Source organism: Cedecea davisae DSM 4568, from assembly GCF_000412335.2.
GTDB lineage: Bacteria > Pseudomonadota > Gammaproteobacteria > Enterobacterales > Enterobacteriaceae > Cedecea > Cedecea davisae.
Window position 1 is genome coordinate 3,256,001 of record NZ_KE161030.1, and the last position, 48,864, is coordinate 3,304,864.

Annotated in this window: 43 protein-coding genes and 6 tRNA genes (1 of these 49 running past the window's edge); 24 read left to right on the plus strand and 25 right to left on the minus strand. The window is 55.2% G+C overall.

The annotated features are described in order from the left end of the window. The 3 genes from HMPREF0201_RS14755 to HMPREF0201_RS14765 form a co-directional block, all read left to right on the plus strand. Positions 1 to 726 carry the 3' portion of a DUF1479 domain-containing protein gene (locus HMPREF0201_RS14755; protein WP_039898526.1) on the plus strand. 516 nt of this gene lie to the left of the window's left edge, so the window shows 726 of its 1,242 coding nt (coding positions 517–1,242); its start codon lies beyond the left edge, outside the window; it ends in the stop codon at positions 724 to 726. A 581-nt stretch (positions 727 to 1,307) separates the two neighbouring features. Then, complete coding sequence (locus HMPREF0201_RS14760; protein WP_055696370.1) at positions 1,308 to 3,008, plus strand: sensor histidine kinase; 1,701 nt, start codon at positions 1,308 to 1,310, stop codon at positions 3,006 to 3,008. Then, on the plus strand, positions 3,005 to 3,733 hold the full coding sequence (locus HMPREF0201_RS14765; protein WP_016537542.1) for a LytR/AlgR family response regulator transcription factor: 729 nt from the start codon (positions 3,005 to 3,007) through the stop codon (positions 3,731 to 3,733). Before HMPREF0201_RS14760 ends, HMPREF0201_RS14765 begins: the two co-directional genes overlap by 4 nt. 40 nt (positions 3,734 to 3,773) lie before the next feature. Here HMPREF0201_RS14765 and glk read toward each other — a convergent pair whose 3' ends face one another. Next, complete coding sequence (gene glk / locus HMPREF0201_RS14770; protein WP_016537543.1) at positions 3,774 to 4,739, minus strand: glucokinase; 966 nt, start codon at positions 4,737 to 4,739, stop codon at positions 3,774 to 3,776. Positions 4,740 to 4,942: 203 nt separating this feature from the next. On the opposite strand from glk, the gene HMPREF0201_RS14775 reads away from it, so the two are divergent. After that, complete coding sequence (locus HMPREF0201_RS14775) at positions 4,943 to 6,175, plus strand: ion channel protein (protein WP_039898529.1); 1,233 nt, start codon at positions 4,943 to 4,945, stop codon at positions 6,173 to 6,175. Here the strand turns inward: HMPREF0201_RS14775 and HMPREF0201_RS14780 are convergent. Further along, positions 6,172 to 7,833: an alpha-keto acid decarboxylase family protein gene (locus HMPREF0201_RS14780; RefSeq protein ID WP_016537545.1), complete on the minus strand. Its 1,662-nt coding sequence runs from the start codon at positions 7,831 to 7,833 to the stop codon at positions 6,172 to 6,174. The genes HMPREF0201_RS14775 and HMPREF0201_RS14780 overlap by 4 nt on opposite strands. 180 nt (positions 7,834 to 8,013) lie before the next feature. Here HMPREF0201_RS14780 and mgrA point away from each other — a divergent pair, with 180 nt between their 5' ends. Both mgrA and HMPREF0201_RS14790 read left to right on the plus strand, forming a co-directional pair. After that, on the plus strand, positions 8,014 to 9,003 hold the full coding sequence (gene mgrA, locus HMPREF0201_RS14785; RefSeq protein WP_039898531.1) for an L-glyceraldehyde 3-phosphate reductase: 990 nt from the start codon (positions 8,014 to 8,016) through the stop codon (positions 9,001 to 9,003). Between the two features lie 155 nt (positions 9,004 to 9,158). After that, entirely contained in the window at positions 9,159 to 9,485 is a 327-nt protein-coding gene (locus tag HMPREF0201_RS14790) for a DUF2502 domain-containing protein (protein WP_016537547.1), read from the plus strand. Between the two features lie 50 nt (positions 9,486 to 9,535). Here HMPREF0201_RS14790 and HMPREF0201_RS14795 read toward each other — a convergent pair whose 3' ends face one another. Beyond that, entirely contained in the window at positions 9,536 to 10,792 is a 1,257-nt protein-coding gene (locus HMPREF0201_RS14795) for an Nramp family divalent metal transporter (protein ID WP_255315103.1), read from the minus strand. Between the two features lie 345 nt (positions 10,793 to 11,137). Here HMPREF0201_RS14795 and HMPREF0201_RS14800 point away from each other — a divergent pair, with 345 nt between their 5' ends. After that, entirely contained in the window at positions 11,138 to 12,325 is a 1,188-nt protein-coding gene (locus tag HMPREF0201_RS14800; RefSeq protein WP_016537550.1) for a NupC/NupG family nucleoside CNT transporter, read from the plus strand. Between the two features lie 41 nt (positions 12,326 to 12,366). On the opposite strand, the gene HMPREF0201_RS14805 is transcribed toward HMPREF0201_RS14800, so the two are convergent. From HMPREF0201_RS14805 to HMPREF0201_RS14820, 4 genes are all read right to left on the minus strand, one after another. Further along, positions 12,367 to 14,004, minus strand: a complete 1,638-nt coding sequence (locus HMPREF0201_RS14805; protein ID WP_115586342.1) for a diguanylate cyclase — start codon at positions 14,002 to 14,004, stop codon at positions 12,367 to 12,369. Positions 14,005 to 14,016: 12 nt separating this feature from the next. Continuing rightward, on the minus strand, positions 14,017 to 16,221 hold the full coding sequence (locus HMPREF0201_RS14810) for a sensor domain-containing phosphodiesterase (RefSeq protein WP_016537552.1): 2,205 nt from the start codon (positions 16,219 to 16,221) through the stop codon (positions 14,017 to 14,019). Between the two features lie 245 nt (positions 16,222 to 16,466). Continuing rightward, a tRNA-Ala gene (locus HMPREF0201_RS14815) sits at positions 16,467 to 16,542 on the minus strand. 47 nt (positions 16,543 to 16,589) lie between these two features. After that, positions 16,590 to 16,665: transfer RNA gene (locus HMPREF0201_RS14820), tRNA-Ala, on the minus strand. Positions 16,666 to 16,900: 235 nt separating this feature from the next. Between HMPREF0201_RS14820 and HMPREF0201_RS14825 the strand changes: the two genes are divergently transcribed. Together HMPREF0201_RS14825 and HMPREF0201_RS14830 are read left to right on the plus strand one after the other, a co-directional pair. After that, positions 16,901 to 17,257, plus strand: coding sequence for a YfeC-like transcriptional regulator (locus HMPREF0201_RS14825; protein WP_071704105.1), 357 nt, complete (start codon positions 16,901 to 16,903; stop codon positions 17,255 to 17,257). Positions 17,258 to 17,304: 47 nt separating this feature from the next. After that, complete coding sequence (locus HMPREF0201_RS14830) at positions 17,305 to 17,655, plus strand: YfeC-like transcriptional regulator (protein ID WP_016537554.1); 351 nt, start codon at positions 17,305 to 17,307, stop codon at positions 17,653 to 17,655. A 50-nt stretch (positions 17,656 to 17,705) separates the two neighbouring features. Here the strand turns inward: HMPREF0201_RS14830 and gltX are convergent, their stop codons facing one another. Next, positions 17,706 to 19,121 carry a glutamate--tRNA ligase gene (gene gltX / locus HMPREF0201_RS14835; RefSeq protein ID WP_016537555.1) on the minus strand — a complete coding sequence of 472 codons (1,416 nt, stop codon included), beginning with the start codon at positions 19,119 to 19,121 and terminating at the stop codon, positions 17,706 to 17,708. A 260-nt stretch (positions 19,122 to 19,381) separates the two neighbouring features. Here gltX and HMPREF0201_RS14840 point away from each other — a divergent pair. From HMPREF0201_RS14840 to HMPREF0201_RS14860, 5 genes are all read left to right on the plus strand, one after another. Continuing rightward, a tRNA-Val gene (locus HMPREF0201_RS14840) sits at positions 19,382 to 19,457 on the plus strand. A 41-nt stretch (positions 19,458 to 19,498) separates the two neighbouring features. Continuing rightward, positions 19,499 to 19,574: transfer RNA gene (locus HMPREF0201_RS14845), tRNA-Val, on the plus strand. 34 nt (positions 19,575 to 19,608) lie between these two features. Then, positions 19,609 to 19,684 (plus strand) — tRNA-Val (locus HMPREF0201_RS14850). Between the two features lie 3 nt (positions 19,685 to 19,687). Then, a tRNA-Lys gene (locus tag HMPREF0201_RS14855) sits at positions 19,688 to 19,763 on the plus strand. A gap of 300 nt (positions 19,764 to 20,063) precedes the next feature. Continuing rightward, positions 20,064 to 20,429, plus strand: a complete 366-nt coding sequence (locus HMPREF0201_RS14860; protein WP_039898535.1) for a FlxA-like family protein — start codon at positions 20,064 to 20,066, stop codon at positions 20,427 to 20,429. Here HMPREF0201_RS14860 and HMPREF0201_RS14865 read toward each other — a convergent pair. Continuing rightward, positions 20,426 to 21,355 carry a LysR family transcriptional regulator gene (locus HMPREF0201_RS14865; protein ID WP_016537557.1) on the minus strand — a complete coding sequence of 310 codons (930 nt, stop codon included), beginning with the start codon at positions 21,353 to 21,355 and terminating at the stop codon, positions 20,426 to 20,428. The genes HMPREF0201_RS14860 and HMPREF0201_RS14865 overlap by 4 nt on opposite strands. Positions 21,356 to 21,445: 90 nt before the next feature. Between HMPREF0201_RS14865 and HMPREF0201_RS14870 the strand changes: the two genes are divergently transcribed. Then, positions 21,446 to 22,441, plus strand: coding sequence for a bile acid:sodium symporter family protein (locus HMPREF0201_RS14870; protein WP_039898537.1), 996 nt, complete (start codon positions 21,446 to 21,448; stop codon positions 22,439 to 22,441). Here HMPREF0201_RS14870 and HMPREF0201_RS14875 read toward each other — a convergent pair. The 3 genes from HMPREF0201_RS14875 to zipA all read right to left on the minus strand — a co-directional run bounded on the left by HMPREF0201_RS14875 (position 22,438) and on the right by zipA (position 25,710). Then, positions 22,438 to 22,653, minus strand: a complete 216-nt coding sequence (locus tag HMPREF0201_RS14875) for a DUF3820 family protein (protein WP_016537559.1) — start codon at positions 22,651 to 22,653, stop codon at positions 22,438 to 22,440. The two genes, HMPREF0201_RS14870 and HMPREF0201_RS14875, sit on opposite strands and share 4 nt — an antisense overlap. Beyond that, positions 22,654 to 24,672 carry an NAD-dependent DNA ligase LigA gene (ligA, locus tag HMPREF0201_RS14880; protein WP_016537560.1) on the minus strand — a complete coding sequence of 673 codons (2,019 nt, stop codon included), beginning with the start codon at positions 24,670 to 24,672 and terminating at the stop codon, positions 22,654 to 22,656. Positions 24,673 to 24,738: 66 nt separating this feature from the next. Beyond that, positions 24,739 to 25,710 carry a cell division protein ZipA gene (zipA, locus tag HMPREF0201_RS14885; RefSeq protein WP_016537561.1) on the minus strand — a complete coding sequence of 324 codons (972 nt, stop codon included), beginning with the start codon at positions 25,708 to 25,710 and terminating at the stop codon, positions 24,739 to 24,741. A gap of 230 nt (positions 25,711 to 25,940) precedes the next feature. Between zipA and cysZ the strand changes: the two genes are divergently transcribed. The 5 genes from cysZ to crr all read left to right on the plus strand — a co-directional run bounded on the left by cysZ (position 25,941) and on the right by crr (position 30,779). Then, a complete protein-coding gene (gene cysZ / locus HMPREF0201_RS14890) occupies positions 25,941 to 26,702 on the plus strand; it encodes a sulfate transporter CysZ (protein ID WP_016537562.1) in 762 nt (253 codons plus the stop codon). A 157-nt stretch (positions 26,703 to 26,859) separates the two neighbouring features. Continuing rightward, the gene (gene cysK, locus HMPREF0201_RS14895) at positions 26,860 to 27,831 is read left to right on the plus strand and encodes a cysteine synthase A (protein ID WP_016537563.1); all 972 of its coding nucleotides are present in this window, start codon (positions 26,860 to 26,862) and stop codon (positions 27,829 to 27,831) included. A 371-nt stretch (positions 27,832 to 28,202) separates the two neighbouring features. Beyond that, positions 28,203 to 28,460, plus strand: a complete 258-nt coding sequence (gene ptsH, locus HMPREF0201_RS14900) for a phosphocarrier protein Hpr (protein ID WP_002913505.1) — start codon at positions 28,203 to 28,205, stop codon at positions 28,458 to 28,460. A gap of 44 nt (positions 28,461 to 28,504) precedes the next feature. Then, complete coding sequence (gene ptsI, locus HMPREF0201_RS14905; protein ID WP_016537565.1) at positions 28,505 to 30,232, plus strand: phosphoenolpyruvate-protein phosphotransferase PtsI; 1,728 nt, start codon at positions 28,505 to 28,507, stop codon at positions 30,230 to 30,232. 43 nt (positions 30,233 to 30,275) lie between these two features. Next, a complete protein-coding gene (gene crr, locus HMPREF0201_RS14910) occupies positions 30,276 to 30,779 on the plus strand; it encodes a PTS glucose transporter subunit IIA (protein WP_016537566.1) in 504 nt (167 codons plus the stop codon). A gap of 54 nt (positions 30,780 to 30,833) precedes the next feature. On the opposite strand, the gene pdxK is transcribed toward crr, so the two are convergent. From pdxK to HMPREF0201_RS14960, 10 genes are all read right to left on the minus strand, one after another. Beyond that, positions 30,834 to 31,685 (minus strand): pyridoxine/pyridoxal/pyridoxamine kinase, encoded by an 852-nt coding sequence (pdxK, locus tag HMPREF0201_RS14915; protein WP_016537567.1) that lies wholly within the window; start codon positions 31,683 to 31,685, stop codon positions 30,834 to 30,836. A gap of 19 nt (positions 31,686 to 31,704) precedes the next feature. Then, entirely contained in the window at positions 31,705 to 32,616 is a 912-nt protein-coding gene (cysM, locus tag HMPREF0201_RS14920; protein ID WP_016537568.1) for a cysteine synthase CysM, read from the minus strand. A 72-nt stretch (positions 32,617 to 32,688) separates the two neighbouring features. Beyond that, positions 32,689 to 33,774 (minus strand): sulfate/thiosulfate ABC transporter ATP-binding protein CysA, encoded by a 1,086-nt coding sequence (cysA, locus tag HMPREF0201_RS14925; RefSeq protein WP_016537569.1) that lies wholly within the window; start codon positions 33,772 to 33,774, stop codon positions 32,689 to 32,691. Continuing rightward, positions 33,764 to 34,639, minus strand: coding sequence for a sulfate/thiosulfate ABC transporter permease CysW (gene cysW / locus HMPREF0201_RS14930; RefSeq protein ID WP_016537570.1), 876 nt, complete (start codon positions 34,637 to 34,639; stop codon positions 33,764 to 33,766). The genes cysA and cysW overlap by 11 nt, the downstream gene beginning before the upstream one ends. Next, positions 34,639 to 35,472: a sulfate/thiosulfate ABC transporter permease CysT gene (gene cysT, locus HMPREF0201_RS14935; RefSeq protein WP_016537571.1), complete on the minus strand. Its 834-nt coding sequence runs from the start codon at positions 35,470 to 35,472 to the stop codon at positions 34,639 to 34,641. Before cysT ends, cysW begins: the two co-directional genes overlap by 1 nt. Next, a complete protein-coding gene (locus tag HMPREF0201_RS14940; RefSeq protein WP_016537572.1) occupies positions 35,472 to 36,488 on the minus strand; it encodes a sulfate ABC transporter substrate-binding protein in 1,017 nt (338 codons plus the stop codon). Before HMPREF0201_RS14940 ends, cysT begins: the two co-directional genes overlap by 1 nt. Positions 36,489 to 36,645: 157 nt before the next feature. After that, the gene (locus HMPREF0201_RS14945) at positions 36,646 to 37,545 is read right to left on the minus strand and encodes a Dyp-type peroxidase (protein WP_016537573.1); all 900 of its coding nucleotides are present in this window, start codon (positions 37,543 to 37,545) and stop codon (positions 36,646 to 36,648) included. Positions 37,546 to 37,673: 128 nt separating this feature from the next. Further along, complete coding sequence (locus HMPREF0201_RS14950) at positions 37,674 to 38,249, minus strand: RpoE-regulated lipoprotein (protein ID WP_016537574.1); 576 nt, start codon at positions 38,247 to 38,249, stop codon at positions 37,674 to 37,676. A gap of 64 nt (positions 38,250 to 38,313) precedes the next feature. Further along, positions 38,314 to 38,751 (minus strand): DUF2919 domain-containing protein, encoded by a 438-nt coding sequence (locus tag HMPREF0201_RS14955; RefSeq protein ID WP_016537575.1) that lies wholly within the window; start codon positions 38,749 to 38,751, stop codon positions 38,314 to 38,316. 20 nt (positions 38,752 to 38,771) lie between these two features. Further along, entirely contained in the window at positions 38,772 to 39,197 is a 426-nt protein-coding gene (locus HMPREF0201_RS14960; RefSeq protein WP_016537576.1) for a GNAT family acetyltransferase, read from the minus strand. Between the two features lie 216 nt (positions 39,198 to 39,413). Here HMPREF0201_RS14960 and amiA point away from each other — a divergent pair, with 216 nt between their 5' ends. Both amiA and hemF read left to right on the plus strand, forming a co-directional pair. Beyond that, complete coding sequence (gene amiA / locus HMPREF0201_RS14965) at positions 39,414 to 40,286, plus strand: N-acetylmuramoyl-L-alanine amidase AmiA (protein ID WP_016537577.1); 873 nt, start codon at positions 39,414 to 39,416, stop codon at positions 40,284 to 40,286. Between the two features lie 5 nt (positions 40,287 to 40,291). Beyond that, the gene (gene hemF / locus HMPREF0201_RS14970; RefSeq protein ID WP_016537578.1) at positions 40,292 to 41,197 is read left to right on the plus strand and encodes an oxygen-dependent coproporphyrinogen oxidase; all 906 of its coding nucleotides are present in this window, start codon (positions 40,292 to 40,294) and stop codon (positions 41,195 to 41,197) included. A 118-nt stretch (positions 41,198 to 41,315) separates the two neighbouring features. Here the strand turns inward: hemF and maeB are convergent, their stop codons facing one another. Continuing rightward, entirely contained in the window at positions 41,316 to 43,595 is a 2,280-nt protein-coding gene (gene maeB, locus HMPREF0201_RS14975) for an NADP-dependent oxaloacetate-decarboxylating malate dehydrogenase (protein ID WP_016537579.1), read from the minus strand. Between the two features lie 258 nt (positions 43,596 to 43,853). Here maeB and tal point away from each other — a divergent pair, with 258 nt between their 5' ends. Continuing rightward, positions 43,854 to 44,804, plus strand: coding sequence for a transaldolase (gene tal, locus HMPREF0201_RS14980; RefSeq protein ID WP_016537580.1), 951 nt, complete (start codon positions 43,854 to 43,856; stop codon positions 44,802 to 44,804). A gap of 18 nt (positions 44,805 to 44,822) precedes the next feature. Then, positions 44,823 to 46,823: a transketolase gene (gene tkt, locus HMPREF0201_RS14985; protein WP_016537581.1), complete on the plus strand. Its 2,001-nt coding sequence runs from the start codon at positions 44,823 to 44,825 to the stop codon at positions 46,821 to 46,823. Between the two features lie 40 nt (positions 46,824 to 46,863). On the opposite strand, the gene HMPREF0201_RS14990 is transcribed toward tkt, so the two are convergent. Continuing rightward, positions 46,864 to 47,907 carry a DUF1176 domain-containing protein gene (locus HMPREF0201_RS14990; protein WP_016537582.1) on the minus strand — a complete coding sequence of 348 codons (1,044 nt, stop codon included), beginning with the start codon at positions 47,905 to 47,907 and terminating at the stop codon, positions 46,864 to 46,866. A gap of 144 nt (positions 47,908 to 48,051) precedes the next feature. Beyond that, the gene (gene nudK / locus HMPREF0201_RS14995) at positions 48,052 to 48,627 is read right to left on the minus strand and encodes a GDP-mannose pyrophosphatase NudK (protein ID WP_016537583.1); all 576 of its coding nucleotides are present in this window, start codon (positions 48,625 to 48,627) and stop codon (positions 48,052 to 48,054) included. Positions 48,628 to 48,864 lie beyond the last annotated feature (237 nt).

A 48,864-nucleotide genomic window follows, 5' to 3' on the forward strand; every position in this document is an offset into this window, starting at 1 on the left:
CCCGATCGCGTTGTCTCTTATGCCGACCGCACCCGCCGCCGCCCGCCACGCTCAAGTTCTCTTGGCCTTTCGCCGCATGTGGACGGCGGTTCGGTAGAGCGCTGGCTGGACGAAAACTTCCGTCACGTTTACCGTCACGTCTTCTCCGGCCAGTGGCGGGAGTACAGCCCTTTTGCCGCCGAAGGCAGGACGGAAGTGCGCGAATTCCCATCGCCCGCGGTGTGCTCAATGTTCCGCACCTTCCAGGGCTGGACGGCCCTGACGCCGCAGCGCAAACACGGCGGCACGCTGAATCTGCTGCCGGTGGCCAATGCAATGGCCTATATTTTACTGCGAGCTTTGCAGGATGACGTACCGGAAGACTCTCTGTGCGAGGCGAAGCCTGGCAGAGCGTTATCCATTAACAAAGAGTGGCATCCCCTTTTATTGACTGGGATTTCCTCAATTCCAGATATGGAGCCGGGCGACACCGTATTCTGGCACTGCGACGTTATCCACTCGGTAGAGAACGAGCACCTCGGCGAGTTCGACAGCAACGTGATGTATATTGCCGCCGCGCCGTGGTGCGAGAAGAACGCCGAATACCTGCCGCACCAATGGGCTGCGTTTGTGGAGGGGAAATCTCCCCCTGACTTTGCCGCCGATGATTTCGAAGTTGATTTTGAAGGCCGGGCGACGGAGCAGGATTTAACGGCTGCCGGGCGTGAACAGCTGGGCGGGAAGTAACTGACCCTCACGCTGCCAGAGTTGTCACTTAGTCATAAACATCGACGATTATGCAGGCCTGGCTAAGGTTCCGTTCACTTCCAGTCCTGTTTTATATGCGGCCACCGCACCGGTGAACGTCTCGGGAGAATCACCGTCATTCCCCCGAGTCCCCGGACTCCCGGCCAAATAAATCGACCGCTGAAGCGGCAGACCTCCGTTTTATCGCCCCCGATTATGACCCAACTCAGGCGGGGTTGAGCTGCCGGGAGCAGCGAAAGAGAGCGATCGTCGGGAACGAATCGCGAACGACCCCGAATGTTTGGGTGATAACCGGTGGGTTTACCGCTTTAGCGGCGATGAGCTTGCCGGGCGCCGGGGCGGTCCGGGGGATGGCGTTATCCCCCGGACACGTTCACCGTATCTGAACGTACAGGGAAAATAGATTTACGGGTGAACGGAACCTCAGCCGCCCCTGCATAAGGGTGGATGTTACTGAACGGTATAGGCGACGGCTCAAGCTGAGGGGCAGCCCTTAACTGGAAACCCCCTGCAAATTTCCTTATCATTACCCCTTCCCCTCTGAGCCACGCGAGTATCCCGTGCACGAAATCCTTAATATGCTGCTGGCGGTGTTCGATCGCGCGGCGCTGATGCTTATTTGCCTGTTCTTCCTGATCCGCATCAGGTTGTTCCGCGAGCTGCTGCACAAAAATGCCCACACGCCAAAAGAGCTGCTGGCCGTTACCGCCATATTTTCCATGTTCGCGCTGTTCAGCACCTGGTCCGGCGTGCCTGTAGAAGGCTCGCTGGTGAATGTGCGAATTATTGCCGTGATGTCGGGGGGGATTTTGTTCGGGCCGTGGGTCGGGATCATTACCGGGCTTATCGCCGGAACCCACCGCTACCTGATAGACATCGGCGGTATCACCGCCATTCCCTGTTTTATCACCAGCATTCTGGCCGGTATTATCGCCGGTTGGATCAACCGCAAAGTGCCCAAAGACCGGCACTGGCGCGTGGGGATAATCGGCGGCATGTTATGCGAGACCATGACCATGATTCTGGTCGTGGCCTGGGCACCTTCGACCGCGCTGGGCCTCGATATCGTGTCAAAAATCGGCGTGCCGATGATTCTCGGCTCGGTATCGATAGGTTTTATTATTCTGCTGGTGCGCAGCGTGGAGGGCGAAAAAGAAGCCAGCGCCGCTCGCCAGGCCAAGTTGGCGCTGGATATTGCCAATAAAACGCTGCCGCTGTTCCGCAAGGTCAACAGCGAGTCGCTGCGCCAGGTCTGTAAGATTATCCGCGAAGATATTGATGCTGACGCGGTGGCGATAACCGATACCGAAAAGGTGCTGGCCTACGTCGGGCTGGGGGAAAGTAATTACCATGAGAACGACCAGGCGTTCAGCCCGCGCACCCGTAAAGCGCTGAAAGAAGGCCGTATTATCATCCGCAACGATGACGAAGCCTGGCGCACGCCGGAGATTCACTCGCTGATTATTATTCCGCTGTGGGAAAAGGGCGTCGTAACCGGCACGCTGAAAATTTATTATCGCCATGCCCACCAGATAACCTCGACGCTACAGGAAATGGCCGTTGGCCTGTCGCAGATTATCTCCACTCAGCTGGAGGTTTCGCGGGCAGAGCAATTAAGAGAGATGGCGAACAAAGCCGAACTGCGGGCGCTGCAAAGTAAGATAAACCCGCACTTCCTGTTTAACGCGCTCAATGCTATCTCCTCCTCCATTCGCCTGAATCCGGACACCGCGCGGCAGCTTATCGTCAATCTGTCACGCTATCTGCGCTATAACATCGAGCTGAATGACGACGAGCTTATCGACATCCGCAAAGAGCTTTACCAGATAAAGGATTATATCGCCATTGAGCAGGCGCGCTTCGGCGACAAGCTGACGGTGATTTATAACATCGATGAAGAGGTAAATTGCCGCATTCCGAGCCTGCTTATCCAACCGCTGGTTGAAAACGCCATCGTGCACGGCATTCAGCCCTGCAAAGGTAAAGGCGTGGTGACGATAAGTATTGAAGAGAGCGGCAACCGGGTGCGCATTGCGGTTCGGGATACCGGCAACGGTATCGATCCGAAGGTGATTGAGCGCGTGGAGAATAACGAAATGCCGGGCAATAAAATCGGCCTGCTGAACGTGCATCACCGCGTTCAGCTGCTGTACGGCGAAGGGCTGATCATTCGTCGCCTGGAGCCGGGAACCGAGATTGCGTTTTATGTACCGCGCGCCGTCCCAGCCGCCGTTCGCCCACAGGAAGGGAAAGAAGCATGAAGGTCATCATTGTAGAAGACGAATTCCTCGCCCAGCAGGAGCTTAGCTGGCTGATTAAAAATCACAGCGAGATGGAGATTGTCGCCTCTTTTGACGACGGGATGGACGTGCTCAAATATTTACAGCATCACGAAGTGGACGCCATCTTTCTCGACATCAATATTCCGTCGCTGGACGGCGTGCTGCTGGCTCAGAACATCAGCAAGTTCGCCCATAAGCCGTTTATCGTGTTTATTACCGCCTGGAAAGAGCACGCGGTTGAGGCTTTCGAGCTGGAGGCTTTTGACTACATTCTGAAGCCCTACCAGGAGTCGCGCATCATCGGCATGCTGCAAAAGCTGGAGGCCGCTTATCAGCAGGTGTCCCAGCCAGCGGCCAGCCATGAAAACCGCGAAGCCACCACGATAAATCTGATGAAGGACGAGCGGATTATCGTTACCGACATCAACGATATTTACTACGCCGAAGCCCACGAAAAAATGACCTTCGTGTATACACGCCGCGAGTCTTACGTGATGCCGATGAACATTACTGAATTTTGCAGCCGCCTGCCGGAGAGTCATTTCTTCCGCTGCCACCGTTCTTACGTGGTTAACCTGAGCAAAATTCGCGAGATAGAGCCGTGGTTCAATAACACCTACATATTGCGCCTGCGCGACCTGGATTTTCAGGTGCCGGTGAGCCGCAGCAAGGTGAAAGAGTTCAGGCAGCTGATGCGCCTTTAGAGGGAGAGATGGCGGGCGCAGTAGCTACGCCCGCGCAATATTACAGAACCTGCCCCAGCGTCTGGCGAAGATGCGCCCCGGCGCCCACCAGCCCCGGCTGGTCGTGAACAATCAGGTAAACAGGGATGTCCTTCACGTACTCTTTAAAGCGGCCTTTATCTTCAAACCCGCCGCGGAAGCCGGAAGCTTTAAAGAACTCAAGGAAACGCGGCACAATCCCGCCTGCAATATAAACCCCGCCAAAGGTGCTCATATTCAGCGCCAGGTTACCGCCAAAGCGCCCCAGAATAACGCAGAACAGAGACAATGCCCGGCGGCAGTCGGTGCAGCTGTCATCTACCGCACGTTCGGTAATATCCTTCGGCTGGTAGTTTTCCGGCTCGCGGCCGTCGGCTTTAACGATAGCGCGGTACAAATTCACCAGGCCCGGGCCTGAGAGTATACGCTCGTTAGAGACGTGGCCTATCTCCTGGCGCAGCTGGTGAAGAATAATCCCCTCTTCTTCGCTGTTCGGCGCAAAGTCCGAGTGGCCACCCTCACCCGGCAGGCTTATCCAGCGCTTATCGACATGCACCAGATGCGACACGCCCAGCCCGGTTCCGGCCCCGTAAACCACGACCGGTTTACCCTCGACCGGCTTGTCTCCGCCAAACTGGATCAGGTGTTCCGGTTTCATCATCGGAATGGCCATTGAAACAGCGGTAAAGTCGTTAATAATTTCCAGATGGCTGAAGCCAAGATTTTTCTTCATTTCGGACGTGGAAAACGCCCATGTGTGGTTGGTCATTGCCACCCAGTCACCGGTTACCGGGCAGGCGATAGCCACGCAGCCGGACTGCACGCTGATGTCATGCTCTTTGAGATAATGCTGGATAACTGCTTCGAGGCTCGGAAAGTCCAGCCCGGAGTAAGTCTTCGCTTGTGAAATATCACCATTACTCAAATCGCATAGAGCCAGACGTGCATTGGTGCCGCCGACATCTCCCACCAAAGCATATTTTGTCATTCTCAAACAGCTCCGCTAAAGTCAGAATAAGTTCTGGCAACACTGTAAAAGTAGCCAGCCGAAACAACAACGACCATCATCCTGCTGCGGCTTGATTGTTGAACCAGGTCACATTCTGGCTTTACCGTTTCAGCCCTGTTTGCAATGCGGCTTCTGGCTTTCGGGCGCGGAGCCGTTCGGCCCCCCTATTTTAAGGACTGACTATGCTCCATCCGCGAGCCAGAACCATGCTGGTTCTTTCCATTCCGGCTCTGATTATCGGCGTCTTTTCCAGCCTGGTGTTGATAGTCGTGATGAAGGTTGCCGCTGCGCTCCAGGGCTTTTTGTGGGTCACGCTGCCCGCCGGGCAGGGTTACAGTCCGCATTCGCCGTTCTGGATAATCACGATCCTGACATTAACCGGCATAGCCGTTGGGCTGGTGCTGCGTTTTTTGCCGGGGCACGGCGGCCCCGACCCGGCAACCGAGCCGCTGATTGGGGCTCCGGTTCCGGCGATGGCCGTCCCCGGCCTGATTCTGGCGCTGGTGATTGGGCTGGCCGGGGGCGTTAGCCTTGGCCCGGAGCACCCGATTATGGCGGTGAATATTGCGCTCGCGGTAGCCCTTGGCGCTCGTGTGCTGCCGAAGGTTAGCCCGCTGGACTGGACTATCCTTGCTGCGGCAGGCACCATCGGCGCGCTATTTGGAACCCCGGTTGCCGCCGCGCTTATCTTTTCTCAAACGCTCGGTGGCAATAACGAAGTCCCGCTTTGGGACAGGCTGTTTGCCCCGCTGATGGCCGCCTCCGCCGGGGCGCTAACCACCAGCATCTTTTACCACCCTCACTTCGCGTTGCCGGTTGCCAGCTACCCGGAAATGCATATTGAAGACATCTTTAGCGGCGCGGTGGTCACGGCCATCGCCGTTGCGATGGGCATGGTTGGCGTCTGGTGCCTGCCGCGCCTGCACCGCCTGATGCATCAGCTAAAACACCCGGTGCTTATCCTTGGCGTTGGCGGCTTTATGCTTGGCCTGCTGGGGGTTATCGGCGGGGAGATTACGATGTTTAAAGGGCTGGATGAAATGCGCCAGCTGGCGATTTCTGACTTTTCAGTCTCTTCGCTGCTGCTGTTTGCAGTGGTGAAGCTGGCGGCGCTGGTTATTGCCGCCGCCAGCGGGTTCAGGGGCGGGCGTATTTTCCCGGCGGTGTTTGTCGGCGTGGCGCTGGGCATGATGCTGCATCAGCACGTGGACGCCGTTCCGGCGGCCATTACGCTTTCCTGCGCGGTGCTGGGCCTGGTGCTGGTTGTCACGCGTGACGGCTGGCTCAGCCTGTTTATGGCGATGGCCGTCGTACCCGACGTCAAACTGCTGCCGCTGTTGTGCATCGTGATGTTACCCGCCTGGCTGCTGCTGGCGGGTAAACCCCTGATGATGGCCGGACGACCGAACCGCTAGTGTTCCATTTCCGAGTTGCGCTTGCCGAGCGAGCTGGTTACCGCCCGCAGCAGCTCTGGAATGTCCTGCTTCGGCAGCATAATCTCTATCAGCGCCAGCCTTTCCGGGCTGGCCAGTTTTTCCATCACCGCCGCAAGCTGCGCCGTTTCTGTCACTCGCCAGCACTCCGCCTGCCCGTCCACGCTCAGCGCCTGCGGCAGCCGCGTCCAGTCCCAGGCGGCTATATCGTTGTAGCGCTGTTCAGGGCCGTGAATGGCGCGTTCAACCGTATAACCGTCGTTGTTCAGCAGCAGCACGACAGGTTTCTGCCCGTCCCGCAGCATGCTTCCCAGTTCCTGAATAGTGAGCTGCGCGGAGCCGTCGCCAATTAGCAGCAATACGCGCCTGTTCGGGTGAGCGGTTTGCGCCCCAAATGCGGCGGGCAGCGTATAGCCGATAGATCCCCAAAGCGGCTGAGCAATAAAAGTGACTCCCTCAGGAAGCGTCAGCGCCGCGGCACCGAAAGCAGCCGTCCCCTGGTCAGCCAGCACGATATCTCCAGGCTGAAGCGCATTTTGCAGAGTGTGCCAGAGCGCATGCTGGTCGAGCTTGTCGCCATTGCCGGGCTGTAGCTCCGATGGCCTTTGCGTCGCCGCTGGCCACGCGGAGGCCTGCCGTTTGCAGAGCTGATGCAGAACGTCTACCGCCTGCGCCATAGAGATGCCGCTAAACCAGCGCTCACCCACGCGAACCGCATTGGGCTGAACGTCTATCGTCTGCTGCTGGCTTAGCTTCTGGCTGAAGCCTGCGGTTATGGTGTCGGTAAATCTTACGCCCACGCAAATGACCACCCCGGCGCTTTCAATGCCCTGCCGTACCTGCGGTTCGCTGGCGGCCCCGCTGTAGGTGCCGAGAAAGCCCGGTTTACTCTCATCAAACAGGCCTTTGCCCATCAGCAATGAGGCGTGAGGCATTGGCGTGCCGTCCATCCATTGCTGGAGCGCCTCCTGCAGCCCATAACGCAAGGCAAGGAAATCAGCCAGCAGAGAAGCGCTGCGGCTTTCGGCAATTTTTGCCTGGGCGCAGTGGCGGAACGCTTCCAGCGTGGCGGGCTCAGCAGCGGCGGCGGCAACATCCAGCCGTTTTGTCGGCCTGGTTGCAGGGGCTTCTGCCACGTCGCTCGGCAGCAGCAGGTAGCCGGGGCGCTGCTGTTTTAACGCTTCCAGGATAACGCGGTCTATTTCAGTACAGGCGTTGGCGGGGGTAAGCGTGGCCTGCGCGACAGAAACCTCTTCGGCAATACGCAGAAAATGCCGGAAGTCGCCGTCGCCCAGCGTGTGGTGCAGCAATTCGCCGCGCTGCTGGGCATGGCTATTTGGCGCGCCCACGATGTGAATAACCGGGAGGTGTTCGGCGTAGCTACCGGCCACGCCGTTAAGCGCGCTTAACTCACCCACGCCAAAAGTCGTTAACAACGCCGCCGCACCTTTGCAGCGGGCGTAACCATCGGCGGCGTAGGCCGCATTAAGCTCGTTGGCACAGCCCACCCAGGCGAGTTCAGGGTGGGCAATAACATGGTCGAGAAAAACCAGGTTGTAGTCTCCCGGCACGCCAAAAAGATGGCGGATCCCACATTCATTTAGCCGGTCGACCAGATAGTCTGCCACACAGTAGCGCATAGGGTTTTCCTTCTATGGGTGCTTGCTGTGAGTATTGGAGAATCGGGATCGGTGTCGAGAATATATCCTATTTAGCAGGTGGAAACCGAGGTTTACAGAGGAATGAGCGTGATTCTGATAGCCACCGCCTTTGTGAAAACGTATACACTAAATCCTCTGTTCCCGATAAGGATAACGATAATGACCTGGCAGCCCAATCCCGACCGCTACGCTTCTATGGAGTACCGTCGCTGCGGCCGCAGCGGCCTGAAATTGCCCGCTATCTCACTTGGCCTCTGGCACAATTTTGGCGATGAAACGCTGCTGGAAACCAGCCGCCAGCTGCTGAGAAAGGCTTTTGATTCAGGCATCACCCATTTCGATCTCGCCAATAATTACGGGCCGCCGCCGGGGTCGGCTGAGGCCAATTTTGGCCGCATCCTGCGGGAAGATTTCCCCGCCCTGCGCGACGAGCTGATTATCTCTACCAAAGCGGGCTACACCATGTGGGACGGGCCTTACGGCGACTGGGGTTCGCGTAAATATCTCCTCGCCAGCCTGGACCAAAGCCTGCGCCGGATGGACCTGGAATACGTGGATATATTCTATCACCACCGCCCGGACCCGGAAACGCCGCTCGAGGAGACAATGCGCGCCCTCGACCATGTCGTACGCCAGGGCAAGGCGCTGTACGTCGGGCTCTCGAATTACCCGGCGGAGCTGGCGGAAAAGGCAATTGAGATCCTCAACCAGCTTGGCACACCGTGCCTAATCCATCAGCCGCGCTATTCAATGTTTGAACGCTGGGTTGAAGGCGGGCTGCTGGATCTACTCCAGGCTAAAGGCGTCGGCAGTATTGCGTTTTCACCCCTCGCGGGCGGCCAATTGACCGACCGTTATCTGGCAGGCATTCCGGCGGACTCGCGCGCCGCCAGCGGCAGCCGCTTCCTCAATCCGGAGCAAATCACTCCCGAAAAGCTCGATAAAGTACGCAGGCTTAACGACATTGCGCTCGGGCGCGGGCAGAAGCTTTCCCAGATGGCGCTGGCCTGGGTGCTGCGAGATGATAAAGTCACTTCGGTGTTAATTGGCGCCAGTAAAATCAGCCAGATTGAGGATGCCGTCGGCATGCTCGCCCGACGCCAGTTTAGCCAGCAGGAGCGTGAGGCCATCGAAGCCATTCTGGTGTAACCGCTTACCCTTCTGCCCAGAAAAGACGATTATCTTTAACAAAAAGTGCTGCCGCCGCTGATTTAGGAGTTGTGTAGTTCATCGTCCCGCTAGCCGGTTTGTAATATTGTGTTAACAGGCCGCCGGTGCGGCTACGGGAACCAAGGAGAGAAAGTATGTTCAGGTCACTGATGCTTGCCATTGCCTTACTGGTAGCGGCACCGCTGGTTGCCAATGCGGGGGAAATCACCTTGCTGCCATCGGTAAAATTGCAGATTGGCGATAGGGATTATCGCGGTAATTACTGGGACGGCGGCAAATGGCGCGACAGGGACTACTGGCACCGTAACTATGAATGGCGCGATCGCGGCTGGCACCACCACCGTGGCTGGGATCGCAACTGGAAACGGGGCCCAAGCAGCTACGAGCGCGGCTACCGCGAAGGCTGGAATGACCGCGATGACCATCGTGGGCGTGGCCGGGGTCACGGGCATCATCACTAAGATAGATAAAGGGCCGGTTTAACCGGCCCTTTTTACTTTACCCGGCAAACTTAGTTGCCAAACAGCGTACCGAAAATAAGCCACAGGTTGAGCGTCACCACCAGGGCCACAATCGCCCAGCCCACCAGTTTCACCCAGCGGACGTTAACCAGGTCGCCCATCAGTTTTTTATCGCTGGTAAAGATAAGCAGCGGCACCAGCGCCAGCGCGATACCAAAGCTCAGCAACACCTGGCTCATCACCAGAATTCTGGTGGGATCTAATCCCATCAGAATCACGACAAAAGACGGCGCCATGGTAATAGCCCGGCGCACCCAAAGCGGAATGTAGAAGCGTACGAAGCCCTGCATCACCACCTGCCCGGCCAGCGTGCCGACAACCGTTGAAGAGAGACCGGCCGCCACCAGGCTAAGACCAAAAATGGTCGCCGCGCCGTGGCTCAGCAGCGGTTCCAGCGTTTTGTACGCATCTTCCAGTTCGGCAATGCCGGTATGCCCGGTAAAGTGGAATGCCGCCGCCGCGGTCGCCATCATCGCCAGGTTCACAAAGCCCGCGATAGTCATCGCGATGCCCACGTCCCATTTTGTCGCGGAATAACGCTCTGCACGGTTACCGGCATGCAGATGCTGGGTCAGCGAAGAGTGCAGGTAAATAACGTGCGGCATAATGGTTGCCCCCAGTACGCCAGCGGCAAGGAATACCGCCTCCGAGGTTGGCAGACTCGGGATTAGCATCCCCTTCCCTAACTCGGCAAATTTTGGCTGAGAGAAGATAAGCTCGACAATATATGCCGCCGCAACGAACAGCAGCAGCCCGCCGATGACTTTTTCCAGCGGCTTTTGCCCCCGGCTTTGCAGCATCAGGATCAGGAAAGTAGCAATCCCGGTCAGCACCGCGCCCTGTAACAGCGAGACGCCGAGAATAAGCTTAAAGCCGATGGCCGCGCCGATAAACTCAGCCAGATCCGTCGCCATGGCGATAATCTCTGCCTGCACCCAGTAGATCCAAACCAGCGGGCGCGGGTAATGGTCACGAATTTGCTCGGCAAGGTTTTTGCCGGTGGCTATCCCAAGCTTGGCCGAAAGCACCTGAATCATGGCGGCCATCAAGTTAGCCCAAACCACCACCCACAGCAGCTGGTAGCCGTAGCTGGCCCCGGCCTGAATATTGGTCGCGAAATTACCGGGGTCGATGTAGCCGATAGCGGCGATAAACGCAGGCCCCATTAACGCCAGGCGTAGTTTGCGCGCGGTTCGCCCGGTGCTGCTGTCAATGCGACTGTTTGTCATCTTCTGCCTCTGAGATATAGCCTTTGCTATGTTTTATGCTATCAAAGTGAGAATGATTATCAAGTTCATTTAGTGCCGGGAAATTGATTTCTCTGATAGCTGAAAACGATGAGCAGGAGGCGTGAGATGGCGATTCTGGATGCCGGTTAACGGATTAACATTTGAACAACATGTAAACTGTTTACCGCAAGTCCTAACGTAACTTTTAGCTTCTTTACTTAACATAGCAGAAATGTATGGTGGATCACTATTTTTGCGTTCCGTCACAGCTCATCACTATAGTGTGGAATTGATCTCGTTTTCTTATTGCTTGTTACATAGAATGTGCAACGAAATTAAACCTGCCTCATATTTGGAGCAAATATGTCCCGCGTTTTGCACTTTGTTTTAGCGCTTGCTGTGGTCGCGCTGCTGGCTCTGCTGGTTAGCCCTAACCGCAAGCAAATTCGTATTCGCTTTGTCATTCAACTGTTGGTTATCGAAGTTTTACTGGCCTGGTTCTTCCTGACCTCTGATGTCGGCCTGGGCTTTGTAAGAGGCTTCTCCGAGATGTTCGAGAAGTTGCTTGGCTTCGCCAACGAAGGGACAAACTTTGTGTTCGGCAAAATGAACGACGAAGGTCTGGCATTCTTCTTCCTGAAAGTGCTGTGTCCTATCGTGTTTATTTCTGCGCTGATCGGTATTTTGCAGCACATTCGCATTCTGCCGATTGTTATCCGCGCTATCGGTACCGTGCTTTCTAAAGTCAACGGTATGGGTAAGCTGGAATCCTTTAACGCCGTAAGCTCGCTGATTCTGGGACAGTCAGAAAACTTTATTGCCTATAAGGATATTCTCGGCAAGATGTCACGCAACCGCATGTACACCATGGCGGCAACCGCTATGTCTACCGTGTCGATGTCGATTGTGGGTGCCTACATGACCATGTTGCAGCCAAAATACGTGGTTGCCGCGCTGGTGCTGAACATGTTCAGTACCTTTATCGTGCTGTCGCTTATCAACCCGTACCGCGTGGACGAGAAAGAAGAAGACCTGCAGATGTCTAACCTGCACGAAGGCCAAAGCTTCTTCGAAATGCTCGGCGAGTACATTCTGGCAGGTTTCAAAGTTGCGATTATCGTTGCCGCGATGCTGATTGGCTTCATCGCCCTGATCTCCGGCCTGAACGCGCTGTTCGCCGCCGTGCTGGGTATTTCCTTCCAGGGCATTCTGGGCTACATCTTCTACCCGGTTGCATGGGTGATGGGCGTACCGTCCGGCGAAGCATTACAGGTGGGCAGTATCATGGCGACCAAACTGGTTTCCAACGAATTCGTTGCCATGATGGACCTGCAGAAGATTGCCAGCAGCCTGTCTCCGCGTGCGGAAGGCATCCTGTCCGTGTTCCTGGTCTCCTTCGCTAACTTCTCTTCTATCGGGATTATCGCCGGCGCGATTAAAGGCCTGAACGAAGAACAGGGTAACGTGGTTTCCCGCTTCGGCCTGAAGCTGGTCTACGGCTCCACTCTGGTCAGTATCCTCTCCGCTTCCATCGCGGCGCTGGTTATCTGATTTAGCCTGATGAAGAAGCCGGGGCATCTCCCCGGCTTTTTTTATGCCTGCAATTCGCCTTCTTCACGCCAGCATACCCGGTTTCTCCCCTGCTGCTTGGCGTAATATAGCCGGATGTCCGCCAGGCTCTGTATCTGCTCCAGCGTGCCCTCCGGCTCCTCTTCGTGGGAAGCAACACCCAGCGAAGCGCTCACCAGCAGACTCTCGCCATCGGCAAGCTTCAGCGGCGTATTGACCAGCATTTTGCGTACCCGCTGCGCCACGGCAACCGCCGCGTGCAGGTCGGTATTGGGCAGATAGATACAGAACTCCTCTCCGCCGATGCGCCCAACAATATCCTGGCTGCGGATCGCCTGCTGAATACAGCGCGAGGCGTGGCTTAGCACCTGGTCACCCACCTGATGACCAAAGCGGTCATTAACCCTCTTGAAGTGATCGAGATCCAACTGAATGAGCGAGTAGTCAACGTAGTGCGGGCTAATCCTGGCGGTCGTTTCAAAGAACCCGCGGCGGTTAAGCACCTCGGTTAAATGGTCGTGGAGCGCATGCCGGTGCATCTCTTGTTGCAAAGAGCCCATATTGCGAACCAGGCGGCAAATCATGCGGTGCGACCCCAGCAAGATGAACATGACAATCAGCCACATCACCACCAGCAGCACGCTAAAACGGCCAAAGTCTTCATGCAGACCCTGGCCGATAGTCTGAATGCTGACGAGGATGGCTCCGGTGCCCATCACTTTCCCGAAAGTGACATAGGCGTGGCTAAAGCGCAGGGTTCCCCGCGAAGCATGAGACAAACTTTCGAGAATGGCCTGGCGCTGAGGTTCGCTGAGCCGGTAGCCATTTTGCGAGCCAACCGCCTGGGTCAGCGGGTTGAGCTGCTCGTCAAATAACAGATAGGCGCTTTGCGTGCCTTCCGGCAGCGAGCTGGAGAGAAACATTTGCAGCGTTTCGGCGGTTACCGCGATGCCGAATAACCCGATCCACTGGTTGTCAAAATCCACCGGCAGCGAGCCGTTAATCAGCGTTTGATTGGTGCCGGGGATGTTCTGCCTCGTCCAGAATGAGCCGCGCGAGGGATTTAGCAGCGGCGAACCCAGCACAAAAGATCCCTGCTGGTGCAGAGGGTTAGCGCTCTCGATAAGCAGCTGATTCACCTCCTGCGAGAGCGAAGCGATAAACGCCCCGGAGCGGGACATATAGTAGATATTGGAAGAAAGATGGTTCCCACCGCCCGCCAGGGGGAAGAGATCCTGAATCTCACGCAGCGCCTGGTACTCTCTGCGCGTCAGCAGTTCTTTTTGATCATTTTTTTCCGGCTCAGCGACGCTGTCAGGAATAGGCAGGTTGCGGATCCAAAGATGCGCCATCCCTTTTTTGTCACCAGCCAGCATAGAAAGCCGGGACAGCGGCGTGAACAGAGGCTCGTCCAGGGTCTCAATAAACATGCGCCGCAGGTAGCGCAGGTTGTCGATTTGATACTGAGATTTGGTTTCCAGCCGGGCTATCACGCTTTCAAGGTGGCTAAGCTGGCTGGTGCGATAGCCGTGATTAAACAGCTCGCCCTGCTGCCAGAACAGGAAAGTAATCAGCAAGAAAAGCGACAGAAAGCAGACATGGGTAATGCGCAATGTCTTTTCCATCGGCTGGTGAAAGTGGCTCATCAACGAGGTGCTCACGGTGATTCCTTTTTACGGCGCAAAGGATAGCGATCGACTTTCCAGCAGGTGCAGCGGTTCAGGCCGCCCCACCAGATAACCTTGCAGGAACTGGACACCAAGCTGCAGCAGAATTTCTCGCTGCTCTTCCGTTTCGACATACTCGGCCACCACGGTCAGCGGTTTGGCTGCCGCCAGCTCACAGATGGATTTCACAATCAGCTTATCCATAACGTCGCTGGTGATATCGCGGACAAAGCAACCGTCTATTTTGATGATATCGGCCTGCAGGTTTTTAAGGCGCTCATAGTTAGCGTAGCCTGTTCCGAAATCATCGATAGCAATCCTGAAGCCATTCTCGCGCAGCAGGGCAATATTATGGTTTGATGTTTCAGAGTGGGAAAATGCCTGCTCTTCCGTAACCTCAATCACCACCGCGCTGGTCGGTACTTTGAATGAGCTAAACAGCGCCATAACCTGCCGGGCAATATCCTTCTGCATCAGCGTCAGGGGCATCAGATTGACCGAAAAACGAGGCTGCCGGGCGTCACCGGGATGCTTTGCCAGCCACGCCAGCAGCTTTTTAAGAACCATCAGGTCAAAGCGGGTGCTGAGGTTAAATTCGGCAATAATCGGGATAAACTTATCCGGCCCGATGGTCTGGCCGTCGACTATCAGACGGCTGAGGATTTCGTGATAGCCCTGCCCCTGATGGTTAACAATCGGCTGGGCGTAAAGCTCAAATGCTTCTTCATCCAGCGCGCGTTTTACCTTCTGCAACAGCAGCACGCGCTCGGTGGTCTGCCCCGAAACAGCCGCCTGCCTGGAGTCCAGCCCCAAAACGCGGTGTGCGCCGCTGGCCTTCTCTGCCAGATAACTCAGTTGCCCAAGCGTGCGTTGCAGCTCTGCTGGCGTATCGACAACGCCCCAGGCGGCACCATATTCAATTTCCAGCGCGGCGTTATGCCACTGGATTTTCTTATTATTTAGCTGCTCAACAAAATAGGTTAAACGCGCTTCAGATTCATCGCCTCGCAAAAAAATCAGCAGTTCGCTTCCCGGCAGCTGAAATATTTCCTCACCTTCCAGCAGCCACGGCTGTAATTCTCTGGCGATGGTTTTCTTGCAATATATACGCATCATCATGCCGTAATGGCGGCTGAGAAATTCAAAATTGGCCATTCTCAGGCAGCATAAAGCCCCTAAAGGATAACGCCTGATATGCTGTTCGAGTGCTCGCAGGTTAGGCAATTGTGTTAAAGGGTCAGTCAGCGCCTGCTGGTGATAAATACGCTTCATTAGCTCGTTTTTATGATACGAAATAGCCATATAGAGCAGACAAACGGTAAAGGAGATAAATACCGAAAGGATAAACGACAGAGCATATTGCGTATTTACGCCCTGTAAAAAACTGGTGTTGTAGGTCAGCAACACCCAGGCAGAAATCCCCCACAGCAGGGAAACCAGCCGCGAGCCAAGGCGGCGGATGCCGAGCGTGAATAACACAAAGACCAGCGGCACCAGGTAACCGGAAATCAGTTCGCTGTGCCACGGAGAACACATCATCAGCAGGTAAATCACCCATGCCGCCAGCCAGCATGGCGTAAAGAGGCGGTGCTTATCCTGCCGATAGTGCCGGACGCAGCGCCGCCAGAACCCCACCGCAAAACGCGGGTTAAGCAGCATGCGCAGCGGGAAATAGAACAGCGGAGTGAAGATAAGCGACGCCACCACCAGGTTGAGCACGTCGACAATCATATAGATTGCCGAACCACTACCGAAGAAAGGCGCAAGTTCAGGCGGGTACGCTATCACCCTCCCCATCATGTACATCAGCAGTTTAATGGTAAAAGGTGCGATAAACCCCAGCCAAAAAAAGCGCGCACCGGTGTTCTTATTGGGCAAACCAAAGCGCCAGCGCGAGCCGATATAACGCCAGCTAATCAGGCTGGTTAACAACAGCGGGAATAACAGACAAAAAACAAAGGCGGCCAGCGGGACAAAGGGTAAATCAAGCAGCAATGAATAAATTATCAACGTTCCGACGGCTAAAGGGAAAATCACCGCCCGGCCATAAATAATAATCATTGCGGTGATGAAACTTAACGGGAGATAGGCCAGATAGGTTTTATGTCCGTCCACCAGGGTAGTGGGAGAAATATAGCGCGAGAAAGGAATAAACAGGAAACACAGAGCCAGAGCAATCGCTATTTTTCTTATCATCTTGTGAATAACCATAGGCCGCAGTGTTAAGTTTATGTAATCGCTGAATTATTGATTTTGGGCGGAAAGAATACGTTTATTTATTAAGCGAATCAAGTTCACAAAATGCCATAAGCGAAATCTAATAGTCCCGCATAAATAATAGAACAATCGGGTGTAAAGGGAGGAGTTTTTACCCGGAGCGCGTCTGGCGGGGCGAAAAACAGATTGAGCCGAAGCTTAAATGCAAAAACCCCCGCCGAAGCGAGGGTTTTAAATTTTGGTGGAGCTAAGCGGGATCGAACCGCTGACCTCTTGCATGCCATGCAAGCGCTCTCCCAGCTGAGCTATAGCCCCACGGACAGGCTTTGTTTTTACGGTACAAATCTTGCTGGAGGAAGATTTGGTGGAGCTAAGCGGGATCGAACCGCTGACCTCTTGCATGCCATGCAAGCGCTCTCCCAGCTGAGCTATAGCCCCGAACCGTAAAGACCTTGTCGTGTTGACGGGCGGCATAATATGAAACCCAACATAAGGTGTCAACGCCAAATTGTTCTTCTGCGATCAATCGCCTAAAAAGCCAGCGCCTCAGGCAAATCCCGGTTGCATATCATCCCGTTGTAGTTAATTCTGTCACAGTTTCCGGTAAGTCAGTTCAATAAAATGAACCTCGAATGACTTGCTACCCGCACGGCCACAATGAAAAGGAATCACTGTGCTCAAGGAAAGAATGACACCCGAAGAATTAGCCGATATGACCGGCTACAGCCGCCAGACCATCAATAAATGGGTTCGCAAAGAAAAGTGGACCACCTCGCCAAAACCTGGCGTTCAGGGCGGTAAAGCCCGGCTTATCCACATCAACGAGCAGGTTCGGGAGTTTATCAACAGCGCACGCCGGGTCACGGACACCAATGTTCGCTACAGCGTGAACGATGCCTCTCTGGAAAATCTGCTGCTTAACTCGGTGCAGCAAATGTCGGAAAGCGAGCAGCACAAAATGTCCGCCATGCTGCTGCGCGACGGGATTGCTGGCCTGCTTAAGCGTCTTGGTATCCGGGATAACGAGTAATCTCCCAACCGTTTCCCGCTGGAGTCAGGGAAAATAAAGGATTGCACATGTTTAAGGATAAAATGACCCCCAATGAGCTGGCGGAGATGACGGGCTACAGCCGTCAGACCGTCAACAAATGGGTCAGGGAAAAAAACTGGGAAACCTGCAAAAAAGAGGGCGTCCAGGGCGGCAGGGCACGATTTATTTATATGTCCGAACCGATACTCACGTTTATCTACAACACCCGCCGCATGAACGACAAAGTGGCTCTCTATAAAGCCAACCAGTCTCCGCTGGAACAGCTTATGCTAAATGCCCTGCGCGATTTGTCAGAAACAGAACAGCGACAAATGTCCTCCTTGCTGGAGCGCGAAGGCCTCGACGGCATACTAAGACGCCTCGGTATCCGAAATTAAGCATAAAAAAAGCCGGTGACTCAGCACCGGCTTTTTATATTCTACGAAGCTTATTGCTGCGCTTCGCGCTCGCTGATGAAGTCCAGCGCTTTATTGATGCGCGCAACGGAACGCTGCTTGCCGATAGCGTGTACGGTCACATCCAGGCCAGGGGACTGGCCTGCACCGGTTACCGCAACGCGCAGCGGCATCCCGACTTTACCCATGCCCACTTCCAGCTCATCGGCGGTTGCCTGAATCGCATGATGTACGTTTTCAGCCGTCCAGTCGCTCAGGGCGGCCAGCTTGTCGCGAACCACTTCCAGCGGCTGGCGGGCAACCGGGCGCAGGTGTTTTTTAGCCGCGTCGGCGTCAAACTCGCTGAAGTCTTCATAGAAGTAGCGGCAGGTTTGCGCCATCTCTTTCAGGGTTTTGCAGCGCTCGCCCAGCAGTTTCACCAGCTCGGAGAGCTGCGGGCCGTTGCGGGTATCAATATTTTCCTGCTCGATGTGCCATTGCAGGTGGGTCGCAACGTACTCCGGCTCCAGGGTATTGATGTAGTGATGGTTCAGCCACTGCAATTTCTCGGTGTTGAAGGCGCTGGCCGATTTGCTCACCGCGTTAAGGGTGAACATTTCGATCATTTCGTCACGAGTAAAGATCTCCTGATCGCCGTGGGACCAGCCCAGACGCACCAGATAGTTCAGCAGCGCTTCCGGCAGGTAGCCGTCGTCGCGGTACTGCATCACGCTTACCGCACCGTGGCGTTTGGACAGTTTTTTACCGTCGTCACCGTTGATCATAGAAACGTGAGCATACAGCGGAACCGGAGCATTCAGCGCTTTCAGAATGTTAATCTGGCGCGGAGTGTTGTTGATATGGTCTTCACCGCGGATAACGTGCGTGATTTCCATATCCCAGTCATCTACCACTACGCAGAAGTTGTAGGTCGGTGAACCGTCGGTACGACGGATAATCAAGTCATCCAGTTCCTGGTTGCTGAACTCGATCGGGCCACGGATCTGGTCGTCAAAGATAACAGAACCTTCCTGCGGGTTAGCAAAGCGAACTACGCAAGGTTCGTCATCCGCGTGATGTTCATGCCCATGGCGGCAGCGGCCGTCATAACGAGGTTTCTCATTATTCGCCATCTGCTGTTCGCGCAGTGCTTCAAGGCGCTCTTTAGAGCAGTAGCACTTATAGGCCGTACCCGCAGCCAGCATCTCGTCGATAGCCTGGTTGTAACGATCAAAACGCTTAGTCTGATAGTACGGGCCCTCATCCCACTGCAGGCTCAGCCAGTTCATCCCGTCCATAATCGCTTCGATAGCTTCCGGGGTTGAACGTTCGAGGTCGGTGTCTTCTATACGCAGCACGAACTCGCCCTTGTTATGGTGAGCGAAAAGCCAGGAATAGAGAGCAGTACGAGCACCGCCAACGTGCAGATAGCCTGTTGGGCTTGGCGCAAAGCGAGTTTTGATTTTCATTAAACGGCCTTAATTACGCAGAAATGCCGACATTGCGGCAATTGCCAGGGAAAAATTAACAGGCGTCATTCTATCACTGTGCGCTAATTCCTCAATGATGATGCCTGTAGATAGCAGGAAAGCTGATAATCTGATGATAAATCAAACGCCAATGCACGTTTCTTGATCGCATCGTTTAATTTTAAGACGAACGAATAAAAACTTTAGAAAAGGCGTTGACTCATTTTCAACTGTCCCTATAATGCGACTCCACAAACCGGGGGTGATTAGCTCAGTTGGTAGAGCATCTCCTTTACACGGAGGGGGTCGGCGGTTCGAGCCCGTCATCACCCACCATCCTTCAGGATGACCCGGAATGTAGTAAGAGATTTAGAGATGGGTGATTAGCTCAGTTGGTAGAGCATCTCCTTTACACGGAGGGGGTCGGCGGTTCGAGCCCGTCATCACCCACCATCTCCTCTTACAAGAATTAGCAGTACCGAAGTTTGGGTGATTAGCTCAGTTGGTAGAGCACCTCCTTTACACGGAGGGGGTCGGCGGTTAGAGCCCGTCATCACCCACCATTCGGGTCGTTAGCTCAGTTGGTAGAGCAGTTGACTTTTAATCAATTGGTCGCAGGTTCGAATCCTGCACGACCCACCAATGTAGAAAGGCGCCCTAAAGGCGCCTTTTTGCTATTTGCAATTCGTGTTGGGTTCGAACCTGCCGCAGGTTCGACAAAATTGTCGGGAACAATTTTGCATCACCGCTTGCGGTGACCCGAAGGGCGAGTCTCAGGATGAGACGAGTGCATCCTGCACAATCCTCCCACCAATGTAGAAAGGCGCCCTAAAGGCGCCTTTTTGCTATCTGAGATTCGCCAACCTTCCCCCCAACAAAAAAGCATCAACTTCCCCACCGCCCGGCCGATAACTCTCTTACCATTCCATCAAAGGAGTTATGATGACTACAATATCCAGCAGTGCTTTGCAGGGCGGTCAATTGACGACCAGCACCGCAACCGGATCTTCCTCAGCATCCGGCGGTTCGGATAACAGTACAGCAGCGCAGATTGCCCAGATCACTAAAAAAATTAGTGAGGTAACCCAGAAGCTAAAAGAAGTTTCGAGCACGCCAGACCGCCCTGCCGCAGAGAAGAAAAAACAAGTCGAGATCCTTCAGGCCGAGATCAAAATGCTGCAGGCCCAGCTGGCCCAGCTCCAGCGCAAACAGGCTGAAGAAGCCCAGCAGAAACAAGAACAGCAGCAAATAAAAGCGACCGGAGTGAATAAACCTTCCGACGACCACCAGATTGATATTTATATCTAGTCGTCAATAAATAGAGGATCGCCTTTACGGGCCAGGGTTAACAGCCTGGCCTGCTCGCGTACTACCTGCCAGATTGCCTCTGCCGCCCTGGAAAGCGAACGATTCTTTCGCCTCACCAGCATCAGCTGTCGGTTTACCACCGGCGTTAAGCGCTTCACCACCAGCGGCCTGCCCTGCGGCAGCGGTAAAGCCAGCGCCGGAATAACGCTCAAACCAATTCCCGCTTCAACCATCGGGTAGAGCGTTGTCGGGTGGCCAATTTGCTGCGCGACCTCAACCTCAATTCCCTGCCTATGAAACGCTTCATCAATCAGCGGGCGGCTGCCGGAAGCGTAGTCCTGTAAAACCAGCTTCTGCCCCTGCAAGGACTGCCAGGCAACCTGTTCCTGCCCTGCAAAAAAATGGTCGCTGCGGCACAACAGCAGAAAAGGTTCCGCCAGCACCGTTTCGCACTCCAGGTCACCAGCCTGAACCGGATCGATAACTACGCCGAAATCCACTTCACCCTGGCGAATGCTTTGTAAAACCCACTGCTGCGAGGCGTCATGCAGCACAAAACGAATGTTCGGATAAGCTTGCGTAGCGGCGGCAATCGACTGTGGCATTAAGTGTGCGGAAAGGGTCTGGCTGGCGGCGACGCGCACCGTGCCACTAAGCCGGTCGCCGACAACGCGCGCATCCAGCAGCGTAGTGGTTAGCTCCTCCAGCAGGCGTTCCAGGCGCGGAGCCAGCTGCTCTCCTGCCGGAGTTAACACAACTTCGCGAGTGGTGCGATCGAGTAATTTCACCCCCAGCTCAACCTCAAGCTCCTTCAGACTATGGCTGACGGCCGACTGGCTCAGGCCAATGCTCTCCCCTGCCCGACTGAAGCTCCCGGCATGGGCGACGGCGACAAAAACGCGAAGCTGGCGCAGCGAGTAATTCATCTATTTTCTTCATCAATGCATGTAATAAATCAATTTTATTTCTGAAATCAGCACAAACACAATAGCGCTATTCACCTTTAAGGAATGGCTATGAAATTGCTACGAATTCTCGACCCTTTCACCCTGACGCTGGTTTGCACCGTGCTGCTGGCCTCCTTTTTCCCGGCCGAGGGCAGCTTTGTCGGCTTCTTTGAAGGGCTGACGACCGCCGCCATCGCGCTGCTGTTTTTTATGCACGGGGCAAAACTTTCGCGTGAGGCGGTCATTTCCGGCAGCAGCCACTGGCGGCTGCATTTGTGGGTGATGTGCAGCACTTTCGTGTTATTCCCGGTGCTCGGGGTGCTGTTTAGCTGGTGGAAGCCGGTTGACGTCAGCCCCGAGTTATACAGCGGCTTTCTTTACCTCTGCATTCTTCCGGCTACCGTGCAGTCCGCCATCGCTTTCACGTCTATCGCCGGAGGCAATGTGGCAGCGGCTATTTGCTCGGCCTCTGCTTCCAGCCTGCTGGGGATTTTCCTCTCGCCTCTGTTGGTTGGCCTGGTGATGCACGTCCAGGGCGCAAGCGGCAGCCTGCATCAGGTCGGCAGCATCATGTTGCAGCTGCTGGTACCGTTTGTGGCCGGGCATTTAATGCGGCCGTGGATTGGCGCCTGGGTAGCAAGGAATAAAAAGTGGATAGGAAAAACCGACCAGACCTCAATTTTGCTGGTGGTTTACTCGGCCTTTAGCGAGGCGGTCACGCACGGCATCTGGCACAAAGTTGGCGCGGGTTCGCTGCTGTTTATTGTCGTCTCAAGCATCATACTGCTGGCGATTGTGATAACGGTAAATATCGTGGTCGCCCGGCGCTTTGGCTTCAGCAAAGCCGACGAAATCACGATTGTTTTCTGCGGGTCGAAAAAGAGTCTAGCCAACGGCATTCCGATGGCGAATATTCTGTTCCCGGTGGCGGCTGTAGGTATGATGGTGCTGCCGCTGATGATTTTCCACCAGATCCAGCTAATGGTGTGTGCAGGAATGGCCCGGCGCTACCAGAGAAAAGCCGCAGAGGCCGGTGAAAAACCAGCCGCAGCGGCCAAGGCTTAGTGGCGTTTTAAGGGGCGAACCAGGTTATCCAGCCCCTCAACCTTAATCAGCAGCGTCAGGGCCATCAGCTCGCCGAGATGGCCCTGCGGAAACTCTCCCTTTCTGGAGAACCACAGCAAATACTCTTCCGGTAAATCAATCAGCATCCGGCCTTTGTATTTACCAAACGGCATCGCCGTATTGGCTATCTCGATAAGCTGCTCTTTGTCCATTTAGTTACCCAGCAAGCGGATCATTTCCGCCTCGTCGATAACCTCGATGCCCAGCTCCTGCGCTTTAGCAAGCTTGGAACCGGCGGCCTCACCGGCAATCACCAGGTCAGTTTTCTTCGACACGCTTCCGGCCACTTTTGCCCCCAGCTCCACCAGGCGAGCCTTAGCATCGTCCCGGGACATAATGCTGAGTGAGCCGGTGAGCACCACGGTTTTCCCGGCAAACGGGCTGTCGATTTCTTCAGCCTTGATAACCACCGGAGCCGGCCAGTTAACGCCCGCCTCTTCCGTTAGCTGGCGAATCACTTCCCGGTTGCTCTCTTCGGCAAAGAAGTTGAAGGTATGCGTCGCCACGACGATGCCAACGTCCGGCACTTTTTGCAGATCTTCTATACTGGCCGCAATCAGCGCCTCCAGCGAGCCAAAGTGAGCCGCCAGGCCCGCCGCCGTCGCTTCGCCTACTTCACGAATACCCAGCGCGTACAGGAAGCGTGCAAAGGTAGTTTCTTTCGCTTTTTCCAGAGCATCGACAACGTTCTGCGCCGACTTAGGCCCCATGCGATCCAGCCCGGTGAGCTTACCCGCGGTCAGCTTAAACAAATCTGCCGGGGTGTGGACGTACTCTTTTTCTACCAGTTGATCGATTATCTTGTCGCCCATGCCGTCTACATCCAGCGCGCGGCGGGAAACAAAGTGCTTCAGCGCCTCTTTGCGCTGCGCGCCGCAGATAAGACCGCCTGTACAGCGGGCAACCGCCTCGCCTTCTACTCGCTCAACGTCCGAACCGCACACCGGGCAATGGCTCGGGAAGACAATTTCCTGAGTCACTTCCGGGCGTTCAGATTCAACTACGCCGACAACCTGAGGAATAACGTCCCCTGCACGACGGATCACGACCCGGTCGCCGATGCGCAGGCCAAGACGTTCAATTTCATCGGCATTGTGCAGCGTAGCGTTGCTCACCAGCACTCCGGCGACCTGAACAGGCTCCAGACGAGCAACAGGAGTGATAGCGCCGGTGCGCCCGACCTGGAATTCCACGTCGCGAACGGTGGTCATCTGCTCCTGCGCCGGGAATTTAAAAGCCACGGCCCAGCGCGGCGCACGGGCTACAAAGCCCAGCGTTTCCTGGAGCGCGAGAGAGTCTACCTTGATAACCACGCCGTCTATGTCGAAGCCCAGCGTCGGGCGGTCGGCCTCAACCTGATGATAAAATGCCAGCACTTCCTCAGGCGTATTACACAGGCGGATGCGGTCGCTGACCGGCAGTCCCCAGGCCTTGAACTGCTGGAGGCGTTCCATATGGCTGGCCGGCAATTCACCGCCTTCCAGCAGGCCAACGCCGTAACAGAAGAAGGTCAGCGGGCGCTTAGCGGTAACGCGAGGATCGAGCTGGCGAAGCGAACCTGCCGCCGCATTACGCGGGTTAGCAAAGACTTTCCCACCGGTGCGCCGGGCGTCTTCGTTGATCTTCTCGAAGCCAGCCTGCGGGAGGAAGACTTCCCCGCGAACCTCAACGCGGCGCGGTATATTTTCGCCGGTCAATTTCAGAGGGATCGCACGGATCGTACGCACGTTAGCGGTAATGTTTTCGCCGGTTGTCCCGTCGCCGCGTGTTGCCGCCCGAACCAGAACGCCGTCTTCATAGAGCAGGCTTACGGCCAGGCCATCCAGTTTCAGTTCACAGCAGAAAGTCAGCGCATCGGTACTTTTTAGCCTGTCCTGCACGCGCTTATTAAAAGCCAGGTAGCTCGCCTCATCGAAGACGTTGTCGAGCGACAGCATCGGCACTTCATGGCGCACCTGGGTGAATTCGCTAAGCGGTGCAGCGCCAACGCGCTGGGTCGGCGAATCCTGAGTAATCAGCTCCGGGTGAGCCTCTTCCAGCCCCCGCAGCTCACGCATCAGGCGGTCGTATTCCGCGTCGGGAATTTCCGGGTTGTCGAGCACGTGATAAAGGTGTTCATGATGGCGAAGCGTGGTTCGCAGCTGAGTGAGTTGTTGTTCGATTGAGTCCATATCGCACCATCAATGATAAAAAACCCCCGACAGGCGGGGGTTCAGGGGAAACGTTCAGGCCAGGATTCAGGCGTTAGCTTCAACAACCTCGCGAATTCTGTCCTGGTACTCGCGCAGCTTCTGCGGAGTCATCATGCGACGCTGATCGTCGAGCACCACGCCGCCAACTTCGTCGGCAATGTGCTGGGCAGACTGCAACATCAGCTTAAAGTTTTGTGCCGGATCGCCGTAGGACGGCACCTGCATAAAGATGGTAATGCCAGGGGTAGCAAAATCATCCATGCTTTCCGGGTCAAAGGAGCCTGGCTTCACCATATTAGCGAGGCTGAACAGCACAGGGCCGCTGCCGTCCGGGCTAAGATGGCGATGGAAAATATTCATTTCACCGAATTTGAAACCGGCCTGCTCGATGCTGCTTAACAGCAATTCGCCGTTCAGCATGCTGCCCGCGTGGGCGGCCACGTTCATCACGATAACCGTCTCTTTTCTCTGCGCAACAGGCTGCGGTGCAGGCTCTGCGGCAACAGGTTCTGGTTCAGGCTGCGGAGCAGGCTCTGCGCTGAAGGGCTGAGACACTGGCTGTACCGGCGCGGCTGGCTGAGCCGGAGCGGCATGTACCGGAGGCTGAGGTGCAGCAGGGTGCACGGGTTCAGCGTGCTGCTGAACAGGCTCGGCGTGGCGAGGAGGCTGAGCAACAGGTTCCGGCTGACGAGGCTGCGCGGCAGGGCGAGGCTCTGCGGACGCATACGGCGGCTCGTAGTTGTGCTGAGGTGCCTGCGGCTGACGCGGCGCACCTGTATCGCGGGAGGCTGGCTCCTGCGCAGGAGTCGCCCGACGGACGCGCACTTCACCGACACCTTCCTCTTCTTCCTCGTCCTCTTCTTCGTATTCGTCACGTTTCGACTTCATACGTTTCAGCGGGCGATCGCGGAACACGGAAGAACGTTCCTTACGGCTGGTCCACAGGCCGTGTACCAGTAAGGCTATTATGGCGATCGCGCCAACAATGATTAATATCAGACGCAAATCCTGCATCATTATATTCTCTGTTGTTCTAACACCTTGCCACCGAGGCAAACATTTACTCACTAAGAGTATTTGCCCATCTGCTCAAGTGCAAGTGCGAGCACGGTTTTCTCATCATAAAGATAGCTTAAGGGCACCTTTTCGCTGTTTTTTCGACCAAATCCTGGCGGGTTTTTCTCAATACAGTCGGTTATGATAGCCCCGCAGCTTACAGCATTGACCTAAAAGGAGTCTGTTCAGATATGGTTTCATCTTCCGGAGCCGCGCCTCGTAGTGGCGTTTACTATTTTTCTCAGGGCTGGAAACTGGTACGCGAGCCGGGCATTAAGCGCTTTGTCGTGCTGCCGCTGCTGGTGAATATTTTATTGCTTGGTGGAGCCTTCTGGTGGCTGTTTACCCGCCTTGATATCTGGATACCGGCGATGATGAGCCACGTTCCGGACTGGCTACAGTGGCTTAACTATCTCCTCTGGCCGCTGGTGACCGTTTCCGTGCTGCTGGTGTTCGGCTATTTCTTCTCGACCATAGCCAACCTGATCGCCGCCCCGTTTAGCGGGCTGCTGGCCGAGCAGCTGGAAGCGAGGTTAACCGGCGCTACCCCGCCGGATACCGGCGTTGTCGGTATCATGAAAGACCTGCCGCGCATTATGAAACGTGAATGGCAGAAACTCGCCTGGTATCTGCCGCGCGCCGTGGTTCTGCTGCTGCTGTACTTTATCCCCGGTATCGGCCAGACGGTCGCGCCGGTGCTGTGGTTCCTGTTCAGCGCGTGGATGCTGGCCATCCAGTATTGCGACTACCCGTTCGATAACCACAAAGTGCCGTTTAAGCAAATGCGCGTGGCGCTTCGCGAGAAAAAAGTCGTCAACATGCAGTTTGGCGCGCTGGTGAGCCTGTTTACTCTGATCCCCGTGCTCAATCTTTTCATCCTGCCGGTCGCCGTTTGCGGCGCAACCGCGATGTGGGTGGACTGTTACCGCGGCAAACATGCTCTGTGGAAGTAACGCCCCGGAAGGGAGAAAGCTTATGCCATTGCTTATTCCAGGTTGCATTGGCTTATTTCCCTTCCACATATAGATATGCTATTTCCTTACTTCCGCATATTTCCTGAGCGGGTATGCTGAACCGGTATCCCAAAATTCAGACAGTTAAGGACGAGCCATGAGTAAAATTTATGAAGACAACTCCCTGACAATCGGCCATACGCCGCTGGTTCGCCTGAACCGTATCGGTAATGGACGCATTCTGGCGAAGGTGGAGTCCCGCAACCCAAGCTTTAGCGTCAAATGCCGTATTGGTGCCAACATGATTTGGGATGCCGAAAAACGCGGCGTGCTCAAGCCTGGCGTTGAGCTGGTTGAACCGACCAGCGGTAATACGGGGATTGCTCTGGCTTACGTGGCGGCGGCTCGCGGCTACAAGCTGACGCTGACCATGCCGGAAACCATGAGCATCGAGCGCCGCAAGCTGCTGAAAGCGCTGGGCGCGAACCTGGTGCTGACCGAAGGCGCTAAAGGCATGAAGGGCGCGATTCAGAAGGCAGAAGAAATTGTTGCCAGCGACCCGGCTAAATACCTGCTGTTGCAGCAGTTCAGCAACCCGGCTAACCCGGAAATCCACGAAAAAACCACCGGCCCGGAAATCTGGGAAGATACCGACGGTGAAGTAGACGTCTTTATTGCGGGCGTGGGTACCGGCGGCACGCTGACCGGCGTCAGCCGCTATATCAAGAACACCAAAGGTAAAACCTCGCTGATTAGCGTGGCGGTTGAGCCAACCGACTCTCCGGTTATTCAGCAGGCGCTGGCAGGCGAAGAGCTCAAGCCTGGTCCGCACAAAATTCAGGGCATCGGTGCCGGTTTTATTCCGGGCAACCTGGATCTTAAGCTTATCGATAAAGTGGTGACTATCTCCAACGAAGAAGCGATTTCTACCGCCCGTCGCCTGATGGACGAAGAAGGTATTCTGGCCGGGATCTCCTCTGGCGCGGCCGTTGCGGCTGCGTTGAAGCTTCAGGAAGACGAAGCCTTTACCAACAAGAACATTGTGGTTATCCTTCCGTCCTCCGGGGAGCGCTATTTGAGTACTGCACTGTTTGCCGATCTGTTCACTGAGAAAGAACTGCAACAGTAATGCCAGTATTTGATATATGCTTAAAAAAGCACCCGAGAGGGTGCTTTTTTGTGGCGCACATCAAAGTTTCACCCTCATCGGCATTGCTTTCACCCCCGCAGGTCTGGTATTTAACCAGCAATTATTTTGATGCGCGAAATTAATCAAGCTGTGAGATGGGCCTGCTGAATCGATTTAACGATTTGGTGGATATTCGCTTTTCACGGCATAATGGATACGGATCGGCGAAACGCTTCTGGCGTCTTTTTCGCGGTTCCCAGGCATCCGGTGCCTCGTTCCATCAACGTTGGCGCTAACGATACAGGCTAAAGTTTGGCCGCCAGGCTAGACTTTAGTTCCACAACACTAAACCTATAAGTTGGGGAAATACAATGTTCCAGCAAGAAGTAACTATTACCGCTCCGAACGGTCTGCATACCCGCCCTGCTGCTCAGTTTGTTAAAGAAGCGAAAGGCTTCACTTCAGAAATCACCGTGACGTCTAACGGCAAAAGCGCCAGCGCTAAGAGCCTGTTCAAACTACAAACTCTGGGCCTGACTCAGGGTACCGTAGTGACTCTCTCCGCTGAAGGCGAAGATGAGCAGAAAGCCGTTGAGCATTTAGTAAAACTGATGGCTGAACTCGAGTAAGTTCTGGGTTCTTCGTAAATATCAGTCACAAGTAAGGTAGGGTTATGATTTCAGGCATTTTAGCATCCCCGGGTATCGCTTTCGGCAAAGCACTTTTGCTGAAGGAAGATGAAATTGTCATCGACCGGAAGAAAATTTCTGCCGACAAAGTTGAGCAGGAAGTTGAACGTTTTCTCAGCGGGCGCGCCAAAGCATCCGAGCAGTTAGAAGCGATCAAAATTAAAGCTGGCGAGACCTTCGGTGAAGAAAAGGAAGCTATCTTCGAAGGCCACATTATGTTGCTGGAAGACGAAGAGCTCGAGCAGGAAATCATAGCCCTCATCAAAGATAAGCTGGTCACCGCGGACGCTGCGGCGTACGAAGTGATTGAAGGCCAGGCGACGGCTCTTGAAGAGCTGGACGACGAATACCTGAAAGAGCGTGCTGCTGACGTGCGCGACATCGGTAAGCGCCTGCTGCAGAACATTCTCGGCCTGAACATTATCGATTTAAGCGCAATCAAGGATGAAGTTATCCTGGTTGCTAAAGATCTGACCCCGTCAGAAACCGCACAGCTGAACCTGAAAAAGGTGCTGGGTTTCATCACCGATATCGGCGGCCGTACCTCCCATACCTCCATCATGGCGCGTTCTCTGGAACTGCCTGCGATTGTGGGCACCGGTAGCGTCACCTCTGATGTGAAAAACGACGACTATCTGATCCTCGATGCGGTTAACAACAAAGTTTACGTTAACCCGACCAACGAGCAGATCGAAGAGCTGCGTGCGGTTCAGCAACAGGTTGCTTCTGAGAAAGCCGAACTGGCTAAGCTGAAAGACCTGCCTGCTATCACCCTCGACGGCCATCAGGTCGAAGTTTGCGCCAACATCGGTACCGTTCGTGATATCGACGGTGCAGAGCGCAACGGTGCGGAAGGTGTGGGTCTGTATCGTACCGAATTCCTGTTCATGGATCGCGACTCGCTGCCAACTGAAGAAGAGCAGTTTGCCGCGTATAAAGCCGTTGCTGAAGCCTGCGGCTCTCAGGCGGTCATCGTTCGTACCATGGACATCGGCGGCGACAAAGAGCTGCCGTACATGAACTTCCCGAAAGAAGAGAACCCGTTCCTCGGCTGGCGTGCAATTCGTATCGCCATGGATCGCAAAGAGATCCTTCACGCTCAGGTTCGCGCCATTCTGCGTGCTTCCGCCTTCGGCAAGCTGCGCATTATGTTCCCGATGATCATCTCCGTTGAAGAAGTGCGTGCGCTTAAAGCAGAGATTGAGCTTCTGAAAGCGCAGCTGCGCGAAGAAGGGAAAGCGTTCGATGAAACCATCGAAATCGGCGTAATGGTTGAAACCCCTGCGGCAGCGACGATTGCTCGTCATCTGGCCAAAGAAGTTGACTTCTTCAGCATCGGCACCAACGATTTAACTCAGTACACCCTGGCAGTTGACCGCGGTAATGATATGATTTCACATCTTTACCAGCCAATGTCACCGTCCGTACTGACTCTGATTAAGCAAGTTATTGATGCTTCTCATGCAGAAGGTAAATGGACCGGTATGTGTGGTGAGCTTGCGGGCGACGAACGTGCTACACTTCTGTTGCTTGGGATGGGCCTGGACGAATTCAGTATGAGCGCCATTTCTATCCCTCGTATCAAGAAGATCATCCGTAACACGAACTTCGAAGATGCGAAAGTGTTAGCAGAGCAGGCTCTTGCTCAACCGACAACGGACGAGTTAATGACGCTGGTTAACAAGTTCATTGAAGAAAAAACAATCTGCTAATTCACGAGATGCGGCCCAAATTACTGCTTAGGAGAGAAGGCTAATGGGGTTATTTAGTAAACTGTTCGGTGACAAAAGCAATAGCGACACCGGAACCATTGAGATCGTTGCTCCACTGTCTGGCGAAATTGTTAATATTGAAGATGTGCCGGATGTAGTGTTTGCTGAAAAAATCGTTGGTGACGGTATTGCTATCAAACCAACCGGCAACAAAATGGTTGCTCCGGTTGACGGTACTATCGGTAAAATCTTCGAAACTAACCACGCTTTCTCTATCGAGTCCGATAGCGGGATCGAGCTGTTCGTTCACTTCGGTATCGACACCGTTGAACTGAAAGGTGAAGGTTTCAAACGCATCGCCGAAGAAGGCCAGCGCGTCAAGAAAGGCGACGTGGTCATTGAGTTCGATCTGCCACTGCTGGAAGAGAAAGCCAAGTCTACCCTGACTCCGGTTGTTATCTCCAACATGGACGAAATCAAAGAGCTGATCAAACTGACTGGTAGCGTGACCGTAGGCGAAACGCCGGTTATCCGCATCAAGAAGTAAATTTGATTGCATCGAAAAAGGCACCTTCAGGGTGCCTTTTTTATTGGGCTGCGTTTAGCGCGGTAGCAGCAACTCATCAAGCTGATTTTGCTCAGTCCAGGCCATAACCTCAAACACCCGATGCGCCGCCTCTCCTGCCGCCTCTGCAACCTTTTTCCCTTCAAGCAGCCGGCTCACCAGCTCGGCGCAGAACAGGTCGCCAGTGCCTTTAAGGTCAGTCACCACGCGCTCGTGGCTCATAACCTCTACCGCGTCAGCCGTTACGGTTACCACGGAAATGGCCCGCGGATCTTTCGCCGGAGCGCTGGTAATCACCACCCAACGAAGCGTTTCTGAAAGCAGACTTTTTGCCGCCTCCACCGCCTGCTCAAGCGTGCCGCAGGGCATACCGGTCAGTATTTGCAGCTCAAACAGATTCGGCGTTAAGCCCTGAGCCAGCGGCAAAAGCTCGCTGCGGTAAGCCTCGGGGATCCCCGCCTTCACGTAGATGCCGCTGTCGGTATCACCCATCACCGGATCGACAAGAATAAGCAGCTCAGGGTGGCTCATACGTCGTTCACGCAGCCATCCGGCAAGCAGATGGATTTGCTCCGCACTGCCCATATAACCGGTCGTAACCGCCTTAAGATTACGCAGGGAATCCCGCTCTTCAAGCGCCCGCAGGTAGCCGCTAAACCATTCAGCCGGGATAACGCCGCCGTAGAAGGTGTCGTAATGCGGCGTGTTGCTAAACAGCACCGTCGGCACCGCCATTGCTCGCCAGCCGTGCTGCGCGATTGCCGGTATTGCTATGCTGTTGCCCACGCTGCCATACACCACCTGAGACTGCACCGCGACAATATCCGCCTGCAGCGACCTGCCCGCGTTATGAAACAGTACCGACTGTATATCGTTATCCTGAGCCATCTTCCCTCTCCTTTACGGGTTAGATACCCGCGCCCTGAACGTAGCTCTCTTCGCCAAATACGCCTGTTGAAAGGTAACGGTCGCCCCTGTCGCAAATAATTGCCACCACAACCGCTCCCGGATTTGCCTTCGCCACCCGCAACGCTCCGGCCACCGCGCCACCGGAACTTACACCGCAGAAGATCCCTTCTTCCATCGCCATACGGCGCATGGTTTGCTCGGCTTCTACCTGCGACATATCAATCACTTCATCCACCAGCGACGGGGTATAAATCTTCGGCAACCACTCTTGCGGCCAGCGGCGGATCCCCGGAATGCTGCTCCCCTCTTCCGGCTGTAGCCCAACAATCTTCACGGGCTTATTTTGCTCACGCATAAAGCGCCCCACGCCGGTAATGGTTCCGGTGGTGCCCATGCTGGAAACAAAGTGGGTGATGCGCCCTTCGGTCTGACGCCAGATCTCCGGCCCGGTGGAGGTATAGTGCGCCAGCGGATTGTCCGGGTTATTAAACTGGTCGAGAACTTTGCCCTCGCCGCCATCGGCCATTTGCTGCGCCAGCTCGCGTGCGCCTTCCATTCCCTGCGCTTTGCTCACCAGAATCAGCTCCGCGCCGTAGGCCTGCATCGCCGCTTTGCGCTCCATACTCATGTTGTCCGGCATCAGCAGCTTCATGCGGTAGCCTTTCAGGGCGGCTATCATCGCCAGCGCAATCCCTGTGTTGCCGCTGGTCGCCTCGATTAACGTGTCGCCGGGTTTAATGTCGCCGCGTTTTTCCGCCTGAACAATCATCGACAGCGCCGCGCGATCTTTAACCGATCCCGCAGGGTTGTTGCCTTCCAGCTTGACCCAAATTTCGCTGCCGTTATCAAGCCCGCTGCGCTGCAGCCGAACCAGTGGAGTATTGCCGATGGTGCTTTCTAAAGTGATCACTTGCCTGCCCGGAATAGAATAAAAAAAGCGGCCACATGGGGCCGCTTATGCGTGTCCTGTTGGGGTAAATTATCAGGCGGATTGCGCCAGGTCTACACCCTGAATACGGTTGCCGCCGTCGTACAGGCGCGCATTTTGCAGCCCAACAAACAGGCGTTCGCCGCGCTGTGGGATTTGCTGCTCTTTCAGCACCACGGTTAACGGCTCGTCGTACCAACCTAACGGCTGCACAACCAGCTGCATATAATGGCCGCGCGGACTGACTTCCAGCACCTGCACCGGCAACGGCGAGTCAAGATTGGTGCGTCGGCTCACGTCCACTTCCCACGGGCGCAGGAACAAGTCGACTTCCCCCTGATAAGCCGGGGTAAAGCCTAGCGGCCAGCGGTGCGCACCGACGTGGAACTGGCTGCCGCGCACGACGCCTTTCAGGCGATTAACTTCGCCGAGGAACTCCAGCACGAAGCGCGTTGCCGGTTCACGCCATACCGACTCAGGCGTGTCCACCTGCTCGATATTCCCCTGGCTCATAACCACCACGCGGTCGGCGACTTCCATCGCTTCCTCCTGGTCGTGAGTCACAAAGACGCTGGTAAATTTCAGCTCTTCATGCAATTCACGCAGCCAGCGGCGCAGCTCTTTACGCACCTGGGCATCCAGGGCGCCAAAAGGCTCATCCAGCAGCAAAATCTGAGGCTCTACCGCCAGAGCGCGAGCTAGGGCCACGCGCTGCTTTTGCCCACCGGAAAGCTGGGCCGGGTAGCGGTCCGCCAGATGGGAAAGCTGCACCATTTCCAGCAGCTTTGTCACCTTGCGCTTAATTTCCGCAGAGGAAGGACGTTCGCGGCGCGGCAGCACGGTCAGGCCGAAGGCGATATTGTCGAACACCGACATATGGCGGAACAGGGCATAGTGTTGAAACACAAAACCCACTTTGCGGTCACGGGCGTGCATACGGCTGACGTCGGTGCCGTTGAAGCTAATGCGCCCGCTGTTTTGATGTTCCAGCCCGGCGATAATGCGCAGCAGCGTGGTTTTACCGGAGCCTGAAGGCCCGAGCAGCGCCACCATCTGACCAGAAGGGATATCCAGCGAGATATCGTTCAGCACCTGGGTGCGACCAAAAGACTTCTTAATATTGGCAATATCAATGCTCATGATTTTCCTCCTGCTTGAGGCGTTTTTCCTGATTATTCAGGCGCCACTGCACTGCACTCTTTAAGAACAAGGTTAAAACCGCCATCAGGGTTAACAGTGCCGCAGCGGTAAACGAGCCGACGGTATTGTAGTCCTGTTGCAGCAATTCAATTTGTAGCGGCAGCGAGAACGTCTCGCCGCGAATCGAGCCGGAAACCACCGACACCGCGCCAAATTCGCCGATGGCGCGGGCATTGGTCAGCACCACGCCATAGAGCAGCGCCCAGCGAATATTCGGCAAGGTAACGCGGCGGAACATCTGCCAGCCGGAGGCACCAAGCAAAATAGCGGCCTCGTCTTCCTGGCTGCCCTGGCTGAGCATCACCGGCACCAGCTCGCGCACCACAAACGGGCAGGTCACAAAGATAGTCACCAGCACCATGCCCGGCCAGGCAAACATAATTTGCAGATTATGGGCATCAAGGAAACCGGCCAGCGGGCCGTTGGAGCCGTAAAACAGCAGGTAAACCAGGCCCGCCACCACCGGCGAAACGGCGAACGGGATATCCAGCAGCGTAAGCAGCAGCTGGCGCCCCGGGAAGTTAAAGCGCGTCACCAGCCAGGCCAGCAGCGTGCCGAACACCAGGTTAACCGGCACGGTTATCAGGGCAATCATCACCGTCAGCCAGATGGCATGCAGCATGTCCGGGTTGGCGATATTTTGCAGGGCAGGCATCAGCCCTTTGGAGAAGGCTTCAACAAAAATTGAGGCAACCGGCACCACCAGAATCAAAAAAGAGACCAGCACGCCGATGGCAATAAGCGTCCATTTCCCCCAGTTAATGCGGGGGCGATTATAGGTTTTCAAAGCGGTTACATCCGTCATCAGTGGCCCACCACGCGCCGACCAAAGCGGCTCTGCAACGTGTTAATGCTGAACAGCAGCAGTAAAGAAGCCGCCAGGATTACCGAGGCAATAGCGCTTGCCGCCGGGTAGTCAAACTCCTGCAGGCGAACAAAAATCATCAGCGAGGTGACTTCCGTTTTCCACGCGATATTACCGGCGATGAAGATAACCGCGCCAAACTCACCGAGGCTGCGGGTGAACGACAGCGCAACGCCCGCCATCAGCGCCGGGGAAAGCTCCGGCAGCACCACGCGGCGGAAGCTCTGCCAGCGCGTTGCGCCCAGAGTTTCCGCGGCTTCTTCGTATTCGGGGCCAAGCTCCTCAAGCACCGGCTGTACGGTACGCACCACGAAAGGAATGCTGGTAAACGCCATCGCCACCGCTATACCGAGCCAGGTGTAGGTCACTTTGATACCAAACTGCGCCAGCCACTCGCCGTACCAGCCGTTAACCGAAAACAACCCGGCCAGCGTTAAGCCTGCTACGGCAGTCGGCAATGCAAAAGGCAAATCCATCAGCGCGTCAAGCAGGCTACGCCCCGGAAACTGATAGCGGGTAAGTATCCACGCCATCAGCAGGCCGAACACGCCGTTAAATATGGAAGCCAGCCCGGCGGAAAGCAGCGTCACCTTATACGCCGCCACCACCTGCGGATTGGTGATAACTTCCCAATACTGAGACAAAGACATTTGTGCGAGCTGCATCACCAGCGCGCTCAGGGGCAGCAGCAGGATCAGGCAAACAAACAGCAGGCTGGTGCCGAGGCTAAGGGTAAACCCCGGCAGTACGCGTTTTGAGCGACTGACAAACATCAACTACGCCCCGCCGCTAACAGTTTGTCCAGCTCCCCGCCGGTGGCGAAATGAGTTTTCATCACTTCCGGCCAGCCGCCAAATGCATCTTCAACGCGGAACAGCTCGGTCTGCGGGAATTTATCCTTCAACTTATCCATTACCTGCGGGTTATTCACGCGGTAGTAGTAGTCGGTAATGATGGTCTGAGCCTGAGGGCTGTAGAGATAGGTAAGATAGTCCTTAGCCGCCTTCTCGGTGCCGTTAGCCTTCACGTTTTTATCCACCCAGGCGACCGGGAATTCGGCAAGAATATTCACCTTAGGCACCACAACCTCGTAGCCGTCTTTTGCGTACTGATTGCTGATGTTGTTCACTTCAGATTCAAAAGAGATAAGCACGTCGCCCAGCCCACGCTCCACGAACGAGGTGGTTGCGCCGCGGCCGCCGGTATCAAACACTTCGACGTTTTTCAGGAACTGCGTCATAAACTTTTCGGTTTTAGCTTTATCGCCGCCGTCGGCTTTATCCGCCGCGCCCCAGGCTGCCAGATAAGTGTAACGTGCATTGCCGGAGGTTTTTGGATTCGGGAAAATCAACTTCACGTCCGGGCGTACCAGGTCGCTCCAGTCGTGGATATTTTTCGGGTTGCCCTTGCGCACCAGGAAAGCCATGGTGGAATAAAACGGCGAGCTATTATTCCCGAGACGGCTCTGCCAGTCGGCCGGGATCAGGTTGCCTTTATCGTGCAGGATCTGCACATCTGACACCTGGTTATAAGTTACAACGTCAGCTTTTAAGCCCTGGAGAATAGCCAGCGCCTGTTTTGATGACCCGGCATGAGATTGTTTAATCGTCAGCTTGTCGCCGTTATTCTCCTGCGCCCACTGTTTTTCAAACGGTGGATTCAGCGCGGCAAACAACTCGCGTGACACATCATAAGAGCTATTCAGCAGCTCTGTTGCGTGGGCAGTGCCTGCCAGCAGCAAAGAGACAGCGAGCGCGTTCCATACTTTTTTAACTGAACCGATTGCCATGTTTCGCCCTTATAGATGTCATGAAAGTCATAATTAGCCGACTGTCAGTGTATTTATAACGAGCGATAAAGCTGTAACGCTTTTATATACCGTTTGGCGATTTTCAATAAGAAAGGGATATAAGAAAGTGGCGTAGCAAACGCTACGCCGGAAGGGATTACAGGCTCAGTAACTTATCCAGTGACGGGGCAAAATAGTAGCCGCCGGTGACCGGTTTAGTGAAGCGCAGCATGCCGTCGCGCTTGCCGTCGGTGTCGCCGAACATGCTCAGCAGCTGCTGCTCGATGTTATGGAGGCGCGCGCAATAGGCGATAAAGTAAAGGCCGTGAACGCCACTGGCTGTGCCATAAGGCAGGCTCTGGCGCACAATCTTCAGCCCTTTGCCGTCTTCTTTAAGATCAACCCGGCTCAGGTGAGAAGTCGCAGGGCGTGCGTCTCCGTCGATTTCTTCGTTTTCCTGTTTGGTGCGCCCGAAGATCATCTCCTGGTCGTGCACGCTCAGGCGGTTAAGCTGCTTGAGATTATGTTCCCAGCGCTGAACCAGCACGTAACTGCCGCCTGCATCAACGCCTTCGTTGATGACCGCAACCTGGCGGCGATTTTCTTCGCCCTTAGGGTTCTCGGTGCCGTCAACAAAGCCGCTCAAATCACGCTCTTCCACCCAGCGGAAGCCGTGGATCTCTTCTTCAATCTTCAGCGTATCGCCGAATGCCGCCAGGGCGGCCTGGGCAACGGAGAAATTCACGTCGTGGCGCAGGGAAAGAATGTGGATCATCACATCGTGCTGCGTCGCCGGTGCGAGACCTTTACCCAGCGGGGTAAAGTTTTTCAGCTCGGCGGCACCTTCGCCTTTGCTGAGGTCACGCCACAGGTCATGCCCGAAACCAATAGTTGCCCCCAGCATGGCATCCGGGAATTTTTCCTGGAAGGTGCTCAGCGCGTCAATAAAGGCTTTGCACCCCGCGCTCAGCGCGCTGAAGTCGCCCTGCAATGAAGCTTCCAGCCAAATAGCAGCACGACAATGTTCCGGCAGAATGCCGCTTTGAACCCGAGACATGAATCCTCCTGAAAAAAAATGCCACCGAAGGTGACAAATAATGATGCCACCAACCGGTGGCATTTATCGGGCTATTTTAACCTGATTCATTAACGCCGACTTGCGGCGGCGCAAACCTGGCGCAGATTTTATCGACGCCAGATAATTTTGTTAAGCGTCCATTTCTTCAGCGCGTCGTCGGACGGCATTAACCCTTCCGGACCGTGCCACACGCCTTTAAACAGATAGCTAATATGCTGGCTACCTGGAGCCTTGCACATCACGCCGTCGGCATCGTCGCCGCTGCCTTTTTCACAGGCGCCAAAGGCCTTGTCATACAGGTCGCTAAACGGAGTGCCGATTTTAACGCCGCCGGCGGTTTTAATATCCTCATCCATGACGACAATATTGCTCACGCTGCCGCTTTCGCCGTTAATCACCAACTTAACGTCTTTATCTTTCAGGGCTTCGAAATAACGCACAATTGCGCCGTTCTCGGTTTTCATTCCGCTGCGCAGGCGATAGTTGTCGTTCAGGCCTTCGCTAACGGCCTTCTCGTCCATTAATGTTGCGGAGGTCAACTTGCCCACGCCCTGCTCGCTTACCTCAACGGATGAGCCAAACCAGTTCCACGGATACGCCGAAGACCAGTTGACGGAGGAAAGCGTGGAGCAGCCGCTCAAGACCAGCGGCAGCCCTAACATCATCAGGCGCAGAGATTTCATTTGTGATTCCTTTTCAGAAAAGAGTAACGGCCTTTGGAGTGCAACAAAGCTAAAAAGTGCCGTGTTATTCGCTTTGCACCGCAAAGTAGTCCCGCAGGCGGCGGTTTACAACCAACCACCAGAGCGCAAAGAGGTCGGCCACCAGCAGTACAATCGTGGTAGCGGTCAACTCCTCGCCCCCGGCCAGCAAAGCAAGCTGCCAGACCAGCAGTGCCGCCTGTGCCGCCACCAGCAGCCAGCGAAATGCACGCCAAAAGCGCGGCCAGAGATGGCGACGCCCGCTTAACAGAAATGCGAAAGCGGCCGGTACGCCGGGAATAAGCCCCAGCCAGAAGGTATCCCGGTCGGGATAAAACAGCCCCAGCAGCGCATCGCCCTGCTGCCGGGAGGCTCCGGCCAATACCAGCAGCACCCAGGTGCGGGCCTGTAATAACAACACCGCCCAGAACAGCAGCGGTGCCTTCAGGTTGCCCTGCGAGTCATAATCAGCGGGCGGGTACATAAGATAAACACATGTGAAAATTAGTATTCCTGGTCTTCAATCAGCCGCTTGCCGAGCAAAATTGTGTCCTGATGTTCGTAATCGAGCTTTTCATAAAGGCCGATAACCATGTCATTCTCTTCGCGCACCATAATATGGATTTTTGGGCAGCCCCGGGCGATAAGCTTTTTCTCCAGCCGGTTCAGCAGCGCGTTGGCAATGCCGCGCCCGCGAAACTCAGGATGCACGCCCAGGTAATAGGCGGAGCCGCGGTGGCCGTCATAGCCGCCCATTAGCGAGCCGACAATTTCGCCGCCGACTTCGGCCACCAGAAACAGGTCCGCATCGTGATGCAGCTTACGTTCAATATCCATTTCCGGGTCATTCCACGGGCGCAGTAAGTCGCAGCGCTCCCAAAGGGTGATGACCTCTTCGAAATCTTCCTGGCGAAAAACGCGAATTTCCATGGTTTTAGCCACCTTAAGCCGTAAAAGGTTGATTATGGCGGTAACCGCCCGTTAAGCCAATAACTGCCGCAAAAGCGTGAAAAAAATGGCATAATCCCTACTCAGTCATGAAATGAAATGAATGGAAAAACATTTCTGACCTCAGAGTGTCGTTTGCCAGGTGCCGATACGTTATAACTCCCTATCCGGACTCCATAAGATAAATAATTCATCCGCATGAGCAAAATTAAATCGCTAACGCAACTTACGACGCGCCGCCAGGTCCTGCTCACGGGTTTAGCGGCGTTAACGCTAACCGGTATGAACAAAGCGCTGGCAAAGGAAGAGGCCAAAACGCTTAAAACCACCAATTCGCACAGCAAACCGGCCAAAAAGTCCGGCTCTCGCCGTATTGTGATGCTCGACCCGGGCCACGGCGGCATCGATACCGGGGCCATAGGCCATAACGGTTCGAAAGAGAAGCATGTGGTGCTGGCGATAGCCAAAAACGTGCGCAGCATTCTGCGTAATAACGGCATCGACGCAAGGCTGACCCGCACCAGCGACGAATTCATCCCGCTTTATGACCGCGTAGAAATAGCCCACAAGCACGGCGCAGACCTGTTTATGTCTATTCACGCGGACGGTTTTACCAGCCCAACGGCGGCGGGTGCTTCGGTGTTTGCCCTCTCCAACCGCGGCGCAAGTAGCGCCATGGCAAAATACCTTTCAGACCGTGAGAACGCCGCGGATGACGTGGCGGGCAGCAAAGTAAAAGATAAAGATCACTACCTGCAACAGGTGCTGTTCGACCTGGTGCAGACCGACACAATCAAAAACAGCCTGACCCTCGGCTCACATATCCTCAAGCAGATAAAGCCGGTGCATAAGCTGCACAGCCGCAACACCGAGCAGGCCGCATTTGTGGTGTTGAAGTCGCCGTCCATCCCTTCGGTGCTGGTCGAAACCTCCTTTATTACTAATCCAGGTGAAGAGAAGCTGCTGGGCACCACGGCGTTTCGCCAGAAAATTGCCACCGCTATCGCCTCCGGCGTAATGAGCTATTTCAACTGGTTTGATAACCACAAAGTCCACGGTAAGAAGCGTTAATTTTTATGACTGAGCCCGATATCCACGCCGTAAAACAGTTCCTGCTTAAATTACAGGACACCATCTGCCAGCAGCTTTCCGCCATCGACGGCACGGCTTTTCAGGAAGATAACTGGCAGCGCGAAGGCGGCGGCGGCGGGCGTAGCCGTGTGCTCAGAGGCGGCTCGGTGTTTGAGCAGGCCGGGGTAAACTTTTCGCACGTCCACGGCGACGCCATGCCTGCCTCGGCAACCGCGCATCGCCCGGAACTTGCGGGCAGGAGTTTTCAGGCCATGGGCGTCTCGCTGGTGGTTCACCCCAACAGTCCGTATGTACCGACCAGTCACGCGAATGTGCGCTTTTTCATCGCGGAAAAACCCGGTGCCGACCCGGTATGGTGGTTTGGCGGCGGGTTCGACTTAACCCCGTATTATGGGTTTGAAGAAGATGCCGTTCACTGGCACCGCACCGCTCGCGACCTGTGCCAGCCGTTTGGCGAAGGCGTTTACCCTCGCTATAAAAAATGGTGCGACGACTATTTCTTTATTAAGCACCGTAACGAGCAGCGCGGCATTGGCGGCCTGTTCTTCGATGATTTGAATCAGCCCGACTTCGATTACGGTTTCCGCTTTATTCAGGCCGTAGGCCAGGGCTATCTGGACGCTTATCTGCCAATTGTTGAGCGCCGCAGGCAGCTGCCGTTCGGCGAGCGCGAGCGCAACTTCCAGCTTTACCGCCGCGGTCGCTATGTGGAATTTAACCTGGTGTGGGACAGAGGCACGCTGTTTGGTCTGCAAACCGGAGGGCGAACCGAGTCGATTTTAATGTCGATGCCGCCGCTGGTGCGCTGGGAGTATGACTACCAGCCGGAAGAAGGCAGCCCTGAGGCCGCCTTGTACAGTGATTTCCTGCCTGTGAAGGAGTGGGTGTAGCTTTTTTACCCTCACCCTAACCCTCTCCCTGAAGGGAGAGGGGATCTTTAGTGCTCACTTTACTCAGTTTTTCTCCCTCGCCCCTGTGGGGAGAGGGCCGGGGTGAGGGGAAGTCCAGTCAAAGCGGGGCGGTTTGCGCCTCCACCACGGCCAGAGCCACCATATTCACAATGCGTCGCACCGAAGCAATCGGCGTTAATACGTGAACCGGCTTCGCCACGCCCATCAGTACCGGCCCAACGGTCACCCCTTCAGAACTGGAGACACGCAGCAAGTTGTAGCTAATGCGAGCGGCCTCTACGTTCGGCATGATCAGGATATTAGCTGAACCTTTGAGCGGGCTGTCCGGCATGCGTTCGTGGCGAATGCTTTCAACCAGCGCCGCGTCACCGTGCATCTCACCGTCAATTTCCAGCTCCGGCGCACGTTCGCGAACCAGCTCCAGCGTTTTACGCATTTTGCAGGCGGCTTTCGAGTCAGAAGAACCGTAGTTGGAGTGAGACAGCAGCGCGACCTTAGGCTCAATACCAAAGCGACGTACCGTTTCCGCGGCCAGCAGCGTGATTTCAGTCAGCTCTTCCGGCGTCGGGTCATCATTCACGTAAGTATCGGCGATAAAGGTGTTACCGCTCGGCAGCAGCAGGGCGTTCATTGCCCCGGCGGCTTTAACGCCGTCACGGTAGCCAAACAGTTTTTCCACCACGTCAAAATGCTCGTGATATTCACCGATGGTGCCGCAAATCAGCGCATCCGCTTCGCCACGGTGGACCATTATCGCTCCGATAACCGTGGTATTGCTGATCACCGCACGCTGCGCCTGTTCCTGAGTAATGCCGCGGCGCTTCATGATGTTGTAATACTCGCTCCAGTATTCCTTAAAGCGCGGATCTGACTCGTTGTTAACAATCTCAAAATCTTTGCCCGGCTGAATTTGCAGGCCAAGTTTTTTGATACGCATTTCGATAACGCTCGGGCGGCCAATCAGGATAGGCTTCGCCAGCCCTAACGTAATCAATTCCTGAGTCGCATGCAGAACGCGGGCTTCCTCCCCTTCGCTCAGCACCACGCGCTTCGGCTCTTTGCGAGCCTGAGAGAAGATAGGCTTCATAAACAGATTGGTTTTGTAGACAAACTCGGCCAGCTTTTCGACATAAGCATCAAAGTCTTTGATTGGCCGCGTTGCCACGCCGGAGTCCATCGCCGCCTTCGCTACGGCCGGGGCGATTTTAACTATCAGGCGCGGGTCGAACGGTTTTGGAATGATATATTCCGGCCCAAACGTCAGCTCCTGGTCGCCATATGCAGAGGCCACCACGTCGCTTTGCTCGGCGTGGGCCAGTTCGGCAATAGCGTGAACCGCCGCCAGCTTCATCTCTTCGTTAATTGCCGTTGCGCCAACGTCTAGCGCGCCACGGAAGATGAACGGGAAGCACAGCACGTTGTTAACCTGGTTTGGATAGTCCGAACGGCCGGTACAGATAATAGCTTCCGGGCGCACTTCTTTCGCCAGCGGCGGCAGAATTTCCGGTTCCGGGTTAGCCAGCGCCAGAATCAGCGGCGCTTTACCCATCTTTTTCACCATATCCTGAGTCAGCACTTTCGGGCCGGAGCAGCCGAGGAAAATATCCGCCCCGTCAATCACGTCGTCGAGAGTGCGTTTACCCGTGTCTTCCACGGCGTAGGCGGCTTTGGTTTCCGCCATGTTCTCTTCACGACCTTTATAGATAACGCCCTTCGAGTCGCAGACCACGATGTTGTGCTTCTGCATCCCAAGCGCCACCAGCAGGTTCATACAGGCGATTGCCGAAGCGCCTGCCCCGGAAACCACCAGCCGCACGTCGGAGATATTTTTCTCTACAACGCGCAGGCCGTTGAGCACCGCGGCGGTACAGATAATGGCGGTACCGTGCTGGTCATCGTGGAACACCGGAATATTCATACGCTCGCGCAGCTTCTGCTCAATGTAGAAGCACTCCGGCGCTTTAATATCTTCTAAGTTAATGCCGCCGAAAGTTGGCTCCAGCGCCGCCACAACGTCGATAAGCTTGTCCGGATCCATCTCATCAATTTCGATATCGAACACGTCGATCCCGGCGAATTTTTTAAACAGCACGCCCTTGCCTTCCATCACGGGTTTACCGGCTAAAGCGCCGATATTGCCCAGCCCCAATACCGCAGTGCCGTTAGACACCACGCCCACCAGGTTGCCGCGCGCTGTGTATTTGTAGGCGGCGAGCGGATCTTTTTCTATTTCAAGGCAGGGGGCAGCCACGCCCGGCGAGTAGGCCAGCGCCAGATCGCGTTGAGTAGCAAGCGGTTTTGTAGGAGAAACCTGGATTTTCCCTGGAACAGGAAATTCATGGAAATCGAGGGCACTTTGCTTCAGTTGTTCATCCATTGCATCGTTCCTTTAGCGGTCTTCTTTATTGTTACATCAGCCACGTAGTATCACGCGGGCACGTTTCGCAAACTTTGAACGTAGCCATACTATTAACATTAGGCGTGATTATTGTTAGCTAACTATAGAACCAATGTTAGCGGTCACAGCCTCAATGGCCGCCCGTCTGCTATGCTTTCTGGTCAGGCAAAGCGTAATTTTTCACGGCGAGCGACACGGAGCGCTCCAGTAAGGCATTGTTTTTTCAAGGAGAGAGTAATGAACCAGCTCGACAGTATTAAACAGTACACCACCGTGGTCGCCGACAGCGGTGACATCGAATCCATTCGCCACTACCAGCCCCAGGACGCCACAACCAACCCCTCATTGCTCTTAAAGGCCGCAGGGCTCGAACAATATCAGTCGCTTATTGACGATGCTCTGGCCTATGGCAAACGACGCGGCGGCGGTAGAGAGCAAATAGTGGCCGAAGCCAGCGACAAACTGGCGGTGAACTTTGGTGCGGAAATTCTGAAAAGTATTCCGGGGCGCGTGTCTACAGAAGTTGACGCCCGCCTGTCGTTCGACAAGCACAAAAGCATTGAGAAAGCGCGCCGTCTGGTAGAGCTGTACGCGGAGCAAGGGATCGATAAGTCGCGCATTTTGATCAAGCTCGCCTCAACCTGGGAGAGCATTCGCGCCGCTGAAGAGCTGCAAAAAGAGGGCATTAACTGCAACCTTACGCTGCTGTTCTCCTTCGCTCAGGCCCGCGCCTGCGCCGAAGCCGGCGTTTTCCTTATCTCCCCGTTCGTAGGCCGTATTTATGACTGGTATCAGGCCCGTAAGCCGATGGACCCGTATGTGGTAGAAGAAGATCCGGGCGTGAAGTCGGTACGCAACATCTACGATTATTTTAAACAACACAATTACGAAACCATCGTAATGGGCGCCAGTTTCCGCCGCACCGAACAGATCCTCGCCCTGGCCGGATGCGACAGGCTGACCATCGCGCCTAATCTTCTCCAGCAGTTGCAGGACAGCGAGGAAGAAGTGGTGCGCAAGCTTATTCCTCATTCTCAGGGGTTCCGTCGCCCTGCCCCGCTAAGCGAAGCAGAATTCCGCTGGGAACATAATCAGGATGCCATGGCGGTTGAGAAACTGGCCGAAGGGATCCGCCTGTTCGCCGTAGACCAACGAAAACTGGAAGACCTGATCGCCGCCAAACTTTAACAAGACCTGGAGTGAAACATGTCATCACGTAAAGAGCTTGCCAACGCCATTCGCGCCCTCAGTATGGACGCGGTTCAGAAAGCCAACTCCGGCCACCCGGGCGCGCCGATGGGCATGGCCGATATCGCCGAAGTGTTGTGGAACGATTTTCTCCACCACAACCCGTCTAACCCGCACTGGGCCAACCGCGACCGTTTTGTGCTGTCGAACGGCCATGCGTCGATGCTGCTTTACAGCCTGCTGCACCTGAGCGGTTATGACCTGCCGCTGGAGGAGTTGAAAAACTTCCGCCAGCTTCACTCCAAAACGCCGGGCCACCCGGAAGTGGGCTATACGCCCGGCGTTGAGACCACCACCGGCCCGCTCGGTCAGGGGCTGGCGAACGCCGTGGGTATGGCAATAGCCGAACGCACGCTAGCCGCGCAGTTTAACCAACCCGGCCATGACATCGTTGACCACTACACCTACGTGTTTATGGGCGACGGCTGCCTGATGGAAGGGATTTCCCACGAAGTCTCTTCCCTCGCCGGAACGCTGGGGCTTGGCAAGCTGATTGGCTTTTATGACCACAACGGCATCTCCATCGACGGGGAAACGGACGGCTGGTTCACCGACGACACGGCCAAACGCTTCGAGGCCTACCACTGGCACGTCATCCATGAGATAGACGGCCATGACCCGGAAGCGTTGAAAAAGGCGATTAAAGAAGCTCAGAGCGTTAAAGACAAACCGTCCCTGATTATCTGCCGCACGGTGATTGGCTTTGGCTCACCGAACAAAGCCGGTAAAGAAGAAGCCCACGGCGCACCGCTGGGCGAAGAAGAAGTGGCCCTGGCGCGTAAGCAGCTCGGCTGGAAATATCCTCCTTTCGAGATCCCAAAAGAGATTTATCAAGCCTGGGATGCCAAAGAAGCAGGAGAGAAAGCGGAAGCCAGCTGGAAGGAAAAATTTGCCGCCTACGCCAAAGCCCATCCAACCCTCAGCGCCGAATTTAAGCGCCGCACCGAAGGCAAGTTGCCGGAAAACTGGCAGAAAACCGCTCAACATTATATCGAGCAGCTCCAGGCTAACCCGGACAAAATAGCCACCCGCAAAGCCTCACAGAATTCGCTTAACGCTTTTGGCCCGGTGCTGCCCGAGCTGCTTGGCGGTTCCGCCGACCTGGCCCCGAGCAACCTGACCATCTGGAAAGGGTCTAAGTCGATTAAGGAAGACAGCGCGGGCAACTACATTCATTACGGCGTGCGCGAGTTCGGCATGACCGCCATCGCCAACGGGATAGCCCTGCACGGCGGCTTTGTGCCTTATACGGCAACCTTCCTGATGTTTGTTGAATATGCCCGCAATGCGGCGCGTATGGCAGCGCTGATGAAAGCCCGGCAAATCATGGTTTATACCCATGACTCTATCGGCCTCGGCGAAGACGGCCCGACTCACCAGGCGGTTGAGCAGCTTGCCAGCCTGAGGCTGACGCCAAACTTCAGCACCTGGCGCCCCTGCGATCAGGTAGAAGCGGCTGTGGCGTGGAAAGCGGCGATTGAACGCCAGACCGGCCCAACGGCGTTGATCCTGTCGCGCCAGAACCTTGCGCAGATGGAGCGTAGCCCAGAACAGCTGAAGGCGGTGAGCCGGGGCGGCTACATCCTGAAAGACAGCGACGGCAAGCCGGATATCATCCTGATTGCTACCGGCTCGGAAATGGAGATTACGGTTGAGGCTGCGAAAACGCTGGGTGACGAAGGCCACAAGGTGCGAGTCGTTTCGATTCCGTCCACGGACGTATTCGACGCTCAGGACGAGGCCTATCAGGAGTCCGTACTCCCTTCAAACGTTAGCGCTCGCGTGGCGGTAGAAGCCGGTATTGCCGACTACTGGTACAAGTACGTTGGGCTTAAAGGCGCGATTGTCGGGATGACAACGTTTGGTGAGTCCGCACCCGCCGGGAAGCTGTTCCCGTTCTTTGGTTTTACGGCTGAAAACGTGGTTGCGAAGGCCAGGAAAGTCCTTGGGAAGAAATAGCCCCTGACGCTACGCCTCTCCTTTACGGGAGAGGTTTAGCCTATTTAGTTACCCAGAGCGTTGGCCAGGCTCCCGCTTTATGCCACTCATCGCAGGCGGACTCGGCGGCATACCGCACAAGGCGGAAGCGCTGCCCGTCATAACGCCAGCGCGTTGATACCCCGCAATCCCCAATCCCTCGCCCCTTAGCCAGCGTAGTTAGCTCCCGGTTATGCTCATCGAACCCGGAGTTCATCAATTCCAGATCCGTAGAGCCGCTATCGGGCATAAACGGCAGCTTCAGGCGAACAGGCCGCGCAACAAACGGCTTTTGCCTTGATACCACCCACGCTAAATCCACGACGTTATAGGCCCCGGCCTCACAGCTGGTGAGCATCAGCGCTTTATCATCAGCAAGCGGGAAAACCCTGACTTCACGCCGCATCGGGTCGAGCGAGCACTGGCTGTTATTCATGCGCCAGGAGCCGAAATCCAGCAGGTCGTTAAGTTCATCATGGGAGAATGGCGCTGGCAGGGTCTCTGGGAGAGTCACTTCTTTTAATGCGGGAGCGGGAGGCACGCTAAGCGGCGGCCCGTCGCCTTTTTTGATCCACGCAGTTTCGCTGCCAACACGTTTTTGCTGGCTGTCGATAAACAGCAGCGCCGCTTTCAAACCACTTAGCGAAATAACCCCAGCGCCGTCGGCGAGCGTAATTTTATCGCCGTTTGCGATAGCGTTTAGCAGGGCATTAATCGCCTCCGCGTTACTGGTCATAAGGTGGTGAAGCGTGATTTTCCACTCATTTTGCTGAAGAACCAGAGGCGCACCGTCCAGCCTGAGCCGCGGCTCAACGGGCGGCACTTTGACATCGGCGCTTTCGAGGTTGCCAAAGTCGATGCGTAAATTCACATCATTGCGCGCCCCCGCGCCGCGGGACAATGCCATTACCAGCCCCTGATGCAGCCCGGTATTACGGGCGCTACAGAAGTTCTGGTTATTGCAGGTCACCTGCCAGTCGGAAAACTGCTTTTGCGCCGGAGCGGCTATTGCAGCGTTCGCCACAAGCAAAGTGAGCAAAAGCAGGAATGAGATCCGATAAGACATTAAAGGCTGACCCTAAGAAACGAAGCGTGAAAAACGTACGATAATGCCACGTATCTTCGGCTCCAGAGGCAGCCTGCTCAATCGGATTTGTCGGATAGATTTATGCCGGGATTAAAAATGTTAATTAGATGATTTTACAGAACTTTAACCCATCACATTGCGTAACTGTAACTGTTGCAACAATATCACCGTCTTACCGTCGCGAATTTCGCCCTTGCGCATCATCTCCAGCGCCTGGCTGAACGGCATCTCCAGCACCTCGATATCTTCATCCTCCACACCGCCGCCCGCGTTCTCCCGCTGGGCGTCACTGTATTCGGCCAGATAGAAGTAAACGATTTCCGTTACGCCACCCGGAGACATATACAGCTCAAAGACTTTTTCGACCTCACCGACCTGGAACCCGGTCTCTTCCATTGCTTCTTTGCGGGCGCACACTTCCGGCTCATCGGCATCCAGCAGCCCGGCGCAGGCTTCAATCAGCCGCCCGTCGGTATTGCCATTAACCCAGGTTGCAACGCGAAACTGACGCGTAAGCACCACGGTTTTCTTTTCCCGGTTATACAGCAGGATAGTGGCCCCGTTGCCGCGATCGTAGACTTCACGCTTATGGCGCACGCTTTCAGCGCCGTTACGAGACAGGTCATAGGTAATATTGCGCAGGATGAAGTAGTTATCTGACAGGACTTTATCTTTGATGACTTCAATTCGTAACGACATAGGGTCTCCACAATGCGGTAAGGGAGCGGATAATCATATGCCGTTATGTGAGCGTTGTCGCGTTACGTTAAGTCAGTTTTGTTCCCGGCTCTCATTATCCCCCTCACCCCGTCCCTCTCCCCAAAGGGGCGAGGGGGCAAAAAATAGCGTTGTATCACCAGTGCCAGATCGCGTTAGATTCCGCAGCCACGCCCTTGCCCCCGGCTCTCATCGTCCCCGGCTTTGACCCAATTCAGG

Excerpts from the sequence above, each read along its gene's own strand:
- HMPREF0201_RS14765 (WP_016537542.1), top strand. The coding sequence starts at position 3,005 with ATGAAGGTCATCATTGTAGAAGACGAATTCCTCGCCCAGCAGGAGCTT.
- HMPREF0201_RS14780 (WP_016537545.1), bottom strand. The coding sequence starts at position 7,833 with ATGCGCTACTGTGTGGCAGACTATCTGGTCGACCGGCTAAATGAATGT.
- maeB (WP_016537579.1), bottom strand. The coding sequence starts at position 43,595 with ATGGATGAACAACTGAAGCAAAGTGCCCTCGATTTCCATGAATTTCCT.
- ligA (WP_016537560.1), bottom strand. The coding sequence starts at position 24,672 with ATGGACTCAATCGAACAACAACTCACTCAGCTGCGAACCACGCTTCGC.
- HMPREF0201_RS14940 (WP_016537572.1), bottom strand. The coding sequence starts at position 36,488 with ATGGCAATCGGTTCAGTTAAAAAAGTATGGAACGCGCTCGCTGTCTCT.
- HMPREF0201_RS14960 (WP_016537576.1), bottom strand. The coding sequence starts at position 39,197 with ATGGAAATTCGCGTTTTTCGCCAGGAAGATTTCGAAGAGGTCATCACC.
- cysW (WP_016537570.1), bottom strand. The coding sequence starts at position 34,639 with ATGACGGATGTAACCGCTTTGAAAACCTATAATCGCCCCCGCATTAAC.
- HMPREF0201_RS14945 (WP_016537573.1), bottom strand. The coding sequence starts at position 37,545 with ATGTCTCGGGTTCAAAGCGGCATTCTGCCGGAACATTGTCGTGCTGCT.
- amiA (WP_016537577.1), top strand. The coding sequence starts at position 39,414 with ATGAGCAAAATTAAATCGCTAACGCAACTTACGACGCGCCGCCAGGTC.
- HMPREF0201_RS14800 (WP_016537550.1), top strand. The coding sequence starts at position 11,138 with ATGTCCCGCGTTTTGCACTTTGTTTTAGCGCTTGCTGTGGTCGCGCTG.
- HMPREF0201_RS14790 (WP_016537547.1), top strand. The coding sequence starts at position 9,159 with ATGTTCAGGTCACTGATGCTTGCCATTGCCTTACTGGTAGCGGCACCG.
- pdxK (WP_016537567.1), bottom strand. The coding sequence starts at position 31,685 with ATGGCTCAGGATAACGATATACAGTCGGTACTGTTTCATAACGCGGGC.
- cysK (WP_016537563.1), top strand. The coding sequence starts at position 26,860 with ATGAGTAAAATTTATGAAGACAACTCCCTGACAATCGGCCATACGCCG.
- hemF (WP_016537578.1), top strand. The coding sequence starts at position 40,292 with ATGACTGAGCCCGATATCCACGCCGTAAAACAGTTCCTGCTTAAATTA.
- ptsH (WP_002913505.1), top strand. The coding sequence starts at position 28,203 with ATGTTCCAGCAAGAAGTAACTATTACCGCTCCGAACGGTCTGCATACC.
- nudK (WP_016537583.1), bottom strand. The coding sequence starts at position 48,627 with ATGTCGTTACGAATTGAAGTCATCAAAGATAAAGTCCTGTCAGATAAC.
- HMPREF0201_RS14775 (WP_039898529.1), top strand. The coding sequence starts at position 4,943 with ATGCTCCATCCGCGAGCCAGAACCATGCTGGTTCTTTCCATTCCGGCT.
- gltX (WP_016537555.1), bottom strand. The coding sequence starts at position 19,121 with ATGAAAATCAAAACTCGCTTTGCGCCAAGCCCAACAGGCTATCTGCAC.
- crr (WP_016537566.1), top strand. The coding sequence starts at position 30,276 with ATGGGGTTATTTAGTAAACTGTTCGGTGACAAAAGCAATAGCGACACC.
- tal (WP_016537580.1), top strand. The coding sequence starts at position 43,854 with ATGAACCAGCTCGACAGTATTAAACAGTACACCACCGTGGTCGCCGAC.
- HMPREF0201_RS14860 (WP_039898535.1), top strand. The coding sequence starts at position 20,064 with ATGACTACAATATCCAGCAGTGCTTTGCAGGGCGGTCAATTGACGACC.
- cysT (WP_016537571.1), bottom strand. The coding sequence starts at position 35,472 with ATGTTTGTCAGTCGCTCAAAACGCGTACTGCCGGGGTTTACCCTTAGC.
- HMPREF0201_RS14870 (WP_039898537.1), top strand. The coding sequence starts at position 21,446 with ATGAAATTGCTACGAATTCTCGACCCTTTCACCCTGACGCTGGTTTGC.
- HMPREF0201_RS14955 (WP_016537575.1), bottom strand. The coding sequence starts at position 38,751 with ATGTACCCGCCCGCTGATTATGACTCGCAGGGCAACCTGAAGGCACCG.
- tkt (WP_016537581.1), top strand. The coding sequence starts at position 44,823 with ATGTCATCACGTAAAGAGCTTGCCAACGCCATTCGCGCCCTCAGTATG.
- HMPREF0201_RS14865 (WP_016537557.1), bottom strand. The coding sequence starts at position 21,355 with ATGAATTACTCGCTGCGCCAGCTTCGCGTTTTTGTCGCCGTCGCCCAT.
- cysA (WP_016537569.1), bottom strand. The coding sequence starts at position 33,774 with ATGAGCATTGATATTGCCAATATTAAGAAGTCTTTTGGTCGCACCCAG.
- glk (WP_016537543.1), bottom strand. The coding sequence starts at position 4,739 with ATGACAAAATATGCTTTGGTGGGAGATGTCGGCGGCACCAATGCACGT.
- zipA (WP_016537561.1), bottom strand. The coding sequence starts at position 25,710 with ATGATGCAGGATTTGCGTCTGATATTAATCATTGTTGGCGCGATCGCC.
- HMPREF0201_RS14990 (WP_016537582.1), bottom strand. The coding sequence starts at position 47,907 with ATGTCTTATCGGATCTCATTCCTGCTTTTGCTCACTTTGCTTGTGGCG.
- mgrA (WP_039898531.1), top strand. The coding sequence starts at position 8,014 with ATGACCTGGCAGCCCAATCCCGACCGCTACGCTTCTATGGAGTACCGT.
- HMPREF0201_RS14875 (WP_016537559.1), bottom strand. The coding sequence starts at position 22,653 with ATGGACAAAGAGCAGCTTATCGAGATAGCCAATACGGCGATGCCGTTT.
- cysZ (WP_016537562.1), top strand. The coding sequence starts at position 25,941 with ATGGTTTCATCTTCCGGAGCCGCGCCTCGTAGTGGCGTTTACTATTTT.
- HMPREF0201_RS14810 (WP_016537552.1), bottom strand. The coding sequence starts at position 16,221 with ATGGTTATTCACAAGATGATAAGAAAAATAGCGATTGCTCTGGCTCTG.
- HMPREF0201_RS14950 (WP_016537574.1), bottom strand. The coding sequence starts at position 38,249 with ATGAAATCTCTGCGCCTGATGATGTTAGGGCTGCCGCTGGTCTTGAGC.
- ptsI (WP_016537565.1), top strand. The coding sequence starts at position 28,505 with ATGATTTCAGGCATTTTAGCATCCCCGGGTATCGCTTTCGGCAAAGCA.
- HMPREF0201_RS14830 (WP_016537554.1), top strand. The coding sequence starts at position 17,305 with ATGTTTAAGGATAAAATGACCCCCAATGAGCTGGCGGAGATGACGGGC.